54 protein-coding genes and 2 pseudogenes (1 of these 56 running past the window's edge) are annotated in these 56,609 nt (G+C 72.0%); 21 read left to right on the top strand and 35 right to left on the bottom strand.

Features of this window, described 5'->3' with window-relative positions; translation table 11 throughout:
- A pseudogene (locus tag AB0H81_RS14900) lies at window positions 1-95 on the top strand (bacterioferritin); the annotation flags it as partial.
- Window positions 96-148: 53 nt separating this feature from the next.
- On the opposite strand, the pseudogene AB0H81_RS14905 reads toward AB0H81_RS14900, so the two are convergent.
- The 4 genes and pseudogenes from AB0H81_RS14905 to AB0H81_RS14920 form a co-directional block, all read right to left on the bottom strand.
- Window positions 149-1,615: pseudogene (locus tag AB0H81_RS14905) on the bottom strand (ABC transporter ATP-binding protein); the annotation flags it as partial.
- 73 nt (window positions 1,616-1,688) lie between these two features.
- Window positions 1,689-1,820 (bottom strand): SapB/AmfS family lanthipeptide, encoded by a 132-nt coding sequence (locus AB0H81_RS14910; protein WP_175595241.1) that lies wholly within the window; start codon window positions 1,818-1,820, stop codon window positions 1,689-1,691.
- Window positions 1,821-1,823: 3 nt separating this feature from the next.
- A complete protein-coding gene (gene lanKC, locus AB0H81_RS14915; protein WP_358374237.1) occupies window positions 1,824-4,391 on the bottom strand; it encodes a class III lanthionine synthetase LanKC in 2,568 nt (855 codons plus the stop codon).
- Between the two features lie 118 nt (window positions 4,392-4,509).
- On the bottom strand, window positions 4,510-5,724 hold the full coding sequence (locus AB0H81_RS14920; RefSeq protein ID WP_358374240.1) for a histidine kinase: 1,215 nt from the start codon (window positions 5,722-5,724) through the stop codon (window positions 4,510-4,512).
- 191 nt (window positions 5,725-5,915) lie between these two features.
- Between AB0H81_RS14920 and AB0H81_RS14925 the strand changes: the two genes are divergently transcribed.
- The 6 genes from AB0H81_RS14925 (at window position 5,916) to AB0H81_RS14950 (ending at window position 14,877) form a co-directional block, all read left to right on the top strand.
- A complete protein-coding gene (locus AB0H81_RS14925; protein WP_358374243.1) occupies window positions 5,916-6,884 on the top strand; it encodes an aldo/keto reductase in 969 nt (322 codons plus the stop codon).
- A 110-nt stretch (window positions 6,885-6,994) separates the two neighbouring features.
- Entirely contained in the window at window positions 6,995-8,677 is a 1,683-nt protein-coding gene (gene polX / locus AB0H81_RS14930; RefSeq protein WP_358374246.1) for a DNA polymerase/3'-5' exonuclease PolX, read from the top strand.
- 210 nt (window positions 8,678-8,887) lie between these two features.
- Window positions 8,888-9,850, top strand: a complete 963-nt coding sequence (locus AB0H81_RS14935) for an MBL fold metallo-hydrolase (RefSeq protein WP_358374248.1) — start codon at window positions 8,888-8,890, stop codon at window positions 9,848-9,850.
- Window positions 9,851-10,078: 228 nt separating this feature from the next.
- Entirely contained in the window at window positions 10,079-11,803 is a 1,725-nt protein-coding gene (locus tag AB0H81_RS14940; RefSeq protein WP_358374250.1) for an FAD-dependent monooxygenase, read from the top strand.
- 403 nt (window positions 11,804-12,206) lie between these two features.
- The gene (locus AB0H81_RS14945; protein WP_358374252.1) at window positions 12,207-13,253 is read left to right on the top strand and encodes a sulfite oxidase; all 1,047 of its coding nucleotides are present in this window, start codon (window positions 12,207-12,209) and stop codon (window positions 13,251-13,253) included.
- Between the two features lie 142 nt (window positions 13,254-13,395).
- On the top strand, window positions 13,396-14,877 hold the full coding sequence (locus tag AB0H81_RS14950; protein WP_358374255.1) for a wax ester/triacylglycerol synthase family O-acyltransferase: 1,482 nt from the start codon (window positions 13,396-13,398) through the stop codon (window positions 14,875-14,877).
- Window positions 14,878-14,902: 25 nt separating this feature from the next.
- Here AB0H81_RS14950 and AB0H81_RS14955 read toward each other — a convergent pair whose 3' ends face one another.
- Window positions 14,903-15,445, bottom strand: coding sequence for a TetR/AcrR family transcriptional regulator (locus tag AB0H81_RS14955; protein ID WP_358374258.1), 543 nt, complete (start codon window positions 15,443-15,445; stop codon window positions 14,903-14,905).
- A 132-nt stretch (window positions 15,446-15,577) separates the two neighbouring features.
- On the opposite strand from AB0H81_RS14955, the gene AB0H81_RS14960 reads away from it, so the two are divergent.
- From AB0H81_RS14960 to AB0H81_RS14995, 8 genes are all read left to right on the top strand, one after another.
- The gene (locus tag AB0H81_RS14960) at window positions 15,578-16,177 is read left to right on the top strand and encodes a helix-turn-helix domain-containing protein (RefSeq protein ID WP_358374261.1); all 600 of its coding nucleotides are present in this window, start codon (window positions 15,578-15,580) and stop codon (window positions 16,175-16,177) included.
- The gene (locus tag AB0H81_RS14965) at window positions 16,174-17,163 is read left to right on the top strand and encodes an MFS transporter (RefSeq protein WP_358374264.1); all 990 of its coding nucleotides are present in this window, start codon (window positions 16,174-16,176) and stop codon (window positions 17,161-17,163) included. The genes AB0H81_RS14960 and AB0H81_RS14965 overlap by 4 nt, the downstream gene beginning before the upstream one ends.
- Window positions 17,057-17,947 carry an aldo/keto reductase gene (locus AB0H81_RS14970; RefSeq protein ID WP_358374375.1) on the top strand — a complete coding sequence of 297 codons (891 nt, stop codon included), beginning with the start codon at window positions 17,057-17,059 and terminating at the stop codon, window positions 17,945-17,947. The genes AB0H81_RS14965 and AB0H81_RS14970 overlap by 107 nt, the downstream gene beginning before the upstream one ends.
- Before the next feature lie 180 nt (window positions 17,948-18,127).
- A complete protein-coding gene (locus tag AB0H81_RS14975) occupies window positions 18,128-19,618 on the top strand; it encodes a cytochrome P450 (RefSeq protein ID WP_358374267.1) in 1,491 nt (496 codons plus the stop codon).
- Between the two features lie 331 nt (window positions 19,619-19,949).
- Window positions 19,950-22,313, top strand: coding sequence for a nitrate- and nitrite sensing domain-containing protein (locus AB0H81_RS14980; RefSeq protein WP_358374270.1), 2,364 nt, complete (start codon window positions 19,950-19,952; stop codon window positions 22,311-22,313).
- A complete protein-coding gene (locus tag AB0H81_RS14985) occupies window positions 22,310-22,729 on the top strand; it encodes a roadblock/LC7 domain-containing protein (protein ID WP_358374273.1) in 420 nt (139 codons plus the stop codon). The genes AB0H81_RS14980 and AB0H81_RS14985 overlap by 4 nt, the downstream gene beginning before the upstream one ends.
- The gene (locus tag AB0H81_RS14990) at window positions 22,726-23,103 is read left to right on the top strand and encodes a DUF742 domain-containing protein (protein ID WP_358374275.1); all 378 of its coding nucleotides are present in this window, start codon (window positions 22,726-22,728) and stop codon (window positions 23,101-23,103) included. The genes AB0H81_RS14985 and AB0H81_RS14990 overlap by 4 nt, the downstream gene beginning before the upstream one ends.
- Window positions 23,084-23,671, top strand: a complete 588-nt coding sequence (locus AB0H81_RS14995) for an ATP/GTP-binding protein (RefSeq protein WP_358374278.1) — start codon at window positions 23,084-23,086, stop codon at window positions 23,669-23,671. Before AB0H81_RS14990 ends, AB0H81_RS14995 begins: the two co-directional genes overlap by 20 nt.
- Window positions 23,672-23,737: 66 nt before the next feature.
- Here the strand turns inward: AB0H81_RS14995 and AB0H81_RS15000 are convergent, their stop codons facing one another.
- The 6 genes from AB0H81_RS15000 to AB0H81_RS15025 all read right to left on the bottom strand — a co-directional run bounded on the left by AB0H81_RS15000 (window position 23,738) and on the right by AB0H81_RS15025 (window position 30,027).
- Window positions 23,738-25,348 (bottom strand): cation acetate symporter, encoded by a 1,611-nt coding sequence (locus AB0H81_RS15000; RefSeq protein WP_358374279.1) that lies wholly within the window; start codon window positions 25,346-25,348, stop codon window positions 23,738-23,740.
- On the bottom strand, window positions 25,345-25,674 hold the full coding sequence (locus AB0H81_RS15005; RefSeq protein ID WP_358374282.1) for a DUF485 domain-containing protein: 330 nt from the start codon (window positions 25,672-25,674) through the stop codon (window positions 25,345-25,347). Before AB0H81_RS15005 ends, AB0H81_RS15000 begins: the two co-directional genes overlap by 4 nt.
- Before the next feature lie 176 nt (window positions 25,675-25,850).
- Entirely contained in the window at window positions 25,851-26,666 is an 816-nt protein-coding gene (locus AB0H81_RS15010) for a carbohydrate ABC transporter permease (protein WP_358374284.1), read from the bottom strand.
- Window positions 26,663-27,562, bottom strand: coding sequence for a sugar ABC transporter permease (locus AB0H81_RS15015; RefSeq protein WP_358374287.1), 900 nt, complete (start codon window positions 27,560-27,562; stop codon window positions 26,663-26,665). The genes AB0H81_RS15010 and AB0H81_RS15015 overlap by 4 nt, the downstream gene beginning before the upstream one ends.
- Window positions 27,559-28,821, bottom strand: a complete 1,263-nt coding sequence (locus AB0H81_RS15020; RefSeq protein ID WP_358374290.1) for a sugar ABC transporter substrate-binding protein — start codon at window positions 28,819-28,821, stop codon at window positions 27,559-27,561. Before AB0H81_RS15020 ends, AB0H81_RS15015 begins: the two co-directional genes overlap by 4 nt.
- Before the next feature lie 42 nt (window positions 28,822-28,863).
- A complete protein-coding gene (locus AB0H81_RS15025) occupies window positions 28,864-30,027 on the bottom strand; it encodes a PLP-dependent aspartate aminotransferase family protein (RefSeq protein WP_358374293.1) in 1,164 nt (387 codons plus the stop codon).
- A gap of 11 nt (window positions 30,028-30,038) precedes the next feature.
- On the opposite strand from AB0H81_RS15025, the gene AB0H81_RS15030 reads away from it, so the two are divergent.
- Complete coding sequence (locus AB0H81_RS15030) at window positions 30,039-31,037, top strand: LacI family DNA-binding transcriptional regulator (RefSeq protein ID WP_358374296.1); 999 nt, start codon at window positions 30,039-30,041, stop codon at window positions 31,035-31,037.
- Between the two features lie 32 nt (window positions 31,038-31,069).
- Here the strand turns inward: AB0H81_RS15030 and AB0H81_RS15035 are convergent, their stop codons facing one another.
- The 14 genes from AB0H81_RS15035 to AB0H81_RS15100 all read right to left on the bottom strand — a co-directional run bounded on the left by AB0H81_RS15035 (window position 31,070) and on the right by AB0H81_RS15100 (window position 41,891).
- The gene (locus AB0H81_RS15035) at window positions 31,070-31,399 is read right to left on the bottom strand and encodes a tetratricopeptide repeat protein (RefSeq protein ID WP_358374299.1); all 330 of its coding nucleotides are present in this window, start codon (window positions 31,397-31,399) and stop codon (window positions 31,070-31,072) included.
- Window position 31,400: 1 nt separating this feature from the next.
- Window positions 31,401-32,399 (bottom strand): pirin-like C-terminal cupin domain-containing protein, encoded by a 999-nt coding sequence (locus tag AB0H81_RS15040; RefSeq protein WP_358374302.1) that lies wholly within the window; start codon window positions 32,397-32,399, stop codon window positions 31,401-31,403.
- A 99-nt stretch (window positions 32,400-32,498) separates the two neighbouring features.
- Window positions 32,499-33,986, bottom strand: a complete 1,488-nt coding sequence (locus AB0H81_RS15045) for a cation acetate symporter (RefSeq protein ID WP_358374304.1) — start codon at window positions 33,984-33,986, stop codon at window positions 32,499-32,501.
- Complete coding sequence (locus AB0H81_RS15050; protein ID WP_358374307.1) at window positions 33,983-34,390, bottom strand: hypothetical protein; 408 nt, start codon at window positions 34,388-34,390, stop codon at window positions 33,983-33,985. The genes AB0H81_RS15045 and AB0H81_RS15050 overlap by 4 nt, the downstream gene beginning before the upstream one ends.
- Window positions 34,387-35,136, bottom strand: a complete 750-nt coding sequence (locus AB0H81_RS15055) for a LytTR family DNA-binding domain-containing protein (protein ID WP_358374310.1) — start codon at window positions 35,134-35,136, stop codon at window positions 34,387-34,389. Before AB0H81_RS15055 ends, AB0H81_RS15050 begins: the two co-directional genes overlap by 4 nt.
- A gap of 33 nt (window positions 35,137-35,169) precedes the next feature.
- Window positions 35,170-36,348: a histidine kinase gene (locus AB0H81_RS15060; protein WP_358374313.1), complete on the bottom strand. Its 1,179-nt coding sequence runs from the start codon at window positions 36,346-36,348 to the stop codon at window positions 35,170-35,172.
- Window positions 36,349-36,446: 98 nt separating this feature from the next.
- Complete coding sequence (locus AB0H81_RS15065; RefSeq protein ID WP_358374316.1) at window positions 36,447-36,866, bottom strand: HIT family protein; 420 nt, start codon at window positions 36,864-36,866, stop codon at window positions 36,447-36,449.
- 9 nt (window positions 36,867-36,875) lie between these two features.
- Entirely contained in the window at window positions 36,876-37,649 is a 774-nt protein-coding gene (locus AB0H81_RS15070; RefSeq protein WP_358374319.1) for a DUF1838 family protein, read from the bottom strand.
- Between the two features lie 33 nt (window positions 37,650-37,682).
- Complete coding sequence (locus AB0H81_RS15075; RefSeq protein WP_358374322.1) at window positions 37,683-38,111, bottom strand: hypothetical protein; 429 nt, start codon at window positions 38,109-38,111, stop codon at window positions 37,683-37,685.
- On the bottom strand, window positions 38,108-38,992 hold the full coding sequence (locus AB0H81_RS15080) for a YihY/virulence factor BrkB family protein (protein WP_358374325.1): 885 nt from the start codon (window positions 38,990-38,992) through the stop codon (window positions 38,108-38,110). The genes AB0H81_RS15075 and AB0H81_RS15080 overlap by 4 nt, the downstream gene beginning before the upstream one ends.
- A 134-nt stretch (window positions 38,993-39,126) precedes the next feature.
- Window positions 39,127-39,921, bottom strand: a complete 795-nt coding sequence (locus AB0H81_RS15085; RefSeq protein WP_358374328.1) for a DUF3618 domain-containing protein — start codon at window positions 39,919-39,921, stop codon at window positions 39,127-39,129.
- Complete coding sequence (locus tag AB0H81_RS15090; protein ID WP_358374330.1) at window positions 39,918-40,298, bottom strand: phage holin family protein; 381 nt, start codon at window positions 40,296-40,298, stop codon at window positions 39,918-39,920. The genes AB0H81_RS15085 and AB0H81_RS15090 overlap by 4 nt, the downstream gene beginning before the upstream one ends.
- Before the next feature lie 409 nt (window positions 40,299-40,707).
- Window positions 40,708-41,253, bottom strand: a complete 546-nt coding sequence (locus AB0H81_RS15095) for a GrpB family protein (protein WP_358374333.1) — start codon at window positions 41,251-41,253, stop codon at window positions 40,708-40,710.
- Window positions 41,254-41,261: 8 nt separating this feature from the next.
- On the bottom strand, window positions 41,262-41,891 hold the full coding sequence (locus AB0H81_RS15100) for a TetR/AcrR family transcriptional regulator (RefSeq protein WP_358374336.1): 630 nt from the start codon (window positions 41,889-41,891) through the stop codon (window positions 41,262-41,264).
- A 101-nt stretch (window positions 41,892-41,992) separates the two neighbouring features.
- Here AB0H81_RS15100 and AB0H81_RS15105 point away from each other — a divergent pair, with 101 nt between their 5' ends.
- Together AB0H81_RS15105 and AB0H81_RS15110 are read left to right on the top strand one after the other, a co-directional pair.
- Window positions 41,993-42,979: an oxidoreductase gene (locus AB0H81_RS15105; RefSeq protein WP_358374338.1), complete on the top strand. Its 987-nt coding sequence runs from the start codon at window positions 41,993-41,995 to the stop codon at window positions 42,977-42,979.
- Between the two features lie 182 nt (window positions 42,980-43,161).
- A complete protein-coding gene (locus tag AB0H81_RS15110; RefSeq protein WP_358374341.1) occupies window positions 43,162-43,911 on the top strand; it encodes a GNAT family N-acetyltransferase in 750 nt (249 codons plus the stop codon).
- A 160-nt stretch (window positions 43,912-44,071) separates the two neighbouring features.
- On the opposite strand, the gene AB0H81_RS15115 is transcribed toward AB0H81_RS15110, so the two are convergent.
- Window positions 44,072-44,383 carry a hypothetical protein gene (locus AB0H81_RS15115; RefSeq protein WP_358374344.1) on the bottom strand — a complete coding sequence of 104 codons (312 nt, stop codon included), beginning with the start codon at window positions 44,381-44,383 and terminating at the stop codon, window positions 44,072-44,074.
- Window positions 44,384-44,438: 55 nt separating this feature from the next.
- Here AB0H81_RS15115 and AB0H81_RS15120 point away from each other — a divergent pair, with 55 nt between their 5' ends.
- Window positions 44,439-44,900 carry a hypothetical protein gene (locus tag AB0H81_RS15120; RefSeq protein WP_358374347.1) on the top strand — a complete coding sequence of 154 codons (462 nt, stop codon included), beginning with the start codon at window positions 44,439-44,441 and terminating at the stop codon, window positions 44,898-44,900.
- 64 nt (window positions 44,901-44,964) lie between these two features.
- On the opposite strand, the gene AB0H81_RS15125 is transcribed toward AB0H81_RS15120, so the two are convergent.
- The 8 genes from AB0H81_RS15125 to ctaD form a co-directional block, all read right to left on the bottom strand.
- On the bottom strand, window positions 44,965-45,903 hold the full coding sequence (locus tag AB0H81_RS15125) for a diacylglycerol kinase family protein (RefSeq protein ID WP_358374349.1): 939 nt from the start codon (window positions 45,901-45,903) through the stop codon (window positions 44,965-44,967).
- Between the two features lie 71 nt (window positions 45,904-45,974).
- Window positions 45,975-48,701, bottom strand: coding sequence for an immune inhibitor A domain-containing protein (locus AB0H81_RS15130; RefSeq protein WP_358374352.1), 2,727 nt, complete (start codon window positions 48,699-48,701; stop codon window positions 45,975-45,977).
- A gap of 152 nt (window positions 48,702-48,853) precedes the next feature.
- Complete coding sequence (gene frdD, locus AB0H81_RS15135; RefSeq protein ID WP_358374354.1) at window positions 48,854-49,195, bottom strand: fumarate reductase subunit FrdD; 342 nt, start codon at window positions 49,193-49,195, stop codon at window positions 48,854-48,856.
- A 7-nt stretch (window positions 49,196-49,202) separates the two neighbouring features.
- Window positions 49,203-49,613: a hypothetical protein gene (locus AB0H81_RS15140; protein ID WP_358374357.1), complete on the bottom strand. Its 411-nt coding sequence runs from the start codon at window positions 49,611-49,613 to the stop codon at window positions 49,203-49,205.
- A complete protein-coding gene (sdhB, locus tag AB0H81_RS15145) occupies window positions 49,610-50,338 on the bottom strand; it encodes a succinate dehydrogenase iron-sulfur subunit (RefSeq protein ID WP_358374360.1) in 729 nt (242 codons plus the stop codon). Before sdhB ends, AB0H81_RS15140 begins: the two co-directional genes overlap by 4 nt.
- Window positions 50,328-52,058, bottom strand: a complete 1,731-nt coding sequence (frdA, locus tag AB0H81_RS15150) for a fumarate reductase (quinol) flavoprotein subunit (protein WP_358374361.1) — start codon at window positions 52,056-52,058, stop codon at window positions 50,328-50,330. The genes sdhB and frdA overlap by 11 nt, the downstream gene beginning before the upstream one ends.
- Window positions 52,059-52,062: 4 nt before the next feature.
- Window positions 52,063-52,296 carry a hypothetical protein gene (locus AB0H81_RS15155; RefSeq protein ID WP_358374364.1) on the bottom strand — a complete coding sequence of 78 codons (234 nt, stop codon included), beginning with the start codon at window positions 52,294-52,296 and terminating at the stop codon, window positions 52,063-52,065.
- A gap of 98 nt (window positions 52,297-52,394) precedes the next feature.
- Window positions 52,395-54,089, bottom strand: a complete 1,695-nt coding sequence (ctaD, locus tag AB0H81_RS15160) for a cytochrome c oxidase subunit I (RefSeq protein ID WP_358374365.1) — start codon at window positions 54,087-54,089, stop codon at window positions 52,395-52,397.
- A gap of 222 nt (window positions 54,090-54,311) precedes the next feature.
- Here ctaD and AB0H81_RS15165 point away from each other — a divergent pair, with 222 nt between their 5' ends.
- Window positions 54,312-55,517: an aminotransferase class I/II-fold pyridoxal phosphate-dependent enzyme gene (locus AB0H81_RS15165; protein WP_358374367.1), complete on the top strand. Its 1,206-nt coding sequence runs from the start codon at window positions 54,312-54,314 to the stop codon at window positions 55,515-55,517.
- Window positions 55,518-55,620: 103 nt separating this feature from the next.
- Here the strand turns inward: AB0H81_RS15165 and AB0H81_RS15170 are convergent, their stop codons facing one another.
- Window positions 55,621-56,148: a hypothetical protein gene (locus tag AB0H81_RS15170; RefSeq protein ID WP_358374368.1), complete on the bottom strand. Its 528-nt coding sequence runs from the start codon at window positions 56,146-56,148 to the stop codon at window positions 55,621-55,623.
- A gap of 100 nt (window positions 56,149-56,248) precedes the next feature.
- Here AB0H81_RS15170 and AB0H81_RS15175 point away from each other — a divergent pair, with 100 nt between their 5' ends.
- On the top strand, window positions 56,249-56,609 hold the beginning of the coding sequence (locus tag AB0H81_RS15175; protein ID WP_358374371.1) for an FAD-linked oxidase C-terminal domain-containing protein. The gene runs 1,001 nt beyond the window's last position; 361 of the gene's 1,362 nt are visible here — the first part of the coding sequence; it begins with the start codon at window positions 56,249-56,251; its stop codon lies off the right edge, out of view.

A 56,609-nucleotide genomic window follows, 5' to 3' on the forward strand; every position in this document is an offset into this window, starting at 1 on the left:
AGCGCCTGACCGACCGCATCCTCTTCCTCGAGGGGCTGCCCAACTACCAGCGGCTCGGCACGCTGCACATCGGGCAGACCGTCGAGGAGCAGCTGGCGCGGGCCAGGCCGATCCGCTGCCGTTCGCCGCCGGACAGGGGCGCCTCGGCGAGCGGGGTGGCGTACCCCTGGGGCAGCCGCTCGACGAAGCCGTCGGCCCTGGCCGCCACGGCCGCCGCCGCGACGGCCTCCGGAGGCGCGCCCGGGAGGCCGAGGGCGACGGCGTCGCCGATGGTGTCGCCGACCAGCACGGGGCGGTCGAAGGCGCAGCCGATCGCGCGCCGCAGTTCGTCGTGCGACAGCTCGGGCAGCGGCACGCCGTCCAGCAGGATCGTCCCGCGTTCGGGGTCGGCCAGGCGGGCCGCCAGCGCGGCGAGCAGCGACTTGCCCGAGCCCGAGCGTCCCACGACCGCCGTCACGGACCCGCCGGGGATGACGAGGTCCCCGACCGTGAGCCCGTGCGCCGCCACGTCCCGGAACTCCAGCGTGCCCGGCAGGGATGTCCCCCCGTTCGAGGCGGGTCTGGAAGGGAGGGCGCGGATGCCGTAGCGGGGACGCGGGATCGCGAGGAGGCCGGCCAGGCGGGCACCCGCCGAGCGGGCCCGGGCCAGGGCCCCGGCCAGTCCGAGCCCGGTGCTGAGGGCCGAGCCCAGCACCGCGTACCTCGCCGCCGCGTACAGCTCCCCCACCGTCAGCTCACCCGAGGCCAGCAGGAGGCCGCCCGCCATCAGCACCGCCACCTCGGCCAGCGGCACGACCAGCCCGGCGCGGACCCCGGCCGAGGCGTTGGCCCGCCACAGGGCCAGGCCGTGCCGGCGCAGCCCTTCCAGGGGCGCGAGGACGCGGTCGCTCTCACGGGCGGCGGTGCCCGCCGCCGCGATGGTGCGGGCGCCGTCCAGCGCGCCGACGAGCCGGGCGGCGATCTCCCCCTGCGCCTCCTGGTAGCCGCCCGCGATCACCGTGGTCGTACGGAGGAACCCGCGCAACACCAGCAGGACGAGGACGATACCGGCGGCCAGGGCGACGGTCAGGACGGGATGGATGAGGGTGAGCGCGACGAGGGCGCCGGCCGTCGGCACGAGCAGCGCGAGCGCGCCGGTGACCGTCTCCGGGGCGCGGCCCGCCTCCTCGGCGTTGAGCCCGGCCCGGGTGGCCAGCTCCCCCTCGGGGAAGCGGCGGGTGGCGGCGGGCCCGGCGCCGAGCACGTGGCGCAGGACCCGGAGCCGGAGCAGGGCCGCCGCGCGGGCGCCGCTCGCGCCGCGCGCCCACACGCCGAGGCTCTCGCACAGCATGACGCACGCGACGAGCGCGACGCAGGCCAGCAGCCAGCTCCCGGCCCCGCCCGCGAAGGCGCCGGTGAGAACGTCGGCGATCCCGTCCGAGGGAGACCCGGCGAAGGCCCCGCCCGGGAACGCCCCGGTGAGGGCGTCGACCGTGCGGCCCGCCGCGTACGGCAGGGCCAGCTCGGCGGCGGCCCCGGCGACGGCCGTGACGGCCAGCACCACGGGCCAGGGCCCGCCGCGCCGTACGGCGTCCATCACCAGCCGGTCCCCGGCGCGCACCCCTACCTCCCTCATCGAAACCACCCCGGAATGCCGGGGATCCCCGCGCCGACGAGAGTGGCGGCGCGGGGATCACCGATGTCGCGGGTCAGTGACAGACCGCGACGCTCAGGTTGCTGGGAGCGCCGGAGTGGCAGCCCAGAACGGTGAGCGTGGAGCCGCCGCTGGCGACGTCGCTGCTCGCCGGGGACTCGAGGCCCTGCAGGTCGAGAAGCACCATGGTTCACACCTCCTTCCGCGTGTCGGGGTGACGGGGCCGCCCTTGCGGGACCGGCTCCAGGAAGGGCAGGTGCACGGGTTGGTCACCCAGCACCGAGCCGAGCGCGAACAGGACACCCGCGGTGCCCGTCGCGAAGTCCATCGAGAGCCGCAGCAGCTGGTCGCCCGGGAGGGCGAGGCCGCCGGCGAACGGCAGCGCGTGCCAGCGCAGCCCGTCGACCAGCCGGCCGGCGTGCGGGTCGCCGCCGGGGAGCGCGGCGATGATGCCGGCCCGGCCGGTGAACAGCCCGGGCTGGACGTAGTAGCCGGCGTGGCCGGCCCGCCGCAGCCGGGGCAGCGCCTCGGCGAGCTCAGGGTCGTCGCGATGCCCGAGGTAGCGGGCGAGGACGAGGGCGATGCCCGCGGATCCCTCGTCGAGGTACGGCAGGAGCCGCCAGCCCTGGTTCACCTGGAGCGAGCCGTCCTGGGCGGTGGCGCAGCGGCGCAGGTCCTGCCGCAGCGCGGTGGCGGCCAGGTCGAGCAGCGCCGTGTCGCCGGTGTGCTCGTAGGCGTGCAGGAACAGCAGGGCCGGGCCGCTGGAGCCGTGCATGAGGCCGGCGCGGGGGTGGTCGCCGCCGCTGGTCTCGGGGACGTCGCCGGGGCCGCCGAGCCGGTCGGCGCAGATGTCGGCGGCGCGCAGCGCGGCCCTGGTCATGTCGGGATCGCCGAGGTGCAGCAGGCACAGGCCGATCCCGGACAGGCCGGAGGAGAGGGCGGACTCGAGGCCGTCCCATCGCTCGCGTAAGCAGGCGGAGGCCAGGTCGAGCGCGTCCTGGCGGCGTCCCAGCCGGTCGAGGACGTACGCGACGCCGTGCAGCCCGTCGTACAGGCCGAGGCCCGACCCCTGGGCGGGCCGCAGCGCCCGCTCGCGCAGCCATTCCTCGTACGCGGGGAACCGGCCGGCGCCGGTGACCGCGAGCGCGTACAGGACGCCGGCGGCGCCGTGGGCGAGGTTGAGCCCGCCGCCGGGGCGGAACTGGGCCACGTCGCCGGGGAAGAGCCGGTCGTCCCGTTCCGGGGTGGCGGAGGCGGTGATGGCCCGGCACATCGCGTCGCGCAGGTCGGGCCAGGGGGCGCGCCCGGGCATGGGCACCCGGTCCGCGGCGGGAGACGACGGCGCCTCGGGGCCGGCGATGGTGGCCGCGGCGGCGCGGGCCATGTCCGCCGTCCCCGGGAAGCTCTCGGCGACCAGCTCGGCGAGCTGCCGGATCTTCGGCCGGTGCAGCGGCAGCATGATGGTGCACTGCGGGGCGAACAACCCGAACCGCAGGCATGCCATCGCGTACCGGTCGACGTCCACCCCCTGCCGGTCCGGCGGCGCGGCGAACGCGGGATGCGCCAGCGCGGAGCGCGCGCCGTCGCCCACGAGGGTGGCGACCTCGTAGTCGATCAGCACCACGCGACCGCCCTCCGTGAGCAGCACGTTGTCGGGGTGCAGGTCGCCGAAGACGACGCCGCGGGCGTGCAGCGCCTCGACGGCCTCCTCCACCCGGTCGAGCGTGGCGAGCGCCCAGCGGGTGTACGCGGCGACGTCCTCGGGCCCGCAGGTGGCCCGGGTCAGGGGGTAGCGGTGGACGAGGCGGCGCTGGAGCGGCGTGCCGTCCACGAACTCGGTCACGATGAAGTGGTGCTCGCCGAGCGTGAAGTGGTCGCGCAGCGCGGGCGCCGCGTCGAGGCCGGCCAGGCGCTCCAGCACGTCGCGCTCGTGGGCGAGCCGGGTGACGGCGTCGCGCCCGGCGGCGTCGAGCCCGGCGTGCGGGCGCGCCTCCTTCAGGACCACCCGCTCGCCGGTGGTGCGGTGGCGGGCCAGGTAGACGCCGCCGCCGTTGGAGAAGTGCAGGACCTGCTCGATCTCGTACGGCAGGCCGTTCGTGGTGACCGCGTTGCGGGCGGCCAGGTGGGGCTCCAGGAAGGCGGGCAGGGTCGTCCACGGCGGCACGGTGAACGTGGCCCCGCGCACGTCGGGCACGAGCCGGCCGTCGCCGTCCTCGACGGCCAGCACCCGCTCGCCGCCGCCGGACAGGCAGTGCCGCTCGGCGAAGCCGCCGTAACGGACGTAGAGCGGGCCCTCGCCGTATCGGAGGTCGCTGAGGACGTACGGGCCCTGGACACCGCGCAGCAGTTCGTGCAGTTCCTTGAGGGCGAGTTCGAGCTGCGCCTCGTCGCGCGGGTAGACGGTGAGGAGTTTGCCGCTGGAGGCGCGGGAGGCGGCCTTGGAATTGACCATCACGTGAACGGCCGGGCCGCGCAGGAACTTGAAGGCGATTCCGCGGGGGACACAATATTCCCACACCGCGGCGATGGCCCGTTCGGCGTCGTCGAGGCGGGCGGAGACGTGGATCTTCCAGCCCTGCCGGGGCAGCGGCGGCTGGCCGGTGGCGGCGTAATAACACCAGGTGCCGGTGACCTCGTGGGCCCAGCCCTCGGGGAGCGGCCGGCGCAGGATGGAGAAGCCCGACTCCTCGGCCTTGGTGCGGCCGAGTGTGTCGTAGAAATGGCTGTCCGCCAGGCAGTACAGCTCATACTGGTCCATCTTGCGCCCCCTTCCGGTGCGGTCTGGAGTAAAGATTGGCGCTCCGGGTGGGTTTGCGGCTAGTAACACGTTAAACCGCTGTATTGTGTGAAATATAATTACATATGTGCGTTTCTCATCAAACGCTGGTTAGACGGTCACGATGGGCTCGCGGAACGAAAGCCGAGAAAGCGAATTCACCGCCACGGAATTCCGTCTCCAGCCACCCGCCCAGCAGCGCGACCCGCTCCGTGAGGTTCACCAGACCGTGCCCACTGTCGCCGTCCCGGCGAACGCGTCCACCATCGCCGTCCCGGCGAACGTGCCCGCCATCGCCGTCCCGGCGCCGGCTGCCCGGGCGGACACCGTCGTTCCTGATCGACAACCGGATCAGCCGGTCCTGCTCGTCCAGCCGGATCACGCAGCGCCGGGCCGCCGCGTGCCGCAGGATGTTCGTCACCCCCTCGCGCAGCACGTGGACCAGCGTCTCGGACACCTCCCCCGGCATGTCACGGCACGACACCCGTACGTCGCAGCGCACCCCCACCGACTCCAGCAGGGCGCGCGCCGACGCCAGCTCGCTCTCCAGCGACGCGTGGCCCGCGCCGTGGGCGACGGCGCGCACGTCCGAGGCGAGGACGCGCAGCAGCTCCAGCGTCTCCCCCGCCTCCATCCCCGCCTTGGGATCGCCCTCCTGCACCAGCCGTTCCACGAGCTGCGCCTTCAGCACCAGGACCGCCAGCCGGTGTCCCACCAGGTCGTGCAGGTCGCGGGTGAAGCGGCGGCGCTCCAGCGCGACCGCCCGTTCGATGACGTCGTTACGGGCGCCGGCCAGCCAGTGCGCCCGCCCGGCGAGCGTCACCACGGCGTACTCGGCCAGCCCCAGCGCCGGCGCCGCCACCGCCCAGCCGGTGTGGGTCAGCGCGCCCGGCGGCGCCCACAGCAGCACCGGGCCGCACGCCACCGCGAGGGCCACCAGCACCAGCGACCTGATCCGGTACGCGGTGACGAGCAGCGCGCCCGCCAGGAGCCCGCACACCGGCGTCCACGCCGCCCCGTACCACGGCATCGGCAGGTACGTCAGCCACGCCTGCGCCCCGACCAGCCACCACCCGCCCTCGCGGCGCGCCAGCACCCCGAACAGGAACCGCGCGTGCACGGCCAGCAGCGCCATCAGCACCGCCACCCCGGCGAACGCCCACCCCGGCCCGCCGCCCACCGCGCCGCCGGTCACCGCCCCGCCGGTCGCCGCCCCGCCCGGCGCCACGGCCGCCGTCAGCGCCGCCTGGACCGGCGCGGTCACGCCCGCCAGCCCCGCCGTCAACGCGACCCGGCCCAGCAGCAACGGGGACATGGGGGTGACGACCGCCGAGCGCATTCGGGCCGCGAACCCGCTTCCTGTGCCGTACACCCGCCCCCCGCACGCCCGGTCCCGCCCCTTCCTCTAATCGACCCGATTGATCGCCGCGTGTAAAGGACATGGCCTGGTTCGGACACCTCGGGGCCACAATTCTGCAGAAAACTGCCCGTCATAGGGTTGACCCCATGGAATACACGCGACTCGGCACTACCGGCCTGAAGGTCTCCCGCATCTGCCTCGGCATGATGAGCTTCGGCGATCCGGCCAAGATGGAGTGGACGCTTCCCGAGGAGCAGGCGGAGCCGCTCGTCCGCCGCGCGGCCGACGCCGGCGTGACCTTCTTCGACACCGCGAACGTCTACAGCGACGGCGCCAGCGAGGTCGTCACCGGCAGCCTGCTGCGCAAGATCTTCCCCAGCCGCGAGGACTACGTGCTGGCGACGAAGGTCTACTTCCCCATGGGCAAGGGGCGCAACGACCGCGGCCTGTCGCGCAAGCACATCCACGCCTCGATCGACGCGTCCCTGCGCCGGCTCGGCACCGACTACGTGGACCTCTACCAGATCCACCGCTGGGACGACGAGACGCCCGTCGAGGAGACGATGGAGGCGCTGCACGACGTGGTCAAGGCCGGCAAGGTCCGCTACATCGGGGCGTCCACCATGTGGGCGTGGCAGTTCGCCAAGGCCCAGCACGTCGCCGAGGTCAACGGCTGGACCAGGTTCGTGTCGATGCAGCCCCACTACAACCTGCTCTACCGCGAGGAGGAGCGGGAGATGCTGCCGCTCTGCCTGGACCAGGGCGTCGGCGTCATCCCGTGGAGCCCGCTGGCGCGCGGCGTGCTGGCCCGCGCCGGCCAGGACGCCGCCACCGCGCGGGCCGGCTCGGACCCCCGCATCGACTTCCTGTACGAGCCCGACAACGACCAGCTCATCATCGACCGGGTGGCCCGGATCGCCAAGGAGCGCGACCTGCCTCCCGCGCAGATCGCCCTGGCCTGGGTGCTCCAGCAGCCGGCGATCACGGCGCCGATCGTGGGCGCCACGAAGGACCGGCACGTGGACGACGCGGTCGCCGCGGTGGACGTGCGCCTCTCGGAGGAGGAGCTCGCCACCCTCGCCGAGCCGTACCGGCCGCGCGAGGTCCGCTTCTAGCCAGGTCCGCTCCGGACCGGTTCCCTCAGGTTCGCGCGGCCCTTCGCCCGGCGGGCGGGGAGCCGTGCGGGCGGGGCGGAAGTGTCGGTGGCGGCTTCTAAGCTTTGGCCATGGCACGTGCTAACGAGGAAGCGGCGGCGGCGCTGCAGGAGTACGCCGAGCTGTTCGCGCTGACGGGCGGCGACGCCTTCAGGGTGCGCAGCTACCAGAAGGCCGCCAAGGCCATCGCCGGTTTCCCCGAGGACATCTCGGCGGTCGACGTGCGCTCCGTCCCGGGCGTCGGCGAGGCGATCGCGAAGAAGATGGAGGAGTTCCTGCAGCGCGGGAGCTTCCGGCAGCTCGACGACCTGCGCGGCCGGGTCCCCGAGGGGGTGCTGCGGCTGACGCGGGTGCCCTCGCTGGGCCCGAAGACCGCGATCATGCTGTTCGAGGACTTCGGCATCGACTCCCCCGGCGCGCTCGGCGAGGCCATCGCGGCGGGCCGGCTCGACGGCGTCAAGGGCCTCGGCGCCAAGACCCTGGCCAATCTCGCCAAGGGCGTCCAGCAGATCGAGCAGGCCGGCCGCCGCGTCCACATCGGCGTGGCCATGTCGCTGGCCGAGCAGGTGATGGCGTCGCTGCCGGCCGAGCGGATCGCCTACGCCGGTTCGCTGCGCCGCATGAAGGACACGATCGGCGACATCGACATCCTCGCCGTGGCGCCCGAGTCGATCATGGAGGAGTTCCGGGCGAAGCCGTACGTCGCGGAGGTGATCGCGGCGGGCGACAAGAAGACGTCGGTCCGCACCACCTCCGGCGTCCAGGTCGACCTGCGGGTGGTGCCCGCGGGCTCGTGGGGCGCCGCCCTGCAGTACTTCACGGGCTCCAAGGAGCACAACGTCGCGGTCCGCGAACTGGCCGTCAAGAAGGGCTGGAAGCTGTCGGAGTACGGCCTGTTCGAGGGCGAGCGGGTGATCGCCGCCGAGACCGAGGAGGACATCTACGCCGCGCTCGGCATGCAGTACGTCCCGCCGCCCATGCGTGAGGACGGCGGCGAGGTGCGCGCGGCGCTGCGCGGCGAGCTGCCCGAGCTGGTGCGCCTCGAAGACCTGCGGGGCGACCTGCACACCCACACCGACCTCACCGACGGCATCGCCTCGCTGGAGGACATGGTGGCCGCCGCCGAGGCGCGCGGCTACTCCTACTACGCGGTCACCGACCACGCGCCCGACCTGGCCATGCAGCGCATGACGCTCGACAAGGCGCTGGAGCAGCGCGCGCGGCTGGCCAAGCTCCAGGAGCGCCACCCGGGCATGCGGCTGCTGCACGGCACCGAGCTCAACATCGCGCCCGACGGTTCGGTCGACTGGCCCGCCGAGGTGCTGCGGGAGTTCGACGTTTGCGTGGCCTCCGTCCACTCCCACTTCGGCATGCCGCGCGACGAGATGACCCGCCGCTTCATCACCGCCTGCGAGAACCCGTACGTCGACATCATCGGCCACCCCACCACCCGCAAGATCGGCAAGCGCGACCCGGTCGACGCCGACTGGGACGCCGTCTTCCGCGCCGCCGCCCGCACGGGCACGGTCATGGAGATCGACTCCTACCCCGACCGCTCCGACCTGCCGGCCGACCTGGTGCGGCTGGCCAAGCACCACGGGGTGAAGTTCTCCATCGACAGCGATTCCCACGCCATCCCCCACCTGGCCCACCAGCGGTTCGGCGTCGGCATCGCGCAGCGGGCCTGGCTCACCACCGACGACGTGATCAACACCTGGCCGCTGGAGCGGCTCCAGGCGTTCCTGCGGCCCTGACACCCGCCGGTGTGCGGTGACTCCGTGATCCCGCTGCGTCTCGGAGACGGCGCCGAGGAGACGACGGGCCGGAGTGCGCGATTCCGGAGGGATCGCGGCGACGCGCCGGGATCCCGGGGTTCGGGAGGAGCGCGGCGTAAGGTGAAGACGACCGGCCCTCCCTCCTGCGGGGAGAGCCGGCCTGTCGGTCCTTCGGCATCGGGAGGGCGCATGACGGCGAAGGCGTTCGCCTCGTCGGCCGACCTGGCCGACAAGCGGCAGACCCTGGACGTGCTCGCGGACGGCGTGTACGCGTTCACCGCCGAGGGCGACCCCAACGCCGGAGCGATCGAGGGCGAGGACTTCCTCGTCTGCTTCGAGGCGCTGGCCACGCCCGTGGCGGCGCGCGAGTGGCTGGCCCGGCTGCGCGAGCACACCCGCAAGCCGGTGCGCTACCTCGTGCTGTCGCACTACCACGCCGTGCGGGTGCTGGGCGCGAGCGCGTTCGGCGCCGACGTCGTCGTGGCGCACGACAAGACGCGCGAGCTGATCGCCGAACGCGGCAAGGAGGACTGGGAGTCCGAGTTCGGGCGGATGCCGCGCCTGTTCAAGGAGCCCGGCAGCATCCCGGGTCTGACGTGGCCGACGCTGACCTTCTCCGAACGGCTCACGATCGACCTCGGTGGCGGGCGCGGCGACCTCGTGCTGTGGCACTGCGGGCGCGGCCACACCGAGGGCGACCTCGTGGCGTGGCTGCCGGAGCAGCGCATCCTGTTCGCCGGCGACCTGGTGGAGGCCCAGGCCGCCCTCTACACAGGCGACGCCTTCCACCGCGACTGGGCCACCGGCACGCTCGACCGGATCGCCGGGCTCGGCGCCGAGACGCTGGTCGGGGGTCGCGGCGCGGTCGCCCGGGGGCGGGAGGCGGTGGACGCGGCCATCGCGCAGACCCGGATGTTCCTGGAGGTCATGATCCGGGAGGTGGGCGCGGTGCGCGACGCGGGCGGCACGCTCAAGCAGGCGTTCGAGGCGGTGCGCGAGCGGCTCGCGCCCCGGTTCGGCGGGTGGCCGATCTTCGAGCACTGCCTGCCGTTCGACGTCTCGCGGCTGTGGGACGAGCTGTCCGGCGTCGAACGCCCGCGCGTCTGGACGGCGACCCGCGACCGCGAGGTCTGGGACCTCCTCCAGGGCTGAGCGACGATGCCGGACGCCGAACCGCTTCCCGAGACCGCGCCACCCGCCGCCCCTTCCACGACACCCGCCGCCTCCAGGACGAACGTCCCACCCGCCGCCGCTTCCACGACACCCGCCGTCTTCGCGGCGAACGCGCCACCTGATGGGCCTTCCACCGCGCCCCCGCCCCCTCTCACCTCGGACGCCACACGGGAAGACGCACGCGCGACGGAGGCGTCGTCGCTGCCCGTGGTCGTGATCGGGGCGGGGCCGGTGGGGCAGACCGCGGCGCTGCTGCTGGCCCGCTGGGGGGTGCCCGTCGTCGTCCTCGACGGGCGGCCCGGCCGCGTCCCCGCCGGGTCGAGGTCGATCTGCCAGCAGCGGGACGTGCTCGACGTGTGGGAGGCCGCCGGTTGCGGCGCCATCACCGCCGAAGGGCTGACCTGGACCACCGCCCGCACCTACTACCGGGACCGCGAGCTGTTCGCGTGGAGCTTCGACCCGGGCCGTTCGCCCCTGCCGCCGTTCGTGAACATCTCGCAGGCCCGCACCGAGGAGCTGCTGGACGAGCGGATCGCCGCGACGCCGCTCATCGACGTGCGGTGGGGGCACGAGGCGGTCGCGTTCCCGGCCGACCCCGGCGGCGTCACCGTGCGGTGCGCGAACGGCGCCGAGGTGCGGGGCTCGCACGCGATCGCCTGCGCCGGCGCCCACGGCGGCGCCGTCCGGGACGCGCTGGGGGTGTCGTTCGACGGGGAGACGTTCGACGAGCGGTTCCTCATCTGCGACATCCGGGCCGACCTGCCCGGCTGGGAGCGGGAACGGCGTTTCCACTTCGACCCCGCCTGGAACCCCGGCCGACAGGTGCTCATCCACCCGTGCCCGGGCTCGACGTACCGGATCGACTGGCAGGTGCCGCCGGATTTCGACCTCGCCGCCGAGGAGGAGTCGGGCGGGCTCGACCGGCGGATCCGGATGATCGTGGGCGAGCGGCCGTACGAGCTGGTGTGGCGGACCGTGTACCGCTTCCACGCGCGGGTGGCGGGGCGGATGCGGGTCGGTCGGGTGCTGCTGGCGGGCGACTGCGCGCACCTGGTGGCGCCGTTCGGGGCCCGGGGGCTGAACTCGGGGGTGCCGGACGCGGAGAACGCCGCGTGGAAGATCGCGTTCGTCCGGCGCGGGTGGGCGCCGGAGGAATTGCTGGGGACGTACGACGTGGAACGGCGGGCGGCGGCGCTGGAGAACCTGGAGGTGACGGGGGCGACGATGCGTTTCCTGGTGCCGCGCACGGAGGAGGGCCGGGCCCGCCGCCGCGAGATCCTCGAACGCGCCGCCCGGACACGCCCGGCCCCCGGTGATGCGGGCCCAGCCCCCGGTGGCGTGGGCCCGGACGCCGGACGCGCGAACCCGGACGCCGGAGGGGCGGGCCCGGGCAGTGGAGGGGCGGGGAGTGATGCCGGGGAGGCGGTGGCGGCGGTGGATTCGGGGCGGTTCGCGGAGCCGTTCTGGTATCTCGACTCGCCGCTGACGACGCCCGCGCCCGGGCGGACGTTCACCGGACGGCCCCCGAGAGGCGAGTCGCCCGCCCCGGTGCCCGGCGTCATCGTGCCCGACGCGCCCGTCTCCGTCCCGGGACGGCCGGAGGTGACCAGGTTGCGGCAGCTCTGCCGGGACGGGCTGCTCGTCCTGTTCACCGAGGGCTGCGACCGCGAGCCGCTCGCGGCGGCGGCCCGGGCCGCGGTACGGGCGCCGGTCACGGTGGTGGCGCTGGAGGAGGTCGACCCGGGCGGCGACGTGCGCAAGGCGCTGGAAGCGAGGCCGTGCGAGGCGTGGCTCGTCCGCCCTGACGCCCACATCGCCGCCGTCCTCACCGCCCCCGACCCGGCCGCCCTGGCACGCGCCGCCCGCCGCTCCCTCGGCCACTCCCTGCCCTGCCCCCAGAGCTTTCCCGAGGAGAGCCGCCACCCGTCATGAACGGCCCGCCCCTCCCGAGGAGAGCCCCCCGTCGAGAACGCCAGACCCCTCCCGAGGTGAGCCACCCCCCGTCGAGAACGTCCGACCCCCTCCCGTGGTGAGCCACCCCGTCGAGAGCGGCCGGACGGCCCGGCGAGGACGCGGCCGGCAATCGGGACGCTCCACCGGCAACCCGCCTCCTCGAGAGGGCACGAGGCCGCTTCCCCACACGGGAGGCGTCGGGCGGACGTCACGATCGTCGGGCCGGAGATGGCGCAGCGCCTGGTGTCCCTCGCCATGACGGGACTGGCCGGCTGCCCCTCGGGCGATGCCGTGACGATTCCTCGCGGCACATGGATCGGGGCCCACGACTATGATTACATGGTTTTCCAGTAGGAAATAAAGATTGCGGAGGTGGTGCCCCGTGAAGCAGGCCGTGACCACGATCGTCAAGCCCCTCCCGGACCACCTGTTCCGCCTGCACGACGGCAACGCCGAGATGCGCTGGGAAGCCATGGCCGGCGTGGGCTACCACACCCCCAACGACCGGTTCTTCGTGCGCAACCACACCTCTACCCCGCTCGTCGACGCCGCCACCTGGCGGCTGCGCCTCCACGGCCCCGGCGTGCGATGTCCCGGCTCGTACACGTACCGGCAACTGCTGGCCATGCCCGCGCGGACGATCGACGCCGCGATCGAGTGCGCCGGCAACGGCCGAAGCCTCTACGGCATCCAGCAGCACGCCCCGGCCCCCGGGGCGCAGTGGGGGCTCGGCGCGATCGGCGTGGCGCGCTGGCGCGGCGTGCCCCTGTCGTACCTCCTGCGGCAGGCCGGCGTGCGGCCCGACGCGGTGGACGTGGTGGCGCGCGGGCTCGACGCGCCGTTCGAGGACCACGGCCGGGTACGCCGGCCACTGCCCGTGGGCAAGGCCATGGACGACGTGATCGTCGCCTACGAGATGAACGGCGAGCCACTTCCGCCCGATCATGGATTTCCGGCGCGCCTGGTGGTCCCGGGATGGGCGGGAATAGCGTCGATCAAATGGCTGGGCGATCTCGAGGTGGCCACCGAGGAGATCTTCACCCCCTGGAACACCTTGTTCTACCGCGATATCACCACGCAACCCGTCAAGAGCGCTTTCGAGCTCGCCTGGGACGCCGTGCTGCCCTTCGGCGTCCCGCACATCCTGCACGGCCGGTCATGGTCGGGTCGCGGCCGGATCACCCGCGTGGAGGTGAGCGCCGACGGCGGGCGCACCTGGCGCCCGGCCGAGCACCACGGCCGTCGCCTGGTCGGTGCCTGGTTGCCGTGGCACATCCAGTGGGCGCCGCGCGCACCCGGACGGCACGTCCTCATGGCCCGCGCCACCGACGAGACCGGCGCGACGCAGCCGCTGATCACTCCGCGTCACCCCTTCGGCTACCACTTCGACGCCGTCGCGCAACACCCCATTCATGTTGTCACCGGATAGGAAAATGTCACGAATCCCGGGCGAGCTGCACATTCCCCATTCGCCTCTCCGGGTACGGTGAATTCATCTGAAAGACTCGCGCGGAAACCCATCCGAAATCGGCCCGTGTGACGCTGCCCACACGAGACCATGAGGAGATGAGATGCGCCAGCTGACCGCACTCGACGCGCAGTTCCTCAATGTCGAGTCCGCGACCACCACCGCGCACGTGGCGGGGCTGGCGATCCTCGACCCGGCGGACGGCGCGGTCACCCGTGACGCACTGGCCGAGCTGCTGCTCGAACGGGCCCACCTGTCCCCCGCCCTCAGCCTCCGGCTCGTCCCGGTGCCGTTCGGCCTCGACCATCCGTACTGGGCGGCGGATCCCGGCTTCGACATCGGGAACCACCTGTTCGAGACGGTGCTGCCGGAGCCGGGCGGCCAGCGGCTCCTGGCCGGGGAAGTGGCGCGGATCCACGCCCGGCGGCTCGACCGGGCTCACCCGCTGTGGGAGATGCACCTCATCCGCGGACTGGCGGGCGGCCTGGTGGCGGTGTACACGAAGGTGCACCACGCGGCCATCGACGGCGTCACGGGAGCCGAGACGCTCGCCGCCCTGCTCGACCTCGCCCCGGGCGACCGCCGCGCGCGCACGTCGCGGGCCGACGCCACGGTCGTCCCCCTGCGCGCCCCCGGCGAGAAGCACGGCACAGGCACCGACGAGGGGCCGGACCTGGTGCGGATGCTCGCCGGCGCCGCCGTGCGGTCCGCCACGCAGCCCGCCCGCGCCCTGCGCTCCGTGGTCCGCGCCGCCGCCGACCTCGACGCCATCCCGCTGGCCTCCACGCTGCCCGGCGCCGGCCTGATCGCCCGTACGGCCAGACTGGTGACCGGTGACCGGCAGGAGCGTTCCGAGGTGCCGCGGCTGACCGCCCCGTGCACCCCGTTCAACGGCCCCGTCAGCGCCGAGCGGCGCGTGTCGTTCGGCTCGGTCCCGCTCAAGGACGTCAAGAGCGTGGCCAAGGCGAACGGCATCAGCGTCAACGACGTGGTGATGACGTTGTGCGCCTCGGCTCTGCGGGCGTGGCTGGTCGAGCGGGACGCGCTGCCCGGCGAGCCGCTGGTCGCCGCCGTACCCGTCGCGGTCCGCACGGGCGGCGCCCGCCAGGGTGTGGGCAACCAGATCTCCGCCATGGTCGCCCCGCTCCCCACGAACGTGGCCGGCGCCCGCGAGCGCCTGCGCGAGACGGGGGCGGCGATGCGCGCGGCCAAGCGCAGGTTCGCCGACGCGCCGGCCTCCTGGCTTGAGGACCTGTGCTCGCTGCTGCCCGCCCCGATCACGACCCTGGCCACGCCGGCGCTCTTCCGGCTGGCGTCGGTGGCCTTCCCGCCCGTCAACATCATCATCAGCAACGTGCCGGGCCCGCAGTTCCCGCTGTACCTGTGCGGGGGCCGGGTGCTGTCGTACTACCCGCTGTCGGTGGTGACCGACGTGAGCGGCGGGCTCAACATCACGTGCTTCTCGTACGACGGCATGCTGGACTTCGGCCTCGTGGCCTGCCCGGAGCGGGCGGACGACGTGTGGGGCCTGCTCGGCCACCTGCGGGCCGCGCTCGACGAGCTCCTGGACCTCGACCGCGCCTGACCGGGCCCACGCCGTACGGCACCTCCTAGGCGAGGGAGTGGGCGATGAGCTCGGCGACGGCGTCGGGGTCGAGCTGGTGGCCGGTGAGCTGGCAGAGGGTCTCCTGGTAGAGCAGGACGGCGGCGAACGTGGCCGCCGCCACCTCCAGCCGCGCGGCGTCGCCCCGGGCCCCCGGCAGGGCCAGCTCCAGGGCGAACCTGGCCCGCCGGATCAGCTCCCCGTTCAGGCGGCCGAGCCGTTCACGTACGGAGCCGTGGGTGTCGGCCTCGCGGAACAGGATGCGCCGCATCGCCGGCGAGGCCCGCAGCGGCAGCCGTCGTGCCAGCCGGGAGAGCGTGCCGGCCGGGTCGCCGGGAACGGCGTCGACGTCGCGGTCCACCTCCACGAGCGTCCGCTCGTCGACCAGCGCGACGAGCACGTCGATCTTGTGCGGGAAGTAGTGGAAGACCAGCCCCTTCGGCACCTGAGCCGACCGGGCGATGACGGAGGTGGGGGTGGCCTCGTAGCCGCCTCCGGCGAACAGCTCCTCCGCCGCGTCCAGGATGCGCGTCCGCGCGTCACCGCTCACCACAGCCGAACCTTAGCCTCCGCCAGTTCCGCCCCGCCATCCCGTCACGGCGAGACCGTCCTGGCGCCCACCCTTTGCGACATTTATCTATCATATGCGACAAAACTGTCTCACGGTTGACGAGGAGCCCCCATGGGCCGGGACGAGATCATGAGCGCGGCCATCCGGCACCTGAACACCGACCCCGCCGCCTCCATGGCGCAGATCGCCGAGGCCGCCGGGGTCAGCCGGGCCACCCTGCACAGGCACTTCAGCGGGCGCGAGGACCTCATGCTCGCCCTCGCCCACCAGTCGCTGGACCGCTGGGCCGAGGCGCAGGCCGGCGCCGGCATCGCCGAGGCGACGGCCTCCGCCGACCCGGAGCGGCTCGGACACGCCCTCCACGCTTTGCTGACCGCCCTGATCGAGATCGCCGACGAGTACGGGTTCGGCCTCGCCGACCACGCCATGGCCGTACACCCCGATCTGCTGCCCCGCTCGGAGGAGCTGGAGGAGCGCGAGGTCGCGTTCCTGGCCGCCGCCCAGCGCGCGGGAGTGCTGCGCGACGACCTGCCGGCGCGCTGGCTGAGCAGCGCGGTGCTCGGCCTGGCGGTGGCCGCCCGGGAGAGCCTGCGGCGCGGCGACATCGCCCGCCGCGACGTGCCGCGGCTGCTGCTCGGCATGTTCTTCGACGGTGCCGCCGCCCGGAACCCCGGCGAGCGGACCGTACCAGCCGGGCGGGAGGGCCGATGACCGGCTCCCGGGGGCGCTGGGCCGGGCTGGCCGTGCTGTCCGTCAGCGTGCTGGTCGTCGTCATGGACATGACCGTGCTCAACGTGGCGCTGCCCGCCATCACCGAGGACCTGTGGCCGGACGCGGTCCAGGTGCTGTGGATGGTGGACGTCTACGCGCTCGTGCTGGCGGGCCTGCTCGTCACGCTCGGCGCCCTGGGCGACCGGTGGGGGCGCAGGCGGCTGCTGCGGAGCGGGTTCGCCGTGTTCGGGACCGCGTCCGCCGCCGTGCTCGCCGCGGACGGCCCGGAGGCGGTCATCGCGGTGCGCGCGCTGCTGGGCGTGGGCGGCGCGATGATCATGCCGTCCACATTGTCCATGATCCGCCACCTGTTCCCCGACCCGCGCGAGCGCGCCACGGCGCTCGGCGTCTGGACGGCCATGGCGGCCGTGGGCGGCGCGCTCGGCCCGGTGCTGGGCGGGCTGCTGTTGGAGCGGCTGAGCTGGCGGGCGGCGTTCCTGGTCAACGTGCCGGTGATGGCCGTGGCGCTCGTCGCGGGGCTGCTCCTGCTGCCGGAGTCCCGGAATCCGGCCCCCGGCCGCTGGGACGTGCCCGGCGCGGTCCTGTCGTTCGCCGGCATGGTGGCGCTCGTCTACGCCGTCAAGCACGCCGGCGCGGGCGGGGGCGCATTCGACGGGGTGACGCTGTCCGCGGGGGTGTTCGCGGTGGCGGCGCTGGCCACCTCGGTCGCGATGACGGGGACGCTGCTGCTCCTCGCCCAGTGGCTGCAGCTCGTTGGCCGGGCGGGACGTGACAGGGGGCGCCTCGGGCGCGTTCGGAGGCTGACGGGATACTGGGCCGATGAGAGTGATAGGCCGTACGGATCTGTCCGTCTTCCCCATAGCGCTCGGCACCAACGTCTTCGGCTGGACCGCCTCCAAGCAGGACGCGTTCGCGGTCCTCGACGCCTACGTCGAGGGCGGCGGCAACTTCGTCGACACCGCTGACGTCTATCCTCACTGGGCCACCGGCGAGCCCACCTCCGAGCTGATCATCGGCGAGTGGCTGCAGGCGCGCGGCAACCGTGAGTCGATCGTGCTGGCCACCAAGGTCGGCATGCTGGAGGGCGTGCGGGGCCTGGCCCCGCACACCGTCCGCACCGCGGTCGAGGGGTCGCTGCGCCGGATGCGCACCGACTACATCGACCTCTACTGGGCGCACGTGGACGACCGGGACACGCCGCTCGCCGAGACGCTCGGCGCGTTCGACGCGCTGGTGCGCGAGGGCAAGGTCCGGCACATCGGAGCCTCCAACTACGAGGCCGACCGGCTGGCCGAGGCGCTGAAGGTCTCCGACGACGCGGGCCTGGCCCGCTATGTGGCGCTCCAGCAGCAGTACAACCTGGTCGAGCGCGGGTACGAGGGCGAGCTGCGCGACGTGGTGGCCCGTGAGGGGCTGTCCAGCACGCCGTGGTCGTCGCTCGCGCGCGGCTTCCTGACCGGCAAGTACCGTCCCGGGGTCACGATCGACAGCCCGAGGGCCGAGCGGGCGCGCGAGTACCTGGGCACGGTGCGCGGCCCGCGCACCGTCGAGGCGCTCGTACGGGTGGCGTCGGCGCGCGGGGTGGAGCCCGCGTCGGTGGCGCTGGCCTGGCTGGCCGCGCAGCCCACGGTCACGGCGCCGATCGCCAGCGCCCGCGACGTCGGGCAGCTCCGGCCGCTGCTGGAGGCCGCCGCCCTCAAGCTCGACGCCGACGAGCTGCGCCTGCTCGACGAGGCCTCCCGCCCTTGAGCAGCCCGGCCCGGCACGGACCAGCGGAACCGCGCGACCGTTACCTCATCTTGATCAGCGACAATGATCATGTGATACTTGACGGGCTTTCGTTACCAAAGTCAGAAAAGGGCGCTTCCTGGGCGCATGTTGCTTGAGAGCCGTCAGCCGCATAACCGGACAGAGGTAGGTAGCACTGTCATGCCGCTCGCCGCGGACCCCACCGTGACCAAGCCTCAAGTCCTTCCCTTCTACCGGGCCGTGCCGCGGCTCATGAGGGACCCCGTCACCGAGCTGGCCCGCATGGGCACGGACGCCGGTGGCCGGATCGTCCGGCTCGACATCGGCCCGTTCCGGCCGTACCTGGTCTCCCATCCCGACCACGTCCAGCAGGTGCTGGAGACGGAGTGGTCGAACTTCGCCCGCGAGGGCACGTTCTGGCGGCCGCCGCGCCGGGCCGCCGGGCGCGGCGTCCTCGGCGACGGCGAGGACTGGGCGTCCAGCCGGAGGATTCTCCAGCCGCTGTTCACCGCCCGGCGCATCGCCTCGCTCGGCGAGGACATGGCCGACGTGATCGCGGAGCAGCTCGCCGAGCTGGAGCACGACGCGCGCACCGGCCGGCTCGTCGACGCCGCCCACCTGATGAGCACACTCACCGACCGGACCGTCATGAAGGTGCTGTTCGGCGGGCGCATCTCACGGGAGGCGGGCGAGCGGCTGCGGCCGGAGTTCGCCACCTGCGCGACGTCCATCGGGTTCCGCCTGCTGTTCCCGTTCGTGCCGTACTCCATGCGCGCGCCCGGCGACCGCGCCTTCCTGGCCGCCGCGCAGAGGATCGACGACATCGTGCACCCGCTGATCGAGGAGGTCCGCGCGCAGGACCTCCGGGACGGCGACGACGGCGAGCGGCCGGACGAGGTCGTCTCCGCGCTGATCCGGGCGCGGATCCGCGAGGACGGCGCGGCCGGCCCGCGGCAGGTGCGCGACGACCTGGTCAGCATCTACGGCGCCGCCTCGGAGACCACGGCCATGGCGCTGACCTGGCTGTGGACGCTGCTGCACGACCATCCCGAGGTGAGCGCGCGGCTGCGCGACGAGATCGAGTGGGTCGTGGGCGACGGCCCGGTGCGGCCGTCCCACGTCCAGGACCTGCCGTACCTGCGGATGGTGCTCCAGGAGCTGCTGCGGGTCCACCCGCCGGGCTGGATCATCCCGCGGCAGGTCATGGCCGACACGGAGATCGGCGGCGTCCCGGTCAAGGCGGGCTCGCAGGTGCTGGTCAGCCCGTACACGACCCACCGGCTGGAGGAATTCTGGGAACGGCCGCTGGAGTTCGACCCGGAGCGCTGGGCGCCCGAGCGTGACGAGCGGCGGCACCCCTACGCCTACGTCCCGTTCGGCGCGGGGCCGCACGAGTGCCTGGGGCAGCAGCTCTTCCACCTTCAGGCGGCGCTCGTGGTGGCCGGGCTGCTCGGCAGGTACCAGCCGGTGCTGACGAACCCGCAGCGCTTCACGCTCGTGCCCGGCGCGTCCGTACGCCCCAAGGAGACGCTGCTGCTGCGGCTGCTGCCGTCCGGGCGGGAGGAGGAGTTCCAGCCCGACGCCTGGCGGACCCCCGTGGCGGCGCCCGCCATCGGCGTGGGTGCCGCGCACGACTGGATGTGGCCGATGGGAGCGGGTGGCGGCGCTTAGCCGGCCGAGCTGGTCGGCGCCTTTGCGCAGCTTGTGGGCCGGCTCGTCGCGAATGCCGAAGTACGCCGGCGCGTCCGCGCCGGTCACCTGCCGGTCACGCACCGACAGCCTAGCCTTACGTAATGACAATTGACAAAAAGTTCCGACAAGAACGGATATGTTGGCTCAAATCCCCCGAGTAACTTGAGCCATGATCAGGCCCTTGCTAAGGTCCCGACATTGTCAGCGCTGGTATGCCACGGCACGTCCTGGTCGTCAGCCATTCGAATGACTTCGCAGGGTAGGTACTATGCGCCCCCGCAATTCACGTCTGCGGACCAAGGTCACGGCGTTGCTCCTTTCCCTGACGGCGCTCTGGGTCTTCTCCGCCTGGGTCACGCTGCGTGACGGCGTCAACCTGCTCTGGGTGTCCCAGATCGACACCAGCGTGATCGACCCGAGCGAGCCGCTGCTGGTGGAGCTGCAGCGTGAGCGCCGGATGACGATGATCCGTCTCGGCAACCCCTCCTCGCGCACCCGTCAGGAGCTCAAGACGCAGCGCGAGGCGGCCGACCGCGCGCGGGCCACCTTCACGACCGCCGCGAAGGCGTGGATCGTCAACTGGGCCCTGGACGACGACGGCGTCGACCGTCTCGCTAAAACGTTCAAGCGGCTGGAGGGCCTCGACACCATCCGGCAGACCGTGGACGCCGGCCAGCTCACCCGCGCCCAGGCCGCCACCACGTACGACGAGCTCATCGACTCCTTCTACGGCATGTTCAGCCTCATCGGCGCGGTCGACGACCAGGGCATCGCCAAGGACGTCCGCACGCTGGCGATGCTCAGCAAGGCGCGCGAGCTGCTCTCCCGCGAGGACGCGATGCTGGCCGGCGCGATCGCCCAGGGCCGCCTGAGCGTCGAGGAGAAGACGAAGTTCATCGAGACGGTGGGCGCCTGGCACGTCATGACCGAGCAGGCCGCCATCGACCTGCCCGACTCCGAGCGTCCCGGCTACGACGCGCTCATGCTGAGCAACGGGATCGTCCGCCTGCACAACCTGGAGACCCTGGTCGCCGAGTACGGCGGGGGCCGCGACGGCATCCCGTTCGGCGCCGACCAGTGGGCCTCGGCCACGGACCGCGCGCTCGCGGAGTTCAACACGTTCGTCATCGGCGCGGGCGACCGCGTGGTCGAGCGGGCCACGCCCGTCAGCATCGGCGTCATCATCCGCCTGATCCTGGCCGGCGGCCTCGGCCTCATCGCGGTCATCGCCTCGATCGCCCTGTCGATCTCCACGACCCGCCAGCTTCTCGCCCAGCTGCAGAAGCTGCGCGACGCGGCGCACGAGCTGGCCGACGAGCGGCTGCCCGGCGTCGTGGACCGCATCGGCCGCGGCGAGAGCGTCAACGTGGACGTCGAGGTGCCGGCCCTGAAGTTCGGCGACGACGAGGTCGGCCAGGTGGGCCAGGCGTTCAACTCGGTGCAGCAGACCGCGCTGAAGGTCGCCGCCGAGCAGGCCGAGCTGCGCCGCAGCATCCGCGACATCCTGCTCAGCCTGGCCCGCCGCACGCAGGGCCTGGTCCACCGGCAGCTCACCGTCCTCGACGTGATGGAGCGCCGCGAGACCGACCCCGAGGAGCTGAAGGAGCTCTTCCGCCTGGACCACCTGGCGATCCGCATGCGGCGCAACGCCGAGAACCTCATCGTCCTTTCCGGCTCCTCCCCCGCCCGCACGTGGCGGCGGTCCGTGCCGATGGTGGACGTGGTCCGCGGCGCCCTGGCGGAGGTCGAGGACTACACCCGCGTCACCACCACCCCGATGGGCGACGTGGTGCTCGTCGGCCGGGCCGTCGGCGACGTCATCCACCTGCTCGCCGAGCTGATCGAGAACGCCGTGTCGTTCTCGCCGCCGTACACGACGGTCCAGGTCAGCGGCCAGCTCGTGGCCAACGGGTACGTGATCGAGGTCGAGGACCGGGGCCTGGGCATGAAGCCCGAGGACCTGGCGGCGGCCAACGAGCGCATCGCCGACCCGCCCGAGTTCCGCATCACCGGCACCGCCCGGCTCGGCCTCTACGTGGTCAGCCGCCTGGCCGAGCGCCACGGCATCCAGGTGGTGCTCAAGGCCTCCCCGTACGGCGGCACGACGGTCGTGGTGCTGCTGCCGCAGGAGCTCGTCCAGGCGGACGACACCCCCAAGCCGCCCGAGGACCTGCCGGCCACGCTGCCGCGCAGGCAGAGCGGCCTGGCCACCGCGCCGCGGCCGGTGCACGCGGAGAACGTCCGCACGCTCAAGGTGGCCTCGACCCGCAGGGCGCTGGCGCTGGAGCCGGACGAGCTGACCGACCTCCCCGAACCGAGGGAGCCGGCCGACCTCGGCCGTCCACGCAGGGTCCCGAACCATCGGAGGCCGGAGATGGAGCAGCCACCACGAGAGCCGGACAGGGCGCCCGAGCCTCCGGCGGGGGAAGGACGGCACGCGGCGGCGCCGGCGTTCACGCCCGGCGGCCTGCCCCTGCGGGTGCCCCAGGCGAACCTGGCGCCCGCGCTGAAGGAGGAACCGCCGCCCATGCGGGCGGCGGAGGAGCACGACGATGACGAACGCTCCCCGGAGGAGATCCGGGCGATGATGGGATCCCTGCAGTCGGGCACCCGCCTGGGCAGGTCCGACGCGGCCCGGCTCATGGGCGAGCAGCGACCGGGAGGCGACGCGTGACACCGAGTTCCGGAACGGACCTCAACTGGCTTCTCGACGACCTGATCGGGCGCCTCCCCGAGGCCGAGCACGCCATCGTGCTCTCCTCCGACGGGCTGCTCATGGCCTCCTCCGCGGCGCTCCAGCGGACCGACGGCGAGCACCTGTCCGCGGTGGCGTCCGGGCTGCAGAGCCTGGCCAAGGGCGTCTCCGAGCGCGTGGAGGGCGGCGCGATCAAGCAGACGGTCGTGGAGTGGAAGTCGCAGTTCCTCATCGTGACCAACGCGGGCGAGCGGGCCTGCCTGGCGGTCCTGTGCACGCGGCACGCCGACATCGGCCTCGTCGCGTACGAGATGGCGATGCTGGTGGCGCGCGTCGGCCAGTACCTGACCTCGGCGGCCCGCACCGGCGAGGCCGTCGCCGGGAGCGAGCGGTGACGCCCCCGGAGGAACCGGCGGACGAGCACTGGGTCGATCCGGAGATCATCCGGCCCTACGTCGTGACGCGCGGCCGCACCCGGCCCGCCCACGGCAAATTCGACCTGATCTCGATGGCGCTCGCGGTGGGCCCCCTGCCGGGTCCGGAGGCGGGACTCGACCCCGAGCACCTGCGGATCCTGCGGCTCTGCCGCGAACCCAAGTCGGTGGCGGAGATCGCCGCACACCTGAACCTGCCCGCGGGCACGATCCGCGTGCTGCTCGGCGACCTCTTCGACAGGGAGCTCGTCTCGGCCCAGGAACCGCAATCCGAGGTGGACATGCGTGACGTGAGGATGTACAGGGCGGTGCTCGATGGTCTTCGGTCGCTCTGAGCGCCCGCGCCTTCCCACGGCGATCAAGATTCTGATCGCCGGAGGCTTCGGCGCCGGCAAGACGACAATGGTCGGCGCGGTCTCCGAGACCCGGCCGCTGCGGACCGAGGAGGTCCTGACCGACCGCGGCATCGGCGTCGACGACACCTCCTCGGTGGAGGCCAAGCGGACCACGACCGTGGCCATGGACTTCGGCCGCATCACGCTGTCCAACGACTACGTCCTGTACCTGTTCGGCACGCCCGGCCAGGAGCGGTTCTGGTTCGTCTGGGACGAGCTGGCCGAGGGGTCGCTGGGCGCGGTGATCCTGGCCGACACCCGGCGCCTGGCCGACTGCTTCCCCTCGGTGGACTACTTCGAGCGGCGCGGCACGCCGTTCGTGGTGGCGGTCAACTGCTTCGAGGGGGCGCAGACGTTCGAGCTGGACGAGGTGCGGATGGCGTTGCAGCTCGACCCGTCCGTCCCGATCGTGCTGTGCGACGCGCGCAAGCGCGACTCCAGCCGGGAGGTGCTCATCACGCTGGTCAAGCACTCGGCCCAGTTGCGCGCCGAACCCGTCGGCACCTGACGGCTCCGGTACACGGCGGAGGGCCCGGCCGAGCGGCCGGGCCCTCCGTCCTTTCCGTGCGCGGGGTCAGTGCTTGGTGGCCTTCTCCGCGCCGACGCCGGTGAGCGAGCGGACCTCGATCTCGGCGTACTTGGACTCGTTGTGCTCCTTGCTCAGCACGGTGCCGAGCCACCCGCACAGGAAGCCGAGCGGGATCGAGATGATGCCCGGGTTGCTGAGCGGGAACCACGCGAAGTCGGCGTCCTTGAACAGTGCGGTCGGCGACCCGGACACCACCGGCGAGAAGATCACCAGGATGAGCGCGGACACCAGGCCGCCGTAGATGGCGCTGACGGCGCCGGCCGTGTTGAACCTCTTCCAGAACAGGCTGTAGAGGATGGCCGGCAGGTTGCCGGAGGCGGCGACGGCGAAGGCCAGGGCCACCAGGAAGGCGACGTTCTGCCCCTGCGCCAGGATGCCGAGGCCGATCGAGACGGCGCCGATGACGAACGCGGAGATCCGGGCCACCAGCACCTCCTCCCGCTCGGAGACGTTGCCGCGCTTGAAGACGTGCGCGTACAGGTCGTGGGCGAAGCTGGAGGACGAGGCGAGCGTGAGGCCCGCGACGACGGCCAGGATCGTGGCGAAGGCGACGGCGCCGATGAGCGCCAGCAGGATGGTGCCGCCCACGTCGCCGAAGAACGTCTTGCCGATGGCCTCCGCGAGCAGCGGCGCGGCCGTGTTGCCCGCCTTGTCGGCGGCGGCGATGGCCTTGCTGCCGACCAGGGCGGCGGCGCCGAAGCCGAGGACGAGCGTCAGCAGGTAGAACACGCCGATGATGCCGATGCCCCACAGCACCGACTTGCGGGCGTCCTTGGCGGTCGGCACGGTGTAGAAGCGGATGAGGATGTGCGGCAGGCCGGCCGTGCCGAGCACGAGGGCGAGGCCGAGGCTGATCAGGTCGATCTTGCCGGCCAGGCCCTGGGCCTCGGTGCCGTACTTGCCGCCCGCGTTGAGGAACGCGTCGCCCTTGCCGCTCTGCGCGGCGGCCTCGCCCAGCAGCGACGACAGGTTGAAGCCGAAATGGCCGAGGACGAGGACGGTGATCAGCGCGGCGCCGCCCATGAGCAGCACGGCCTTGACGATCTGCACCCACGTGGTCCCCTTCATGCCGCCGAACACCACGTACACGATCATGAGGGCGCCGACGCCGACGATCGTGAGCGCCTTGCCGGAGGCGGAGGTGACGCCGAGCAGCAGGCCGACCAGGGCGCCCGCGCCGACCATCTGGGCGAGCAGATAGAAGATGCTCACCGTGATCGTGGAGACGCCCGCGGCGGTGCGGACCGGGCGCGGGCTCATGCGGAAGGCCAGCACGTCCGCCATGGTGAACTTGCCGGAGTTGCGCATCAGCTCGGCGACCAGCAGCAGCGCCACCAGCCAGGCCACGAGGAAGCCGATGGAGTAGAGGAACCCGTCGTACCCGGACAGGGCGATGATGCCGGCGATGCCGAGGAAGGAGGCGGCCGACATGTAGTCGCCGCCGATCGCCAGGCCGTTCTGGGCGCCGCTGAACGACCGGCCGCCCGCGTAGTAGTCGGCGGCCGTCTTGGTCTGGCGGCTGGCCCAGAACGTGATGCCCAGCGTCAGCGCGACGAAGGCGAGGAAAAGTGTCGTGGCGAGCGCTTCGGAACTCATCGGGTCTTCTCCTCGACCTCGTGGCGGAGCTTGTCGGCGATCGGGTCGAGTTTCTTCTCGGCGTGCCGCGCGTACGCCCAAGCGATCGAGAACGTCGACACGAACTGGAGCAGGCCGAAGACAAGGGCGACGTTGACGTTGCCGAACAACTTGATGCCCATGAAGTCGCGGGCGAAGCCGGACAGCACGACGTACAGCAGGTACCAGGTGAGGAAGGCGACCGTCATCGGGAACGTCCAGCGGCGGAAGCGCCGCTTCAGGTCCTGGAACTCACTGCTCGCCTGAACCTGCTCATAGACGGACGCGTCATGTTCTTGAGTAGTCATGGAGACCTCCACTGTGATGCGGGTCACGCACACCGTAGGAGCGCAACCTACCCGCAGAGGAGGCCCTCTACCTGGTGGTTCGGCGAGCCGACCCGGCATGGCGGCCAAGTGTGCGGCGGTTGCGGCGAAAGGTCCCATTCACGCGACGAACGGTCGGCCCGTCTCAGCCTCGACTCTCACCCCTTGACCGCGCCCGCGGTGAGCCCCTCCACGATGTAGCGCCGGATCGCGGCGAACAGCACCAGCGTCGGGATCACCGACACCACGGTGGCCGCGGCCATCGACCCCCAGTCGATGTCGTACTGGGTGATGAAGGAGTTCATCGCCACCGGGATCGTCTTGGCGTCCTCGCTGTCGATGAACGTGATGGCCAGGAACAGCTCGTTCCAGCACTGCACGAACGCGAAGATGAACGTCGCCGCGATGCCCGGCAGCATCACCGGGATCACCACGCGCACCATCGCCACCAGCCTGGAGGCGCCGTCCACCTGCGCCGCCTCCTCCAGCGCCACGGGGATCCGCTCGTAGAAGCCGCGCATGATGATCGTGGAGAACGGCACCAGCATGGCGACGTACACGACCATGAGGCCCGCCAGGTGGTTGAGCAGGCCGAGGTCGGACATCAGCAGGTAGAGCGGCCCGAGCGCGATGAACAGCGGGATCATCTGCGTGACGAGGAACGCCAGCATCAGCGCGCCCCGGCCGGGGAAGGAGAAGCGCGCCAGCGTGTAGCCGCCGAGCACGCCGATCACGGTGACGGCCGCCGCCGCGACCAGCGAGACGAGCAGGCTGTTGAGCAGGTACGTGCCGAAGTCGGCGAAGGAGAACAGGTCCGCGTAGTGCTCGAAGGTCACCTCGCCCGGCCAGTACCGCAGCGGCATGGAGAAGATCTCCGCCTTGGGCTTGAGCGAGGTGACGGTGATCCAGTACAGCGGGAACAGCGTGATCAGCAGCCAGACGGCCAGCACGGTCCCCTTGGCCAGGCGTCTCATCGGGCCCTCTCGAATCGGGTGGCGTTCAGGTAGAAGACGCTGAAGGCGAGCAGCAGGCCGAGGACGAGCATCCCGACCGCCCCGGCGCGGCCGTAGTCGCCGCCGATGACCTGCTGGATGAGGAACGTCGTGACGATGTCGGTGCTGCCCGCCGGGCCACCGCCGGTCATGGCGTAGATGAGGTCGGGGAAGTTGAGGATCCAGATGATCCGCAGCAGCACGATCAGCGCCAGCGTCGGGCGGATGTGCGGCAGCGTCACGTGCCAGAACTGCCGCAGCCGGGAGGCGCCGTCCACCGACGCCGCCTCGTACAGCTCGGCCGGCACCGACTGGAGCGCCGCCATGATCATGATGGCGAAGAACGTCACGCCGTACCAGACGTTGGCCACGATCACCGACGTCATCGCCCAGCCCGGCGAGGCCAGGAACCCGATCCGCTCGTCGATGAGCCCGGTCCTCAGCAGCAGGTCGTTGACCACGCCGAACTGCCCGTTGAACATCCACCGCCACAGCAGCCCGATGAGGAAGCCCGACATGGCCCACGGGAAGAAGACCCACGCCTGGTAGAGCCCGCGGCCCCGGAAGTGCCGGCGCAGCAGCAGCGCCAGCCCGAACCCGAGGAAGAACTGGAAGAACAGCGACACCGCCACCCAGGTGCCGGTGTTGCGCAGCGCCGTCCAGAACCGGTCCTCCGCCAGCACCGCCCGGAAGTTGTCCAGCCCGACGAACGGCGTCGAGGTGATGTCGAAGAGGTTGTAGCGCTGGAAGGCGATGACCGCGCCGCGGATCATCGGGTAGTACGTGAACAGCAGCACGAACACCGCGCCCGGCAGCAGGCACAGCGCGACGAACCTGGCCTTGCGCCCGGTGAAGGCGGGACGGGCGGCCTGGCTCACGAGACCTTCTTCGCCTGGTCCGCCCAGAACGCGTCCCACGCCTTCAGCACCTCGGCGGCGGTCTTCTTGCCGGTGATGAGCGCCTGGACGTCACGGTCGGAGTCGGTGATGAACTGGCTCCAGCCCGGGTAGTCGACCGGCCGCACGGTGATGACCTGCTTCGGGTCCTGCTGCGCCTCCAGGTACGCCTTCCACGCGCCCTGCGAGAACTGCGGGTCGCTCTGCGCCTGCCGGGAGATCGGGATGAGGGAGTTGCCCTTGGCGAAGGCGATGCTCTGCTTGGCCTCCGACAGGTACTGCACGAGCTTGACGGCCTCCTTCTGGTGCGGGCTGAAGGAGGTGACGCCCCAGCCGGCGTAGCCGACCGGCTGGAAGGCGTAGCCCGTCGGGCCCTTCGGGATGGGGGCCGTGGACCACGTCTTGACCGCGCTCTCCTCGACCGTCTTGATGACCTCCGGGTCCTGGATGAGCATGCCGGTGACGCCGGAGGTGAAGCCCTGGACCATCTCGGGGTAGCCCCAGGAGACCGAGTCGGGCGGCGACGCCTCCTTGAAGATCTTCACGTACAGGTCGAGGGCCTGCGCGGCCTCGGGGGTCGAGAAGATCGTCCGCTTGTCCTTGAGGAAGAACGACTTCTGCGGGTCGAGGGCCTCGCCGTTGTACGCGCTGATCATCTGGACCGCATAGTCGGCGCCGCCCTTGCCGCCCCGGAAGGAGTAGCCGAACCGGTCGCCGGAGGTCATCTTCTTGCCGGCCTCGTACAGCTCCTGCCAGGTCTTCGGCGGCTGGGTGAGGCCCCAGTCGGTGCGGTAGAACAGCGTGCGCTGGTAGAACCCGTACGGGTAGAGGTAGGCCTTGCCGCCGACCTCCACGGCCTTCTTCTGGGCCAGCTCGGTCAGGTCGGACCAGCCGGCCCACTGCGTGGTGGGCAACTCGGCCAGCCAGCCGTTGTTGGAGAAGGACTTGGCCGTGTGGTCGCGGACCTCCAGCACGTCCAGGTCCTTCTTCGTCTGCAGGATCTGGGTGATCTTCTGGTCGGCGCTGTCCAGCGGGGGTGAGACGAGCTCCACCTCCACGCCCGGGTTCGCCTTCTCGAAGCCCTCGATCAAGGTTTTGATCAGCTTGGTCCGCTCGGGGCTGGTCAGGCTCTCGATCATGCGCAGCCGTACCTCCCCGGAGGAGGAGCCGGAGCCGCAGCCCGCGAGGAGGAGGGCCGCGGCCAGGGCTGCGGACGAGGCGGACAGGAGGGGGGTTTTCATCGGTCCTCCGCACAGGGTGAGACAGCGCTGTCAGCGTGTTGGTCACGCTAGGCGACCGACCCCCTCCAGCGCCAGTCCCAGGTCCTTGATCAATGTGTCGGCCGGCTCCAGGCCCACCGACAGCCGGACGAGCCCTACCGGGATGCCCATGGTGGCCCGCACGCTCTCCTCGGTGGACAGCGCGGGCGCGTTGACCAGGCTCTCGAAGCCGCCCCACGACACCCCGACGCGGAAGTGCCGCAGCAGGTCGATGAAGGCCCCGACCTCCTCGCGCGACTCGGTGTCGAGCTCCAGGCTGAACAGGCTGGAGAAGCCGGACATCTGCCGGGCGGCCAGCGCGTGGCCCGGATGCGAGGGCAGCCCGGGGTGGTTGACGCGCCGCACGGCCGGATGGTCGTCCAGGAAGCGCGCCACGGCCAGCCCGCGCTCCTGGTGGGCGGCCATCCGCACGGGAAGCGTGCGCAGCCCCTTGATCACCTTGGCGGCGTCGTGCGGCGACATGGCGGCGCCGTAGAGCTGGTACTCGGTCAGCGCGAGCGGCCTGATGAGTCGCGACGGCCCGGCCACCACGCCGCCGACGAGGTCGCTGTGGCCGCCCGCGTACTTCGACAGCGAGTGGATCACCAGGTCGACGCCCATGGTGAGCGGCTTCTGGAAGATCGGGGTGGACCAGGTGTTGTCCATCGCCGTCACCAGGCCGCGCTCCGCCGCCCAGGCCGTCACGGCGGGGATGTCGAAGACCTCGTAGCGCATGTAGGAGGGCGACTCGAAGTACAGTAGACGCGTGCTCTCTCTGATAGCGCTGTCACAGCTGGCGAGATCGTCGACGTGCGTATGCGTGACGCCGAACTTCTCCAGGTAACGCAGGAACTGGGTGGTCGGTCCGTAGACCGCGCCCAGCACCAGCACGTGGTTGCCCGCCGACACCAGCGACGAGATCGTCGCCGAGATGGCGCCCATTCCCGAGGCGAAGCACTTGGCCCGCTCGGCCCGCTCCAGCGCCGCCAGTTTGCGCTGCGCGAGGTCCACGGTCGGGTTGGTGCCGCGCCAGTAGACGTACCGCTCGTCCTCGTTCCTGATGGCCTCGCCCAGCTCAGCGGCGCTGGCGAAGGTGAACAGCGAGTTCTCGAACACCGGCGGGTTGACCGCGCCCAGCATCCACGGTTCGTCCTCGCCCAGCCTGCCACAGATCCATTCATCGTCCATGGGGGCACAGTATGACAGCGCGCAAGCCGACCATGGAGGACGTGGCCCGCCAGGCGGGCGTCAGCCTCAAGACCGTGTCGCGGGTGGTCAACCAGGAGCCGCACGTCAGCCCGGTCCTGCAGCGCCGGGTGCAGGAGGCCATCAGCGCGCTCGGCTTCCGCCGCAACGAGGCCGCCGCCCGCCTGGCCCGCGGCGCCACCATGCTGACCATCGGCCTGATCATGGAGAACATCTCCAACGAGTTCTACTCCCGGCTCGCCAAGTCGGTCGAGGCGTCCGCGGCCGACCACGAGGCGCTCGTGGTCTTCGGCTCGTACGAGGAGCGGCCCGAGCGGGAGCGGATGCTGGTGGAGTCCATGTACGCCCGGGGGGTGGACTCGCTGATCATCGTGCCCTCGGCCGCCGACCACGGCTGGCTGGCCGAGCACGGCGGCCTGACCACGGTGTTCGTGGACCGGGTGCCGCGCGGCATGGAGCAGGCCGACGTGGTACTACTGGACGACGTGCGCGGCGGGCGGATGGCGACGGAGCACCTGCTGGCGCGCGGCCACCGGCGCATCGCGCTGATCTCCGACGACGAGGCGTTCAGCTCGGTCCACGACCGCGCCCGCGGCTACCGCGCCGCGCTGCGGGAGGCCGGGGCCGAGGTGGACGAGTCGCTGGTGGTGCGGGGCGTCTTCGACCCGTGGCGGGCCGGGCACGAGGTGGCGCGGCTGCTGGCGCTGGACGACCCGCCCACGGCGTTCTTCGCCACCAACAACCGGGCCGCCATCGGCATCATCCAGGCGCTGCGCGAGCGGCCGGAGCGCCCGGCGTACGTGGGGTTCGACGACTTCGCGCTGGCGGACGTGTTCAACCCGGGGGTGACGGTGGTGCGCTACGACGTGACCCGGCTGGGGCGCAGCGCGGTGGACCTGCTGCTGAGCCCCTCCGGCACGGCGCGCCGGGTCAAGGTCCCGGTCGAACTGGTCGCCCGCGGCTCCGGAGAGCGGCCCCCGCCCGCCCGCTAGCGGGGGCCCGCTCCTGCTGCGCCTGCCGCGCCTCACGCGCCGGTCATCGCGGCGTGGAGGCGCAGGTACGGCTCGGCGTCCTTCTGCCGGTGCTGCCGCTGCAGCGTACGGCCGAGCAGCAGGCACGCGTACTCCTCGGCCGGGTCGCGCTCCAGGATCAGCCGGAGCTGGGCCTCGGCCCGGCCGAGCTGGGCCGAGTGGTAGTAGGCGCGGGCCAGCAGCAACCGGGCGCCCAGGTTGCCCGGCGCCGCCGCCACCACCTCGGCCAGGATGCGGGCGGACCCGATGTAGTCCTTCGCGTCGAAGAACAGGCGGCCGCGCTCGTACTCCTCGGCCAGCTTCTCGATCTTGTCGATCGGCATGTCACTCCTCTCCCCCGCGGCCCGGGACGGGGCCGTCGGCGTGCGGAACGCGGTCGGCGGGGACGACGCCCAGGCGGCCGGCCTGGTAGTCCTCCATCGCCTGGATGATCTCGGCGCGGCTGTTCATCACGAACGGGCCGTAGTGGACGACCGGTTCGCGGATGGGCTGCCCGCCGAGCAGCAGCACCTCCAGGTTCGGCTCGGCCTGGGGCTGGGCCTGGCCCGCCTCGACGGTCAGCGCCCCGCCCGGGCCGAAGACGGCGAGCTGCCCCTTCTGGACCGGCCGGCGTTCCTGCCCGGCGAAGCCCTGCCCCGCCAGCACGTACGCGAGGGCGTTGAACCCGGGGTTCCACGGCAGCTCCAGCCGCGCGCCGGGGCTCACGGTGGCGTGGACCATCGTGATCGGGGTGAACGTGACGCCCGGACCGGCGTGCCCGTCCAGCTCGCCGGCGATCACGCGAAGCAGCGCGCCGCCGTCGGACGAGGCGAGCAGCGCCGCCTGGCGTCCGCGGATGTCCTGGTAGCGGGGCAGGTGGAACTTGTGGGCGCGGGGCAGGTTGACCCAGAGCTGGACGCCGTGGAACAGCCCGCCCGAGACCACGAGGTGCTCCGGGGGCTTCTCGATGTGCAGCAGTCCCGATCCGGCGGTCATCCATTGGGTGTCGCCGTCGGTGATCGTGCCGCCGCCGCCGTTGGTGTCCTGGTGCTCGAAGACGCCGTCGATGATGTAGGTGACGGTCTCGAAGCCGCGGTGCGGGTGCCAGGCGGTGCCCCGGGGCTCTCCGGGGGCGTACTCGACCTCGCCCATCTGGTCCATGTGGATGAACGGGTCCAGCAGGGACTGGGGCACGCCGGCGAACGCCCGGCGCACCGGGAAGCCCTCGCCCTCGAACCCGCTGGGCGCGGTCGTGACGGACCTCACGGGCCGCCGTCCGACGACGGCCGGATCGGGTACGGCCACGCGGGGCAGTGTCAGGGTGTCGGCGGTGATGGCGGGCATGACCCACCTCCATTTGATTGAAACTTCAATCGGTTGCCCGCCACAACACCCGGCCCCCGCCGCGCATTCCCGATCGCGCGGTGCCGTCGGCGAAGCGGGTCAGGAGGAGCGTGGCCGCCAGTCGCCGCGGTCCAGGTTGAGGTCCTCGGGCGTGTGCAGGCGCACCATGGTCCGGGCCACCCCCGGCGGCACCCGGTGCGGCGTGAGGAACGACACGGCCACCATCACCACGAACGCGATCGGCACCGTCCACGCCGCCGGCTGGGCGAGCAGCGCGTTCGCGGGCCCCTCGTACGGACCGCCGACGATCGTGACGAGCACCGCCGCGCAGGCCAGCCCGCCGCCCACGAACAAGCCGGCGAGCGCGCCCGTGGTGCTGAGCCGCCGCCACCAGATGCCGAGGACCAGCAGCGGGCAGAACGACGACGCGGCCACCGCGAACGCCAGCCCCACCACGTCCGCCACCGGCAGCGCCCGTGCCTGGAGCGCCAGCCCGAGGGGCACGGCGACCGCCATGAGCGTCGCGATCCGGAACGAGCGCACCCCGCCCTTGAGCAGGTCCTGCGCGATGACCCCGGCCACCGACACGGTCAGCCCGGACGAGGTGGACAGGAACGCGGCGAACGCCCCGGCCGTGACGAGCGCGGTCAGCAGCTCGCCGAGCGTGCCGCCGACCATCCGGCCCGGCAGGGTGAGGACGACGGCGTCGGTGCGGACGAGGTCGGGCGCGTACAGCCGGCCGAGCCAGCCGTACAGGGCGGGCAGCAGGTAGAAGGCGCCGAGCAGCGACAGCACGACGAGCGTGGTGCGGCGGGCGGCCCGCCCGTCGGGGTTGGTGTAGAAGCGCACGAGCACGTGCGGCAGGCCCATGGTGCCGAGGAAGGTGGCCAGGATCAGCGAGTACGTCGAGTACAGCGCGTACTCCTTGCCGCCGGCCAGCGGCACCTGCCAGGTGGCGGCGTCCTGCGGGCTCAGCCCCGGCGCGCCGCCGGAACGCCAGGCCATGAGCAGGAACACCAGCGGCACGGCCAGCGCCGTCAGCTTCAGCCAGTACTGGAACGCCTGCACGAAGGTGATCGACCGCATGCCGCCGGACAGCACGTTGACCGCGACGACCACCGCCACGAGCATCCCGCCCGCCCACCGCGGCGCCCCGGTGATCTCCCTCAGCACCAGGCCCGCGCTCTGGAACTGCGGCATCAGGTACAGCCAGCCGATGAGCACGACGAGCACGCTCGCGGCGCGGCGCACCGCCATCGACTCCAGCCGCGCCTCGGCGAAGTCCGGCAGCGTGTACGCCCCGGATCGGCGCAGCGGGGCCGACACCAGCACGAGCAGCACGAGATAGCCGCCCGTCCAGCCCACCGGCAGCCACAGCATGTCGGCGCCGAACGACAGGATCAGCCCGGCCACGCCCAGGAAGGAGGCGGCCGACAGGTACTCTCCGCCGATGGCGGAGGCGTTCCAGAGCGGGCTGACCGTGCGGGAGGCGACGTAGAAGTCGGAGGTGGTGCGCGAGACGCGGATGCCGAACGCGCCGATGAGCACCGCCGCCACGACGACGACAAGGACGGCGGTGAGGCTCACGGGCGTTCGACCAGGTCGGCGAAGTGGCGCTCGTTGCGCTCGGCCTGGCGCACGTACAGCCAGGCGCCGATCACGAACGCCGGGTAGATGAGGCCGGCGAGCACCGCCCACGGCAGGGGGACGCCGAGCAGTTCGGCCTCGCGCAGCCGCGGGATCAGCAGGAACAGCAGCGGCAGGCCGCACACCACGCAGCCCAGCACCGTGCAGACGAACATCGCCAGCCGGAACTGGGTGCGCAGCAGGGAGCGCATGTAGACCTCGCCGAGGTGGGTCTGCTCGTCGATCTCCCGGGTGGCCGGGTAGCGGGGACGGCGCGCGGCGGCGGTCCGCGGGCTGGTCACGGCCACCCGCCGCGGATGCTCGCCCCGGCGGGCGGGGCGCGGCGCCTCGGGATCGCGGCTCATTCGGGGCGTCCTCTGCGGGCGCGGCGGACGAGCAGGTCGCGCAGCTCTCGCGTGTGGCGGCGGCTGACCGGGATCTCCGTCTCCCCCACCCGGACCGTGCAGCGGCCGGAGTCGATGTGCAGCTCCTCGATGTGCTTGACCGCCACCAGGTGGCTGCGGTGCACGCGGACGAACCCGGCCGAGGCCCAGCGCTCCTCCAGCGTGGCCAGCGGGATGCGCACCAGGTGGCTGCCGTTGGGCGTGTGCAGGCGGGCGTAGTCGCCGTGCGCCTCCACGTAGACGACGTCGGCGCTGGAGACGAACCGGGTCACACCGCCCAGCTCGACCGGGATGGTGTCGGACTCGCCGCCCTCGACCGGCACGTCCGCCGAGACCGCGACCCGCCGGATCGCCTCGGCCAGCCGCTCGGGGCGCACCGGCTTGAGCAGGTAGTCCTCCGCCTTGATCTCGAACGCCTCGATGGCGTGCTCCTCGTAAGCGGTGACGAACACCACGCGCGGCGGGTTCGCGAAGCGCGACAGCAACCGTCCCAGCACGACGCCGTCGAGCCCGCGCATCCGGATGTCGAGGAACACCGCGTCGATCGGCCGGCCCTCGGCGATGGCACGGTCCAGCAGCCGCAGGGCCGCGGCGCCGTCACGGGCGGTCGCCACCTCCCCGATGCGCGGGTCGGCGCGCAGCAGGTACGACAGGTCCTCCAGCGCGGGCAGCTCGTCGTCGACCGCGAGAACCCTGAGTTGCGCCATAGACATGGATGAAACCGACATCCAGCGGCGCGGTCAACGGGCCGAGACGCCCGGGTGATACTTCGGCAACCTCACGTTGACCTTCGTGCCCGCTCCCGCCCCGGTCTCCACGACGAGCCCGTACTCGTCCCCGTACACCTGACGCAGCCGCTCGTCCACGTTGGCCAGCCCCACACCGCCCGACGGGGCGATCTCACCGGCGAGGATGCGGCGCAGCCGGTCGGGTTCCATGCCGAGCCCGTCGTCCTCGACGCTGATGCGGCACTCCGCGCCGCCGTCCTCGGCCACGATGGTGATGCGGCCGACGCCGTTGCGGCTCTCCAGGCCGTGGCGGACGGCGTTCTCGACGAGCGGCTGCAGGCACAGGAACGGCACGGCCACGGGCAGCACCTCGGGGGCGATGCGCAGCGTCACCTGGAGCTGGTCGCCGAACCGGGCGCGTTCGAGGGTGAGGTAGCGGTCGATCGAGCGCAGCTCCTCGGCCAGCGTGGTGAACTCGCCGTGCCGCCGGAAGGAGTAACGGGTGAAGTCGGCGAACTCCAGCAGCAGCTCGCGCGCCCGCTCGGGGTCGGTGCGGACGAACGAGGCGATGGTGGTCAGCGAGTTGTAGATGAAGTGCGGCGAGATCTGCGCGCGCAGCGCCCGCACCTCGGCCTCCATGAGCAGCGTGCGCGAGCGGTCCAGCTCGGCCAGCTCGAGCTGCGAGTCGACCCAGCCGGCGACCTCCTGGGCGGCCTTGACCAGGCCCGCCGAGGCGTGCGGGCCGTAGGCGGCCAGCGTGCCGACGACCCGGTCGTCGGTGGTGAGCGGCACGACCACGGCGTGCCGGACGGGGCACTCCAGCAGGTCGCAGTCGACGGCCAGCACCTGGGTCCGGCCGTCCTTCAGCGTCGCCCGCGCCTGCTCGAACGCCTGCCCGGCGTGGTGCTCTCCCGCGCCGTCGTACACGAGCAGCCGCTCGCCGTCGGTGACGGCCAGCGCGGAGGAGCCGAGCAGCGCGCGCAGGTGCCGCGAGGCGCGCTCGGCGCCGTCGGCGGTCAGCCCGGCCCGCAGCGGGGGGCCGGCGAGGGAGGCGGTGTGCAGCGTCTCGAACGTGGCCCGCTCGGCCGGGCCGGTGCCCAGCTCCCGGCGGCCGCGCATGACCCGCCACAGGACGAGCGCGGGCACGCCCACGAGCCCGGCCACCACGGCGACGCCGACGAGGTACTCCACACCGCGCGAGCCTACTCGGCGGCTCCAGCCCTCCGACTCTCCGGTCTTCGGTCCTGCGGGCCCGGGGGCGGGCGACCGGAGGCGGCCTGGGGTTGTCCCTAGTCGCGGGCGAGGGCCTTGGCGATGGCGGCGGCGTACGAGCGGGCCTCGTCGTCGGAGTCGTACGTCGTGCGCGGCCAGAAGAAGCCGCGCAGGCCGTCCTTGCGGTTGCGCGGGACCACGTGGACGTGCAGGTGCGGCACGCTCTGGCTGACGTGGTTGTTCATCGCCACGAACGTGCCGGCGGCCTCCATGGCCTCCTCCACGGCGCGGGCCACGGCCTGGACCCGTTCGAAGAACGGTCCCACGTCGGCCGCGGGCAGGTCGGCGAGCGTCTCGACGTGCCGCCGGGGCACCACCAGCACGTGGCCCTTGAACACCGGCCGCACGTCGAGGAAGGAGAGGGCCACCTCGTCGGAGTGCACGACGAACGCGGGCCGCTCCCCGGCGAGAATCTCGCAGAACAGGTCGGTGCTCACCGGCCGACCCTACCCGCCCGCCCGGCCCTCCTGACGTGCGCGGTCGCGGAAGGCGGTCCAGCTCGTCATGTTCGGCGCCGTCCAGGTCTCGGGGGCGCGCAGGAACCGCTCCCCGGCGAAGCCGGCCAGCCACTCGGGCACCTCGGCCACCTTGCCGCCCCGGCAGTGGTAGACGAGCGCCCCCTCCCGCTGCCCCATCGCCATCCACGGCAGCCACGGCGACACCCGGCACCAGGAGAAGTGGCTCGGCACGTCGGGCGCGCCCGCGTCCAGGTCGGCGGCGCGGGAGAAGAACTGGAACAGCTCCATCGCCCGGTACGTGTCGCCCGCCGAGTGGCCGGGGAAGTCGGCGACCGGCAGCGGTGACGGGTAGGCCAGGCGCACGTCCACGTGGTGCACCACCTGGTCGCCGACCCGGGTGAACGGCACGGCCCGGTCGCCGAGGGGCTGGTTGACCGGGTCGTTGAAGACGTGCATCACCTCGACGGCCTCGCCGGTGAACGGGTTGTCCCAGGTGGTGAGGACCTCCCGGGTGGCCGGGTCGAGGTAGGCGGCGATCTCGCGGGTCAGCAGCCGCCAGCCGCTGTCGTCGCGCTCGGCGCGGGCCACGTTGAGTCCCTCGAAGCCGAACAGGTGGTGCGGGCCGTCGTCGTGCCGCCAGCCGTACACGTCGCCGGTCCACCACGAGATCGTCTCGGCGCCGTCCGCCGCGGCGCGCACCCGTACGAAGTCCCTGCCGTAGTCCATGCCCGCAGCCTGCCTGACCCGAATCGTTTTGATCAAGAACGGATCATGGACTGCTTCCCCGACCCGGGCTCAGCGGGGGGACACGCTCAGATTGAAGATCGCCTCGCCGGACCGCAGGCGGCTCTCCTCGGTCGGGGGCGTCGTCGCGCCGCCGCAGCGCCAGCAGTCGTACAGCCTGATGGTGGTGGTGCCGGGCCGCTTGGCGTTGAAGACGAAGTAGGTGACGGCCTGGGAGTCCTCGCGCCGGGCCTCCTTGCTGATGTACGAGGCGACGTGAGCGTCGGGCAGCGCCTCCAGGGTCCAGTCGTCGTCCGCGGACCGGTCGTCGGGCACCGCCAGCGAGAACCGCTGGCCGGAGCGCAGCTCGACCGGGACGGTGGCGCCCTTGGCGCCCTTGACGACCACACCGAGATCGCTGACCGCCGCCCCGCCGCCGCACCCGGCGGCGACGGCGGCGATCAGCAGCACGGACGCGATGCCTGCTCGCCGACCCCTCACTCAGGCAGATTATCGGGCTTCGGCTCGTCCCGCGGCTCGGCGTACGGCTCGCGTTCCGCGGGACTTCCCTCGGCGATGGCGCGCTCCCTCATCAGCTCGGCGTCGAGCTCCGCGCCGAACAGGAGAGCCATGTTCGACAGCCACAGCCAGATGAGGAACACCACGACCGCGGCGAGCGTGCCGTACGTCTTGTTGTAGGAGCCGAAGTGGCTCGCGTACAGGGCGAACCCGCCCGAGACGATCACCCAGAGGACGACCGCGAGCAGCCCACCCGGGCTGATCCAGCGCACGCCCGGCTGGCGCACGTTGGGCGCCGCCCAGTAGAGCACCATGATCAGACCGGCGGCGACCAGCGCCAGGACGGGCCACTTCACGATGTTCCAGGTGGTCACCACCGCGGAGCCCAGTCCGAGCACCCGGCCCATCAGGTCGGCGAGGCGGCCGGTCAGCGTCACCGCGATCGCGCCGGCCGCGAGCAGCACGGTCACGAGGACGGTGAGGCCGATCCGCAGCGGGGTCGTCTTCCAGAACGGCCGGCCCTCCTCGATGTCGTAGATGGCGTTGCAGGCCCGGATGAAGGCCGCGATGTACCCGGAGGCCGACCACAGGGCGACGGCCAGGCCGACGAGGGCGAACACGCTCGCCGACCCGACCCGCTGCACTCCCGCGACTCCCTGCTGGAGCAGGTCGCGTACCTCCGCGGGGGCCAGCACCGCCAGGTGGCCGACGATCACCGCCGTGTCGTCCCGGCCGAGCAGCCCGAACAGCGACACCAGCACGATCATCGCCGGGAAGATCGACAGCACCGCGTAGTAGGTGAGCGCGGCGGCGAGGTCCTGGACGTTGTCGTCATTGAACTCGATGAACGTGCGCTTCAGCACGCTCCACCACGCCCTGCGCGGAAAGTCGGTCGGGCGCTCGGGCGCGCCCGTCCCCGTTGCCTGCCCGGAGACTCCCGCCGGCCGGGTGCCCTGTCCGGAGCCGCCCGGCCGACGGGCCTCGTGTTCCCGGGCGCTCACCTGCGCCGGGTGCGCCTCATGGCGCGGCGCAGCACGAACACGGCCACAGTGCCCGCCGCGGCCAGCACGAGCAGCGCGGGACGCCTGCGGGCCTGCTGGGCGGCCTTGTCGGCCATGTCCTTGACCTGCTCGGGCGTCACCTCCCGGACCTTGTCCGTGACCGTGCCCGCCATCTCACCGGCCTTGTGCGTGACCGTGTCCGCGACCTCACCGGCCTTGTGCGTGACCGTGTCCGCGACCTCACCGGCCTTGTGCGTCACCGTGCCGGCCATCTCGCCGGCCTTGACCTTGGCGCTGCCGGCCATCTCACCGGCGCGTTGCTTCACGTCGGCCTTGTGTGCCAGCTCCGCCACAGTGTGACCCAGCTGCCCGCGGGTCTCCTCGATGCGCTTGCGCAATTGATCCTCCTCGTCGTCCTCGCCACCCTGTCCATGCCGTGCCGGCCGCGCCTCACGCGCGTGGCCGGCCGCCGGGGTCGTGTCCGCGGCCGTGCTCGCGCCCGGCCCGGTCCCGTGCCTGGCCTCGGCCGTCACCTGCTGGGGGCCCTGGGAACGGGCCTCGCCCTCGCGTTCCTCCACGGCCGCCGTGCGCTCGTCCCGCACCAGAGGCTCGGGATCGAACGTCTCGTGCTCCGCCCGGTCCGCCTCGGCCTTGAGCGCGTTCTCGGCCGCGCCCTCCCGGGTCTGGGGCACGTTGATCGACTCCTCGTCGGTCGGCATGCCCACGGTCGTCCTGTGGGCGCCGACGTTCCCGGCGTGCTGCTCGCTGTATCCGGGATCCGTCTCGCTCATCGCCGCACCTTCCCCTTGACCACGTCGATGTCGGTCTTCACGCTCTCGATGGCCTCGCTGGGCACCGGAGGCGTGGCCCGTTCCACCTGTTTCCTGCCGATCAGGCCGACGACGGCCGCGATGACGAACAGCGCGCCCGCCACGACCGCGGTGGCCGCCCATGCCGGCATGACCAGCGCCAGGAGCAGCGCGACCGCGGCGACCAGTGCCGCGCCGCCGAGGAACGCGAGCATGCCCGCGGCGCCGAACAGACCCGCGCCGAACCCCGCGCGCCTGCCCTTCTCGGCCAGTTCCAGCCGGGCCAGCCGCAGCTCGTCCTTGACGAGCCGGGTGACCTGGTCGGACAGGTCGTTGACCAGTCTGTGGGTGTCGTTCACGTCGTCGCCTCCTCTGACGAGGAAGGCGCCTACCCACCGAATCGCCCTTCTATCACGGGCCTGGCGCCACACCCCGGATGACGGCACACCTCATCGCGGGGCCGCGGACGATCGACGGCGGCCCCGCCGTCCCAGCAGGCCGCCGGCGCCCGGCCGGCGGCCTTTCAGACCGTCAGCGCTTCGCCGCGGTCCGCAGAATGCGGCCGAGGAGGGACACGACCGGCGACTTCGGAACCTCGCACCAGTCGGCCGGGCGCTTCGGCTCGCTCCACGGGGACGGGAGCTCGCACGAAGGAGCCTGCGGCTTGGGCCGCTCGCACCACGATCCGGGAGGGTTCATGATTTCACTGTACAACTCGGCCCCGAGCGCGAGATAAGCACTCGCTTACGGCCAGGGGGCTGTCCGCGGTCAGGCGTCGCTGGGGCCGGGGACCCAGCCCGTGCGCTGGGCCCAGGCGTCGGCCCGGCGCACGATCTCCCACACGAACGGGTCCTTCGCCTCGACGTACGCGGCCCGGTCGTCCCCGGCCCGCGCCGCGCACCGCCGCTTCACCTCCGCGTACTCGGCGGCCGCCGCCGGATGGCACCGCAGGTGGTCGCGGAACAGCAGCGCGAGCTGCTGGGAGAAACTGCCCAGCAGCCGTACGTGCACGTGGACGCGGCGCGAGCCCGGCGGCTCGCGGAAGTACCGCTTCGTCCGCTCGGGGTTGCCGGCCCGGAACACGAAGCCGAGCTCCTCCAGCGGCGCCCGGTAGGCGTCCAGCGGCTCGAACGAGCGTACCGAGACCTGGACGTCGATCACCGGTTTGGCCGCGAGAGCGGGCACGGCCGTGGAGCCGATGTGGTCGATCCGCGCCGCCACGTCGCCCAGCGCGCCGCGCAGGCGGGCGCCCAGCCGCGCGAACTCCTCCGGCCACGCCGGGTCGTACTCCACGATCACCACCGGCTCACCCACACCGCCGATCATGCCACGACCGGCCCTGCGGCGTCGGGCGGCACGAACGCGCCGGCGCGCGCGGCGGCGAGCGCGACCCGCGCGGCCTGGTCGGCGGTCGTCTCGTCCACCGGGTCACCGGTGACGAGCAGCCGCAGGTAGACCGGCGCCGCCAGGGTCTTGAGGAGCTCGGCCGGATCGGTGCCCGCGGGCAGCTCGCCCCGCTCGACGGCCCGACTCACCACAGGCTCGGCCCTGGTCAACCGGTCGCGGAAGACGTGCCCCCCGGCGGCGGCGATCTCCGGCAGGCGGGCCGCCCCGGTGAACATCGCGGCGAGGACGGCCCGCCCGGTCGGGCTGGTGTACGACTGGACCAGCGAACGGGCCAGCGCCCGCAGGTCGTCCTCGACCGCCCCGGTGTCGGGGACGGGGACGTCCGTCGCCATGTGCTCGGCGAGGGCGTCGACGAGCAGGCTCTCGCGGTCCTTCCAGCGCCGGTACACCGTGGTCTTGTGGACCCCGGCCCGCTGGGCGACGCCTTCGACGGTCAGCGCGGCGTACCCCTTGTCCACGAGCTCGGCGAGCGTGGCGGCGTGGACCGCCGCACGCACCTTGGCGCCGCGGCCGACCGGGCGGGCGGTGGGGCGGAGAGAATCCATTGCAACTCCAAGTTGCGATGCGGGCCGGCGATGGGCAGGATGAATCTATCGCAACTTCAAGTTGCGATACCGGTTTCCCTGCGTTCCCCCAGGTGGCAGTCATGCGTACCCCTCCCCCACGTCCCCCGTGGACCTTCGACGACATAACCGACCAGTCCGGCCGAGTGGCGGTGGTGACCGGCGCGAACAGCGGCATCGGCTACGTCACGGCCCGCGAGCTGGCGCGGCGCGGCGCCCACGTCGTGCTGGCCTGCCGCGACCCCGGACGCGGCCGGGCCGCGCTCGACCGCATGCGGGGCGAGGCGCCGGGCGCGCGCCTGGAGATGCGCCGCGTGGACCTGGCCAGCCTGGCCTCCATCCGGGAGTTCGCGGCCGGCTGGGACCACGACCGGCTCGACCTGCTCGTGAACAACGCCGGCGTCGCCATGGTGCCGTTCGCCCTGACCGAGGACGGGTTCGAGTCGCAGTTCGGGGTCAACCACCTCGGCACGTTCGCCCTGACCGGCCTGCTCCTGCCCCACCTGCTCGCCGCGCCCGGCCCGCGCGTGGTCACGGTCAGCAGCGAGGGACAGCGCTTCGCCCGCTTCGACCTCGGCAACCTCAACGCCGAGCGCCGCTACCGCACGGCGTTCGCCTACGTGCAGGCGAAACGGGCCAACCTCTACTTCGCGATGGAGCTGCAGCGCCGGGCCGACACCGCCGGGCTGACGCTCCGCAGCATGGCCGTGGCTCCGGGGCTGACGCGCACCAACGTGCTCACCGGCGGCGCCAACAGCGCCAGAGGCAGGCTGTACGCGACCCTGACGGGCCTGCTCGTGCGCGCGGCCTTCCGCCCCACGCCGGAGGGGGCCAAGACCTCCCTGTTCGCGGCCACGGTCCCCGATCTGCCCGGAGGCCGGTACATCGTCCCCGACGGGTTCCTGCAACTGCGCGGCGAGCCCACGTACCGCACCCGCGAGCGCGCCATCCGCGACGTGGTCACGGCCGAGCGGCTGTGGCGGCTGTCCGAACGCCTCACCGGCGTCACGTACCCTCTGCCGGCCGCTCCCGGCGGACGTCCTCCCGCCACGATCACCCGTCCCCGCTGATCCCCCCTCAGCCGCTCTATACTCCGACGGCGGCGCTCGGAGGGCGGCCGTCGGACGGCGCCTCCTGACGACGCATTCCGGGGCGCTCGCGCTCCTCTCACGGCGCCGCGTTCCCGGCGTCCCGTTACGCGGACGTCTCAGAGGCTCCGCGTGGTCACGATCTATGGACGGAAGGACCTCACGTGCTCGACACCGCTGTGCACGCTTACCTCAGGTCGGCCGCGGGGCCGCGCGCCCACCGGACCGGGCCGTTCGTGATCAGGTTCGACGAGCACGACGACGCGCTCCCCTTCAACTACGCCATCCCGGACGACGACGCCGCGCCCACGCCGGACGAGGTCGCCGCCCTGGTGGCGGCGTTCCGCGAGCGCGCCCGCACCCCGCGCCTGGAGTACGTGCCCCAGGCCGCCCCGAAGGTCGAGGAGGCGCTGCTCGCGGCCGGCTTCACCCCCGAGGACCGCTACCCGCTGCTGGTGTGCCCGCCGGACGAGGTCGTCGACGCGACCGTGGACGCCGCCGTACGGGTCCGGCTGGTGACGGACGACGCCGGCCTCTGGCAGGTGGCACGAGTGATGAACGAGGCGTTCCAGGCGGCGGAGGCCACCGAGCACGACGTGGCGCGCCTGCGCCGGGTCCTCGACCGGGGCGGGCTCGTGGCCGCCGCCGCGGACGCCGCGACCGGCGACGTCGTGGGCGCCGGCCAGCTCGGCGGCCCGCACGAGGGCGTGGCCGAGGTGGCGGGCATCGCGGTCCTGGCCTCGCACCGGCGGCGCGGCATCGCGGGCGCGGTCACGGCGCTGCTGACCCGCGAGGGGGCCGACGCCGGGGTGACGACGCCGTTCCTCACCCCGGCCGACGAGGGAGCCGCCCGGGTTTACCAGCGGGTCGGGTACCGGCGGCTGGGCGAGGCCCTGCACATCTCCCTGCGCTAGCCGCTCACCGGCTTCACCGTTCAGGCGAGGCCGGCTCGCCGGGCGACGACCTCGACGTGCCCGGAGAGCAGTTCGAGCAGGTCCGGAGGCTCCGGGTCGCCGGCGTGCAGGGTCGGGGTTCATCGATCGGCACTCTACCGACCGGCCGCCGGGGCCGCGATCACGCGCGATGCCCGAGGGGCCCCGCACGGGCACGTCGCAGGTGACGGAGCGATCGGAGCTCGGCGATCACGTCTGCTCCGGTGGGCGCGTGGTCCGGGTCCACCAGCCACTGCAGCATCAGACCGGTCAGCAGCGCGAGCGGCACGGAACCGCCGAGCCCCGGATCCTGCACCGCCTCACCGCCGGCGACGTGGCGTACGTGTTCGACGACTCCATCAGCGCGCTGACCCAGCACGACTCCGGCGTCACGGTCGCGTTCGAGCGCGGCGCCACCCGCGACTTGCGGCGACACCGCGACCACCCGGCCCACCGCATCACCTGGTGGTGGCAGGATGCGGCGTCTGCGTGCCCACTAGCCTCTTGGCATGACTGCGGAAGATCGACTTGTCGTCGTCGACGGCCTGCTGGGCCGCCCCTTCCCGGAGGAGGAAGAACAAGAGGTTCCGGTGAAGGGCGTGTGGGAGGGGCATCGCTCCAGCGGGCCGGGCTATCACCTGTGCGTCCTGAAGGCCAGCCGGGACTTCTGGGACGACCGTAGCGAGGATGTCGTCGAGGCGGCCGAGGAAGAGATCGACGCCGCCCTCCACGCCGTGTCGACCGCTCTGACGGCGCGCTGGGGCGAGCCCGAGGTGATCGACCTGTGGCCTTTTCTGGAGAGCGAGAACCCGGCTCCCGAGCCGATGAGCGAGCTTTGTCAGCTCAGCGGCAGGATGCTCGCCTGGCGGCGACCGGATGCCGGCCGATGGGTGGCGCTCGCTGTCGGCCAAGCCGATCCGGAGTTTCCGATCCAGTTGCTCGCCGCGGTCGGCGAAACGCCGCTCCCCTAGGTTGCGTGTGCACCGCGAGGCCACCTGCGCTTCGGAGCCTCGTCACGCCCCGAGCGCGATGGAGTCAGCGGTCCTCGAAGGAGGACGGGACCATGACTCTCACCCCGTTCGGCACCACCCGCAGCCGGATCGGCGTGCGCAGTCGTACCTCGCCGTCCACGTCCGCCGCCATCGGCGGGTCCGTCTCCAGCAGCATCTCGCGCCCCACCACGAACGGCCCGCCGGCGAGGCTGCGCCAGCGGCCCGTGGTGGCGCGCCCCAGCGTCTCCGCGAGCAGGCGCAGCTTCTTGCCGGAGCCGAGCTGGTAGGCCACGAGCATGCCGTTGTCGATGCTGATGTCCTTGGCGACCTGCCAGCCGCCGTGGAAGCGGCCGTTGGCGATGTTGAGCTGGTGGGTGAGCAGTTCGTGCCGCTTGCCGTCGACCGTGATGTACGCCCGGAACGACCGGTGGCCGGGCAGGATCGTGAGAGCCGTGAGCGGGTAGGCGGGGCGGCCGAGGACGCGCTTGAGCCAGGGCTTGACCTTGCCGGCCACCTCGACCGACACGCCGAAGCTGGCGAGGTTGGCGAACGGCCGGTCGTCGGCCATGCCGAGGTCGATGTCGGCGACCTTGCCCGTCTCGAACACCCGGATCGCGCCCGCGAGGTCGAGCGGCAGGCCGAGGCTGCGGGCGAAGTTGTTGGTGGTGCCGAGCGGGAGCACGCCGAGCGCGACGTCGCGGTGGGCGACGTGGCGGACGGCGGAGGACAGCGTGCCGTCGCCGCCGCCGACGATGAGCAGGTCGGGGCGGGTGGCGAGGGCGGTGTCGAGGAGTTCGCGCAGCCGCTTGGGGTTGTAGACGCCGATCTCGGCCAGCGGCTCGAATCCGAGGTCGTGGAGCTGCTCGATCACCTCGACGTAGTGGCGCCGGCCGCGGCGCGAGCGAGTGTTGATCACCACTGCCACGCGGCGGTCCTTGCGGATCGCCTCGGTGTGCTCGGCCTTGGTGCGCAGTTCGCTCATAGTGCCCAATCGTAGGGCCGCCGGGGTGTGCCCCGGCGGCCCTACGGATCAGCGCGTGGAGATCGTGGAGATCACTTCCTGGGCGGGATCACCTGCACGATGGCGCCCAGGTTGCCCGGCAGCGGGGAGACCAGCTTGAACTGGACGCCCAGGGCCTTGCCCTCGTCGCCGGGGTTGCCGGTGCCGAGCTTGTGGCCGTTGCCGAGGTCCGTGCCGTACAGCTCGGTGGCGGGGGTGCCGTCGAGGTGCACGACGCGGGTGCTGTACGGCTGGTCGCCCTTGGAGGGCACCACCGTCGAGGCGTCGAAGTCGCGGTAGTAGAGGCTGCCGTCCTGCACCTCGAAGCCCGGGTACCAGGTCTTGGCGTCGGTGAAGTTCGGCACGCCGTTCAGCGCGGGGACGTCCGTGCAGTACTCGCTGAACGGCTCGTCGGCGGCCTCCAGGCACTCCTTGAACGGGTACGTCTTGCCGAAGGAGAAGGCGGCGTTGGACGACTGCGAGCGGCCCTCCATGTTCTTGTGCCGGGTCGGGTCCTTGGCGGCCGCCGTGCCGGTGCGGCGCAGCGGGTCGTAGTGGGAGTCGACCACGAGCAGGCTGCCCTTGGAGCCGATGCTCGGCGGCAGCTGGAGGTTGTTGCCGATCGAGTTGTTGGTGAAGGTCGAGTCGCGGTACCAGACGAGCAGGCCGGGCGCGTTGTACTTGACCTTCTGCACCTTCCAGGCGCCGTCCCGCGAGTACGTGCTGTCGTAGGCGAACTGTAGGCCCTTGTCGAAGCCGTCGAAGTTGCGCCACTCGGCGAGGTAGAAGCGGGAGATCTCGCGGGAGCCGTTGTTGATGGTCCAGCCCTGGCCGCTGGTGTTGGTGTGGGTGCCGCCGGTCGCCTTCCAGCCGTTGGCGCCGTTCTCGACGTCGTCGCTCCACACGGCGGTGCCGCCGTTGGTGAGCTGGAAGTCGTCGGCGTGCCAGCCGCGCGGGGTGTAGGCCGCGTCGCTGTTGTAGTTCAGGCGGAGCTTGACGCTCGTGCCGGCGAACGGCGTGAGGTTGACGTAGTCGTGCCGCCAGCCGTTGGTGTTGCCGGTGAGGCCGTACTTCTTGTCACCGAAGGTCTTGAGGTTCTTGTTGGGGTCGGGGTAGCCGTCGGGGGTGGTGACCTCGTTGCCCGCCTCGTCGTACACCTTCTGCTGCGCCCAGGTCTGGCCGCCGTCGGTGGACACCTCGACGAAGCCGAAGTCCCAGTCCTCCTCGATCTCGTAGTTGTTCCACATCCAGAAGCGGACGTCGGTGCCGGCGGGCACGGGCACGTCGCGGGAGAGGGAGACGTTGGCCCATTCCTGGTCCATGCCGGACCACCACGCGTTGGCGCCGCTGTGCGGGTCGATCATCTTCAGCGGCTCGGAGGCGAGGTTGACGCGGATGCCGTCCTGGGTGAGCTTGGGCGTGCGCGACGACTGGCCGACGGTCACGAGCTTGGCGGCGTCGCCCGGCTGGAACACCTTCGGGTTGGCCCAGCCGAGCACCCACTTGTCCCAGAGGCCCATGTGGCTGGGCATCGACTGGAAGATCGGCCCGGAGTGGGAGCCGCTGGACATGAGGTCCCAGAAGTCGACGGCGGAGCTGGCGGCGCCGCTGGTGTCGTACAGGTCGGGCAGGCCGAGGTCGTGGCCGTACTCGTGGGCGAAGACGCCGACGCCGGAGTCCTCGGGCTGCACGATGTAGTTGGAGATCTTCTTGTCGGTGCCGGGCACCTTGTAGCCGCCGGCGACCGCGCTGGAGTGGGCCCAGATGGCGTACGTGCCCTCGGCGCCGCCGTCGGCGGACTTGTCCTTGCCGGCGTGGACGAGGACGAGGTGGTCGATCACGCCGTCGGGCTCGGCGTAGTTGCCGTCGCCGTCGGCGTCGGAGACGTCCTCGAGGTCGTAGTCGGCCCACGGGAAGCTCGGCTGGGTCTGGGCGAGGACGTTGACCGCGTCGATGGCGAGCTGGCCGGCGCCGGTCGGGTTGTCGGGGTGGCCCGACATGTCCTGGGGAGCGCCGCCGCAGGCCGCGGCGCCGTACCACGCCTCGGAGTGCGGGGCCTTGATCCAGCCGGCGGCGGAGCCGGTGACGGAGTAGGCGCCCTTGGACATCTCCTCGTACATCTTCTTCATCGTGAAGCCGGAGATGTCGATGCCGGGCTTGCCGTCGCGCGGGTCCTTGAGGTCGGGGCGGACGCGCTCGGTGATGCCCTTGTCGGTGTAGAGCATCTTGTTGAAGTGGTCGGTGCTGAAGTCCTTGACCCAGAACGAGTTGTTGTCCTGGTGCGGCAGCGTGGCCGGGTCAGGGATCTTGTTGTGCAGCGGGCCGTTCTTCAGGGTGCCGGGCGGCTCGACCAGGCAGTCGTCCGGGGCGCTGTCCGGGGTGCGCAGCCGGTTGAAGCCGGAGAAGTCGTCGTTGGCGTTCTCGTTGAACTCGACGAGCAGCGTGAGAAGCTTGGCGGTCTTCGTCTGCTTCGCGTTCTTGAAGATGAATTCAGCGGGGTTTCGGCCCGTCTTGATGGCCTGCTGCTCGCGCGCGGCGAGGACGCGGGCGGCGGCCGGGTTGCCCTCGGTGTACTTCCGGTCGGCCTTTTCCGCCGGGGACTCGGCGCGGGCGCGCCGGTTGTTCGGCGACGGCGGCTCGCCGGGCTCCGGGTCGTCGCGGGGTGGCGCGTAGTTGATGTAGTAGTCGGCCGCGGTCGGCTTGTACTCGGCCGACGACGCCGCCGCCTGGGAAGTCGCGGGGACGGTGAGCGCGGCGGCGAGCAGGGCTGCCGCAGGCATGGCTGTTAACAGGCGTTTCGTGCTGGGCACCAGGAACCCTCTCTGCCCGGGATCGCCGGGCGCATGGCCATAGGGTGTGCAATGCCGGACGTTAGAGGGTGAGTAAAGCGGACGTAAAGGGCGTTGTTGAAATGTGATGTATTTAGGACATTTCAGAATAGGAGCGTTATGGCGGTCACCCCTCCGGCGACGGCCGCCCCGTAGCAGAGCACCGCGACGAGCGCGTCCCACCGGCGCAGGCCGAGCAGTTCCTCACTGGTGAACCGGATCCGGTGCGCGGCGTGGAACAGGCACAGGGTCAGCGCCACGACCAGCCCGCCGCGTACGAGGGGGGCGTCCACGAGCGCGCGCAGGTGCGCGGCGGACGGCCAGCCGACGACGCCGAGCGGCATGAGCACCCCGAACAGCAGGACGAGCACCGGCAGCGTCAGCGCCGCCACCACTCCCCCGCCGCTGAACAGCAGCCACAGGTACGGTTCGAGCCTCCGTCTCATGGTCACCTCACGAGGAGCGCAGTACCAGGTACGCGAGCAGCGCCGAGACCGCCAGCCAGGCCGTGTGGTTGCCGCCCTGGATCATCCAGGCGGGCACCCGCCAGCCGTCCAGCCGCACCACGGTCGCCTTCGGCGCGAGGTTGAGGAACGTGACGGCGTGGAAGGCCGTCGCCGCCAGCGCCAGCACGTTCAGCCCGACCATCCACGGCCGCGCCGCGAGCGCCGCGAACCGCTCCGTCGTGCCGTCCGCGACGGCGTCGAGGAGCAGCAGCAGGTACGCGACGGTCCAGGCGACGAGGACGCTGGTCAGCTCGCGCAGCACGAAGACGGCTAGGCTCCGCCGGCGCGCGAACCACCATCGGTCCCGCCGCGGGAGGTACGGCCGCGCGTCCCCCCGCGCGAGGGGCCGGGCCGTCACCGCCCGCTCCACGGCAGGACCGACCGCAGCGCGGCCGTCACCTTGTAACGCTGGATCGCCTCGGCCGGGTCCACGTGCTTCGGGCAGACCCGCGTGCAGTCGCCGACGAACGTGCAGCCCCAGACCGCCTCCTCCAGGTTGAGCACGTCGAATCGGTCGTCCATGTCGCGCGAGTCCAGGTTGTAGCGCTGCGCCAGCGCGATCGCGGCCGGCCCGAGGAAGTCGGGGTCGAGCACGTACACCGGGCAGGCCGAGTAGCACAGCATGCAGTTGATGCACATGCTGTACTGCTTGTACGCGTCGAGCTGCGCGGGCGTCTGGGCGTACTCCGCGGTCAGCGGCGGCTCCTCGCCCTCCCGGACGAGCCACGGCCGCACCGACGACAGCTTGGCAAGGAACCCGTCGATGTCCACGACCAGGTCCCTGATCACCGGGAACCCCTTCAGCGGCTCGATCCGCACCGGGCCCGCGCCGTACTCGGTGAGGAACGTGCCGCACGTCAGCCGGGGCTCGCCGTCGACGTCCATGCCGCACGAGCCGCAGATGCCCATCCGGCACGACCACCGGAACGACAGCGTGCCGTCGAGGTGGTCCTTGATGTGGGCGAGGCCGTCGAGCACCGCCCAGTCGGGCCGCAGCGGCACCTCGTAGCTCTGGAAGACCGGCTCGGCGTCCTCCTCCGGCCGGTAGCGCGCCACGTCCAGCCTGATCGTCTCAGCGGCCATAGACCCTCTCCCCAGGCGGCCAGCGGGTGATCGTCACGGGCATCAGGCCGACCGACGGGGTGCCGTCCGGCGCCCGATGCACCAGCGAGTGCGCCAGGTACGCGTCGTCGTCCCTCGCCGGGAAGTCGACGCGCTGGTGGGCGCCGCGCGACTCCTCCCGGCCGAGGGCGCACGCCACGATGGTCCGCGCCACGTCGAGCATGGCGCGCAGCTCCAGCAGGGTGATCAGCTCGGTGTTGAAGGTGGCGCTGGTGTCCTCGACCCGCGCCTCCCCGGCGCGCTCGCACAGGTCGGCCAGCGTGTCCACGGCCTCGGCCAGCGCGTCGCCGGTGCGGTAGATCCCGGCCGCGCCCTCCAGCGTGTGCTGCATGCGCTCGCGCAGGCCGGCGATGCGCTCACCGCCCGCCGAGCCGCCGCGCGCGCGTTCCAGCCGCCGCCGCTCGTCGTCCCCCTGGCTGCGCACGGCCGGCGGTTCGCCCTCCCGGTGGGCGCGGGCGAACGCGGCGGCGGCGAGACCCGCCCGCCGGCCGAAGACGAGGATCTCGGGCAGCGAGTTGGAGCCGAGCCGGTTGGCGCCGTTGATGCTCACGCAGGCGGTCTCCCCGGCCGCGTACAGGCCGGCGATCGTGGTGGCGCCGTCGAGGTCGGTGTGGACGCCGCCCATCATGTAGTGCACGACCGGCCGGACGGGGATGAGGTCGGTGGCCGGGTCGAGGTTCTGGTAGCTGCGGCACAGCTCGCGGACGAACGGGATGCGGGCGTCGATCTTCGCCGCGCCGAGGTGGCGCAGGTCGAGGTGGACGACCGGCCCGTACGGCGTGTCGATGGTGCGGCCCTTCTCCTGCTCGTGGACGAACGCCTGCGACAGCCGGTCGCGCGGCCCGAGCTCCATGCTGCGCAGCTTCGGCGTGGGTGTGGGGGTGCCGAGGTCGTAGTCCTGGAGGTAGCGGTAGCCGTCGCCGTTGAGCAGCCAGCCGCCCTCGGCGCGGGCCGCCTCGGTGATGAGGATCCCGGTGAACGGCAGGCCGGTCGGGTGGTACTGGACGAACTCCATGTCCTTGAGCGGCGCGCCCGCGCGGTAGGCCAGGGCCATGCCGTCGCCGGTCTTGATGGCGGCGTTCGTCGTGAACGGGAAGGCCCGGCCGCAGCCGCCGGTGGCGAGGACGACCGTCCGGGCGGGTACGGCCTCGACGCGCCCGGTGCGGATGTCGAGGGCGACGACGCCGTGGACGCGGCCGTCGTCGACGACGAGCGAGGTGACGTACCACTCGTCGTAGCGCCTGATCCCGGGGTGCTTCAGGGTCGTCTGGAACAGGGTGTGGAGCAGGTGGAAGCCGGTCTTGTCGGCGGCGTACCAGGTCCGCAGGCGTTTCATGCCGCCGAACGGGCGGACGGCGACCCGGCCGTCGGGCTCGCGGCTCCACGGGCAGCCCCAGTGTTCGAGCTGGATCAGCTCGCGCGGCGCCTCCCGGACGAACGCCTCGACCGCGTCCTGGTCGCAGAGCCAGTCGCCGCCGGAGACGGTGTCGTAGCAGTGCTCGTCGAGGCTGTCGTCCACGCCGATCACGCCGGCGGCGCCGCCCTCGGCCGAGACCGTGTGGCTGCGCATCGGGTAGACCTTCGACACGACCGCCACGGTCAGCTCCGGCGCCGTCTCGGCGACGGCGATGGCCGCGCGCAGTCCCGCCCCGCCGCCTCCGACGATGAGCACGTCGATCATCGCGTCAGCTCCCGTGGTCGGGTTCGCTCTGGTCCCTCACCCGCTTGCCGTCGTGGCGGATCGCGGACATGTGGATGCTGCCGTCGTGGTACTCGTGCCGGATCCGGCGGCAGCCGCAGTCGAAGAACTGGTCGCGGATGACGAGGCCGTACCCGTCGTCGTCCACGTAACGTTCACCGCCGGACCTCTTCCCGCACGGAGCCGGCTCGGGGGTGAAGGGGGTCTTCGTGCCTGTCATCGCCATCTCCTTGATGGACGACAGATGGACGACTCGCGGGGCGATGCGGGGCAGATCGGGTATATCCACAGAAGCATCGGGACTCTCGCCGGGAAAGGTCAGTCCGCTGTTCCCTTCTCGGGCGGCGTCCCCTCCTGCGGGCCGTTGGGCTCCTGCGCGGGCTTCTCGTGCGGGTAGTGCAGGTCGAAGGCGGGCCGTTCGGAGCGGATCGGCGGCATGGACGTGAAGTTGTGCCGCGGCGGCGGGCACGACGTCGCCCATTCGAGGGAGTTGCCGAAGCCCCACGGGTCGTCCACCGTGACGCGCGGCGCCGTCCGGGCGGTCTTCCAGACGTTGTGGAGGAACGGGAGCGTGGACAGTCCCAGCAGGAACGCGCCGACGGACGAGATCTCGTTCAGCGTCGTGAACCCGTCGGCGGCGCTGTAGTCGGCGTAGCGGCGCGGGAACCCGGCCACCCCGAGCCAGTGCTGGATGAGGAACGTGGTGTGGAAGCCGGCGAACAGGGTCCAGAAGTGCACTTTGCCGAGCCGGTCGTCGAGCATCCGGCCGGTCATCTTGGGCCACCAGAAGTAGAAGCCGGCGAACATCGCGAACACGACGGTGCCGAACACCACGTAGTGGAAGTGCGCCACCACGAAGTAGGTGTCGCTGATGTGGAAGTCCAGCGGCGGCGAGGCGAGGATGACGCCCGTCAGGCCGCCGAGCAGGAAGGTGACGAGGAAGCCGATCGCGAACAGCATCGGCGTCTGGAAGCTCAGATGGCCGCGCCACATGGTGCCGATCCAGTTGAAGAACTTCACCCCGGTCGGCACCGCGATGAGGAACGTCATGAAGGAGAAGAACGGCAGCAGCACCTGACCGGTCGGGAACATGTGGTGCGCCCACACCGTCATCGACAGACCGGCGATGGCGATCGTCGCGCCGACCAGCCCCATGTAGCCGAAGATCGGTTTGCGGGAGAACACCGGGATGACCTCGGAGATGATCCCGAAGAACGGCAGCGCGATGATGTACACCTCGGGATGGCCGAAGAACCAGAACAGGTGCTGCCAGATCATCGGCCCGCCGTTCGACGCGTCGAACACGTGCGTGCCGAGCTTGCGGTCCGACTCCAGCACGAGCAGCGCGGCGGCCAGCACCGGGAACGCCATGAGCACGAGCATGCTGGTCAGCAGCGTGTTCCAGGTGAAGATCGGCATGCGGAACATCGTCATGCCGGGCGCGCGCATCCCGATGATCGTGGTGATGAAGTTGACCGACCCGAGGATCGTGCCGAGGCCCGACAGCGCGAGACCCATGATCCACAGGTCGCCGCCCATGGTCGGCGAGTAGGTCGCCGAGGCCAGCGGCGTGTAGGCGAACCAGCCGAAGTCGGCCGCGCCCCCCGGGGTGAAGAACCCCGCTGTGGCGATCAGGCTGCCGAACAGGAACAGCCAGTACGCCACCGCGTTCAGCCGCGGGAACGCCACGTCCGGCGCGCCGATCTGCAGCGGCATGACCACGTTGGCGAACCCGGCGAACAGCGGCGTGGCGAACATGAGCAGCATCGCGGTGCCGTGCATGGTGAAGAGCTGGTTGTACTGCTGCTGGCTGACCAGCTGCATGCCCGGCTGGGCCAGCTCCGCGCGCATCACCATGGCCATGACCCCGGCGACCAGGAAGAACACGAACGACGTGATCAGGTAGAGGTAGCCGATGACCTTGTGGTCGGTCGTGGTCAGCCAGGAGACGACCACGGTGCCGGTGCGGCGCCGCCTCACCTGGGCGATCGAGGTCTCGCGAACAGTCGTCACGCCTGCTCCCTCCTGAGCGGAGTGATGGCCTTGCCGTTCCGAACCCCCCGATGCCCTCCATTGCACGCCAACGATCGCCCCGCGTGAAGCCCCACGGTCTCCTTCGTCGCGATTCGCCCCGTGCGCCCTTCCCAGCGCCCTTCCACATGGCGGGACGGATTCCTGCTCGCGGGGCCGCGTCTTCTATCCTTCGTATCCGACCCATTCGGAGGAGAGAATCTCGTGAACGCTCAGCGCGACTACGCCGACCTCGTCCAGCGTGGCCTCTCGCTCGACCTGACCCGTGGCAAGCCGTCCCCGCGCCAGCTCGATCTCTCCAACGACATGCTCCGCCTCCCGACGAGCTTCCGCGCCGCCGACGGCACCGACGGCCGCAACTACGGTGGCCTCCAGGGCCTGCCGGAGCTGCGCGAGCTGTTCGCGCCGCTGGTCCAGGTGCCCGCGGGCCAGCTCGTCGTCGGGGGCAACTCCAGCCTGGCGCTGATGCACGACACGATCGTGCACGCGCTGCTCACCCCGGTCCCGGGCGCCGCGCGCCGGTGGGTCGAGGAGCCGAAGGTCACGTTCCTGTGCCCCGTGCCCGGGTACGACCGGCACTTCACGATCACCGAGCGGTTCGGCATCACGATGGTGCCCGTCCCGATGAACGCCGACGGCCCCGACATGGACGTCGTGGAGCGCCTGGTCGCCACCGACGCCGGCGTCAAGGGCATGTGGTGCGTGCCCAAGTACAGCAACCCGTCGGGCGCCACCTACAGCGCCGAGACGGTGCGCAGGCTCGCCGCCATGCCGACCGCCGCGCCCGACTTCCGGATCTTCTGGGACAACGCCTACGCGGTGCACCACCTCACCGACACCCCCGCCGAGCTGGCCGACCTGCTGACGCTGGCGGCCGAGCAGGGCAACCCCGACCGCGTGTTCGTCTACGCCTCCACCTCCAAGGTGACGCTGGCGGGCAGCGGCGTGTCGTTCTTCGGCTCCTCCCCCGCCAACGTCGAGTGGTTCCTGCACAACACCTCCAAGCAGTCCATCGGCCCCGACAAGATCAACCAGCTGCGTCACGTGGAGTTCCTGCGCGACGCCGACGGGGTCGCCGCGCACATGCGCCGCCACGCCGAGCTGGTCTGGCCGAAGTTCGAGCTGGTCGACCGGGTGCTGGCCAAGGAGCTGGGCGACCTGGGCACCTGGAGCAGCCCCGTCGGCGGCTACTTCATCAGCCTGGAGGTGCCGCACGCCGGCGAGGTGGTGGCCAGGGCCAAGGCGGCGGGCATCGCGCTCACCCCGGCCGGCTCCACCCACCCCTACGGCAAGGACCCCGACGACCGCTTCATCCGCATCGCGCCCACCTTCCCGGGGCTCGACGAGCTGGAGCAGGCCATCACCGGCCTCGCGGTGTGCGCCCGCCTCGTCGCCGACGAGCACGCCTGACCTGCTGACCCGGGCAGCCGGCTGTCCCGGGCAGCCGGCGCCGCCCGTCCCGCCCGGACAGGACGGCTTCCCGGGGCGGCCGTCCCGCCCGGACAGGACGGCTTCAGGGGCGGCCGGCGCGCCTGAAGCCGAAGATGTAGTCGCGCGTCTCGCTCGGATGGACCGAGACGCCGAGGCCGGGCTCGAAGACGACGTTGTCGCGCGCGCAGTACCGCAGGCGCTCCCACACCTGGAACGCCTGCTCGCGGGCGGGCTCCTCGGCCCGGTCGCGCCGCCGCGCGCCGTACGAGCCGAGCACCTGGAGCAGGCCGAATCCCCAGAACAGGCCGGTGAGGCAGAACGGCGCGAGCAGCACCTCGCCCCAGCCCGAGTCCTTGCCCATCGCGATCACCAGCGACACCACCAGGTGCACGAGGGCGGCCACGCCGAGCAGGATGTAGCCCTGGTTGCGCACCCAGGGCGCGTACTGGCGGCTGGGGAACGACATCCATACGGCGAGCTGGGTGCGGCTCATCAGATGCTTGGTCGCGCCGAGCGAAACGGCGGACGGCAGGTCCGCGATCTCGCGCTCTCCGGGCAGGCGCACGCGTCCGATGCGGTACGTCGTCCCCGACGCCACGGCTCCCGGCACGGAGACGACCTGGTCAGCCTGGGAACACACCGGACACGTCACTTCCACTCGGGCAGTCTGGCCGTAAGCATCGATACACGCAAACCGTAAGGTTCTTCATGTGAGACCCATCGATGCCTTGGTTGCCGCCCTTCCCCCCGGGCGTGTCGTGACCGATCCCGACGTGGCCGACTCCTACGCGCGCGACCGCACGTTCGTCGAGCCGGGCAAGCCCCTCGGTGTGGTGCTCGCCGCCACCCGTGAGGACGTCGTCACCACGATGCGCTGGGCGAGCGAGCACCGCGTCCCGGTCGTGCCGCGCGGCGCGGGCACCGGCCTGGCGGGTGCTGCCACGGCGACCGACGGCGCGGTCGTCCTGTCCCTCGCCCGCATGACGGCGATCAGGGAGCTGTCCCCCGCCGACGAGATCGCCGTGGTGGAGCCCGGCGTGATCACCGCCGACCTCGACCGGGCCGCCCGGG

This window comes from Nonomuraea sp. NPDC050691 (assembly GCF_040654455.1).
Classification (GTDB): Bacteria; Actinomycetota; Actinomycetes; order Streptosporangiales; family Streptosporangiaceae; genus Nonomuraea.

Bases quoted from the DNA above. Each gene is read 5' to 3' on its own strand.
- frdA (WP_358374361.1), bottom strand. From the start codon at position 52,058: ATGATCGACGTGCTCATCGTCGGAGGCGGCGGGGCGGGACTGCGCGCG.
- AB0H81_RS15035 (WP_358374299.1), bottom strand. From the start codon at position 31,399: ATGCCGATCGACAAGATCGAGAAGCTGGCCGAGGAGTACGAGCGCGGC.
- AB0H81_RS14910 (WP_175595241.1), bottom strand. From the start codon at position 1,820: ATGGTGCTTCTCGACCTGCAGGGCCTCGAGTCCCCGGCGAGCAGCGAC.
- AB0H81_RS15125 (WP_358374349.1), bottom strand. From the start codon at position 45,903: ATGAGCGAACTGCGCACCAAGGCCGAGCACACCGAGGCGATCCGCAAG.
- sdhB (WP_358374360.1), bottom strand. From the start codon at position 50,338: ATGGCCGCTGAGACGATCAGGCTGGACGTGGCGCGCTACCGGCCGGAG.
- lanKC (WP_358374237.1), bottom strand. From the start codon at position 4,391: ATGGACCAGTATGAGCTGTACTGCCTGGCGGACAGCCATTTCTACGAC.
- AB0H81_RS14965 (WP_358374264.1), top strand. From the start codon at position 16,174: ATGACCGGCTCCCGGGGGCGCTGGGCCGGGCTGGCCGTGCTGTCCGTC.
- AB0H81_RS14935 (WP_358374248.1), top strand. From the start codon at position 8,888: ATGACGGCGAAGGCGTTCGCCTCGTCGGCCGACCTGGCCGACAAGCGG.
- AB0H81_RS15130 (WP_358374352.1), bottom strand. From the start codon at position 48,701: ATGCCTGCGGCAGCCCTGCTCGCCGCCGCGCTCACCGTCCCCGCGACT.
- AB0H81_RS15025 (WP_358374293.1), bottom strand. From the start codon at position 30,027: ATGGACGATGAATGGATCTGTGGCAGGCTGGGCGAGGACGAACCGTGG.
- AB0H81_RS14960 (WP_358374261.1), top strand. From the start codon at position 15,578: ATGGGCCGGGACGAGATCATGAGCGCGGCCATCCGGCACCTGAACACC.
- AB0H81_RS15020 (WP_358374290.1), bottom strand. From the start codon at position 28,821: ATGAAAACCCCCCTCCTGTCCGCCTCGTCCGCAGCCCTGGCCGCGGCC.
- AB0H81_RS15055 (WP_358374310.1), bottom strand. From the start codon at position 35,136: ATGGCGCAACTCAGGGTTCTCGCGGTCGACGACGAGCTGCCCGCGCTG.
- AB0H81_RS15040 (WP_358374302.1), bottom strand. From the start codon at position 32,399: ATGCCCGCCATCACCGCCGACACCCTGACACTGCCCCGCGTGGCCGTA.
- AB0H81_RS15100 (WP_358374336.1), bottom strand. From the start codon at position 41,891: ATGGATTCTCTCCGCCCCACCGCCCGCCCGGTCGGCCGCGGCGCCAAG.
- AB0H81_RS15155 (WP_358374364.1), bottom strand. From the start codon at position 52,296: ATGACAGGCACGAAGACCCCCTTCACCCCCGAGCCGGCTCCGTGCGGG.
- AB0H81_RS15010 (WP_358374284.1), bottom strand. From the start codon at position 26,666: ATGAGACGCCTGGCCAAGGGGACCGTGCTGGCCGTCTGGCTGCTGATC.
- AB0H81_RS15050 (WP_358374307.1), bottom strand. From the start codon at position 34,390: ATGAGCCGCGATCCCGAGGCGCCGCGCCCCGCCCGCCGGGGCGAGCAT.
- AB0H81_RS15085 (WP_358374328.1), bottom strand. From the start codon at position 39,921: ATGAGCGAGACGGATCCCGGATACAGCGAGCAGCACGCCGGGAACGTC.
- AB0H81_RS15120 (WP_358374347.1), top strand. From the start codon at position 44,439: ATGACTGCGGAAGATCGACTTGTCGTCGTCGACGGCCTGCTGGGCCGC.
- AB0H81_RS14920 (WP_358374240.1), bottom strand. From the start codon at position 5,724: ATGTCCCCGTTGCTGCTGGGCCGGGTCGCGTTGACGGCGGGGCTGGCG.
- polX (WP_358374246.1), top strand. From the start codon at position 6,995: ATGGCACGTGCTAACGAGGAAGCGGCGGCGGCGCTGCAGGAGTACGCC.
- AB0H81_RS15105 (WP_358374338.1), top strand. From the start codon at position 41,993: ATGCGTACCCCTCCCCCACGTCCCCCGTGGACCTTCGACGACATAACC.
- AB0H81_RS15030 (WP_358374296.1), top strand. From the start codon at position 30,039: ATGACAGCGCGCAAGCCGACCATGGAGGACGTGGCCCGCCAGGCGGGC.
- AB0H81_RS14950 (WP_358374255.1), top strand. From the start codon at position 13,396: ATGCGCCAGCTGACCGCACTCGACGCGCAGTTCCTCAATGTCGAGTCC.
- AB0H81_RS14995 (WP_358374278.1), top strand. From the start codon at position 23,084: ATGGTCTTCGGTCGCTCTGAGCGCCCGCGCCTTCCCACGGCGATCAAG.
- AB0H81_RS15005 (WP_358374282.1), bottom strand. From the start codon at position 25,674: ATGACTACTCAAGAACATGACGCGTCCGTCTATGAGCAGGTTCAGGCG.
- frdD (WP_358374354.1), bottom strand. From the start codon at position 49,195: ATGAGACGGAGGCTCGAACCGTACCTGTGGCTGCTGTTCAGCGGCGGG.
- AB0H81_RS15000 (WP_358374279.1), bottom strand. From the start codon at position 25,348: ATGAGTTCCGAAGCGCTCGCCACGACACTTTTCCTCGCCTTCGTCGCG.
- AB0H81_RS14975 (WP_358374267.1), top strand. From the start codon at position 18,128: ATGCCGCTCGCCGCGGACCCCACCGTGACCAAGCCTCAAGTCCTTCCC.
- AB0H81_RS14925 (WP_358374243.1), top strand. From the start codon at position 5,916: ATGGAATACACGCGACTCGGCACTACCGGCCTGAAGGTCTCCCGCATC.